The following is a 56,885-nucleotide window of genomic DNA, read 5'->3' on the forward strand; positions in this document are numbered from 1 at the left end:
ATCCCAGCTTTCGTCGATGCCGTTGGGAATCCCGCTCAGTTGGCCGCGCATGGCCTTGCTCTGCAGGAAGCCTTCCAGACCACAGCCGAAGTCAGGGGTGGTGATTTCCTCGGCGTAGGTCGCGCTGACGGTGGTGATGTGGCTGGCGTAGGCCATGCCCGCCTTGATGAACGACAGGCGCCCGTAGAACTCCATGCCATCCGGGCCCAGCGCCTCATCCGGGATGCCCAGTTCACGACTCGACGCCGTGCTGACAAAGCCTTGATAAGCCAAGTTGTGGATCGTGAAGATGCTGGGCGTGCTCTGGCCGCGCCATTTCATGTACGCAGGGGCCAGGCCAGCAGGCCAGTCATGGGCGTGGACCAGCTCGGGGCACCATTGGGTTTTCACGGCGCCGGCGGCGAAGTCCGCCGCTGCCAGGCCCAGACGGGCAAAGCGAATGTGGTTATCGGACCAGTCTCGACCCTGGTTGTCGCCATAGGGGGTGCCTTCGCGCTCGTAGAGCTCCGGGCAGATCAGCACATAAATGACCAAGCCGTCTTTCATGTCCATCCGGCCGATTTTGCAGGGAGGCAGGGCGGCGTGGCCGTTCAACTGGCTAATAATGTGAATCGGGTTTCCGCTATTGATGACCTGTGGATAGCCGGGAATCAGCACGCGTACATCGTGAAGGTGGCGCATGGCGCGCGGCAGTGCAGCAGACACATCACCCAGGCCGCCGGTTTTCACCAGATCGGCCATTTCCGAGGTGACGAAAAGGATTTTTTTCCGATTCGCCATCGACATGCCTGGTTGGACAGGGGGCAGTTGCAGCAAAGGTACGCTCGTCGTTGCGAAGACCGGCAGATGGGTCAGCTCGCTGGCCGGCTGATTAAAACTCTCTCCCTTCTGGGTTTTGACAGCGGCACTAATCATCGTTTTCTCCCATTCGATACGCAGTGTTGGTACAGCACTTGGTTCTACTTGGCCATGTCCTATGGCCAGACACACAAGACCTACGCAAAATCGATACCCATTTACCGACTGCATAGAAAGGACAAGGGTGAAAGCGGCCTCTGCCTAGGCTTTAGCCCTTAGCATAGGCGCTCTAATCACATGACCCAGGGCCGTTGTAGAAGTTTCGACTTTTTTTGTTGGAAAGGTCTGGCACGCGGCATGGCGCCCAAATGTAGTCAGCGTGGATTCCCACTACAGAATTTTGCCAGCCGCTTGCTGGGCCTCTCTTCCCGCTATAAAGGCACAAATCCCGAGGTCCATGCCGTTGGTCGGATTGTTCGACAATTGGCCGCCGTGCCTTATTCCTGTGCCCCGCGCGCGCTGTTTCCGGGCACGGGGCAAGCGTATGCCTGGGCGCGCCTTTTCTCGGTGCAGCGTGAACCGATCCGCTTACTCGTACAGAAAATTCCTACTTTCGTATCGGGATCTTTTAGTGCGTGCCACGGTAGAATCCGGCGCACGCGGCACGAGGCGTTTCAAGTCTCGCTGCCTGATAACCCCCGAGGTGTAGAGGAAGTCAATGCAAGCCCCTGAGGTGCTGGTCCTGCAGGCCAGCTATAGCAACCCGGTTCACGCACAAGCCATCGGCTTTCTGCTCAATCAATACGCTGAAGACGCCATGGGCGGTGGCGAATCACTGTCGATGGACACCCGTGAGCAACTGGCGTTCGAATTGGCCAAGCGCCCCCACGCGTTCAGCGTGCTGGCCTTCATCGCTGGCGAGCCGGTGGGGTTGGTCAATTGTTTCGAAGGTTTCTCGACCTTCGCCTGTCGACCGCTGGTCAACGTTCACGACGTGGTGGTCGTGGGTTCGGCAAGGGGGCAGGGCATCAGTCAGAAGATGCTCGCCAAGGTGGAAGAAATCGCCCGTCAGCGCGGTTGCTGCAAAATCACCCTGGAAGTCCTGGAGGGTAATCAGGTCGCCCAAGGGGCTTACCGCAAGATGGGCTATGCCGATTATCAGCTCGACCCTCGAATGGGGCGCGCGCTGTTCTGGCAAAAAGCTCTGTAATCATGGTGGTGGCCGTGCGGCTCGCCGGGTTGCGCCTGCTTGGGGCGCTCCTGGCGACGCGCAGCCTGGCAGACGGAACGGCGAAGGCTGTTGCGGGAGCAACACCGTTCAAAACATTTGTAACAGTTCTATCCTGTAAGGCGATTCTGTGGGCGATGTAGGATCGCCTCCCGTATTGAATTCAGGAACCTCATGTCCCCTTCACTGGAACCCCCCAGTTGTTTTCCCCTTGGCGCATCGAGCGGTCATGCCGTTCACCCACAGTCTGACGCAGCCCCGCGCTTTCTTGCATTGACCTCCAACCTCGGCCCGCATCGGCGCGCGCCGGGCTTCGCTGTGCCTGTCTTCCCGCTTTTGAAAAGGAACCATTGACCCATGGAATGGCTTGCGGATCCTACGGCATGGCTTGGCCTGCTGACCTTGATCGTGCTGGAACTCGTGCTGGGCATCGACAACCTGGTGTTCATCGCCATCCTCGCCGACAAGCTGCCCCCTGAGCAGCGTGACCGGGCTCGCGTCCTGGGCTTGTCGCTGGCATTGATCATGCGCCTCGGCCTGCTGGCCAGTATTTCGTGGATGGTGACCCTGACCGAACCCTTGTTCGAGGTCTTTGGAAAGGCGTTCTCCGGCCGCGACCTGATCATGCTGTTTGGCGGTATCTTTTTGCTGTTCAAGGCCACCATGGAACTGCATGAGCGCCTCGAAGGCCATGTGGCGCAGCGCACTGGCGGCACCACGTATGCGTTGTTCTGGCCAATCGTGGCGCAGATCGTGGTGCTCGACGCCGTGTTCTCGCTGGATGCGGTCATCACGGCGGTGGGCATGGTCGATGAGCTGTCGGTGATGATGATCGCCGTGGTGTTCTCGATCGCCATCATGATCATCGCCAGCAAACCCCTGACCTCGTTCGTCAATGCCCACCCCACCGTGATCATGCTGTGTCTGGGTTTCTTGATGATGATCGGGTTCAGCCTCACTGCCGACGGCCTTGGGTTCCACATTCCGAAGGGTTATCTGTACGCGGCGATCGGATTCTCGATCCTGATCGAGCTGTTCAACCAGATTGCCCGATCGCGGCGCAAGCGTAGCCTGAAAGGGCACCTGCCACGCCGTGAGCGCATGGCTCACGCCGTGCTGCGACTGCTGGGTGGGCGCAAACCCGGTGTCGAGGAAGTGGGCGAAGACATCGTCGACATGCTCGACGGCGACAGCGAAGAGCCCGTGTTCGAGCGTCGCGAGCGCGTGATGATCAGTGGCGTGTTGCAACTTGCACAGCGCCCCATCCGCACGGTAATGACTGCGCGCAATGACGTCGACATGATCGATCTCGCAGATGATGCGGCCCATGTCCGCCAACAGTTGATGGCGTCTTCCTACTCGCGGTTGCCCCTGATTCGCAACGGTCGGGTAGAGGAGCCATTGGGTTTCGTGCACAAGAAGGAGTTGCTCAACGCCATGTTGGCGGGCAACGAGCCTGATCTCGAGCGGCTCAAGCGCGATGCCGTGAACCTGCTCGACAGCTTTTCGATCCTCAATGCACTGGATCAGATGCGGGCCGAATCGACGCACATCGCCTTCGTGGTCAACGAGTTCGGCGACTTCGTCGGCATCCTGAGCATGACCGACATCCTTGAATCCATTGCCGGAGAATTGCCCGACGCCAGCGAGGCCGAGGCGCCTGACATGGTCGAAGAGGGTGACGGCATGCTGGTCAATGCCGCCATCAATCTGAATCATCTGCGTGAGCGTCTGGGTTTCAAGACGCCCGCCACGGATGAATACCAGACCCTGGCAGGGTTGATCATGAGTGCGCTGGATCGCTTGCCGGTCGTGGGTGACCAAGTGCGATGTGACGGATGGGACCTGAGGGTCGTTCAGGTGCAGGAACGACGGGTCACCCGGGTGTTGTTGCGCAAGGCGTGATCCCGGCGCCATCGCTGGGAAGCCGCGGCCTCGGGCCTGAAGCGACCAGGTGTCGCGAGGTGTTCAGCGCGGCGGGGCGGGCAGCGGTGGCCGAGCCTCGCCACCTTTACGCTGCCTGCGCCGCCTCAACCGCTGCCGTCGCCAACGCGAGCGGCAGCGTGAGGGGGGCGCTTACTTGGCGGCGACTTCCGGCACCGCACTTTGCTGCTTTTCCTCTTTTTCGATCGCGGCGAAATCGCTCAGGCCCTTTTGCGCATACGGGTCGCCAATCAGACGCGGACGAGCTTTGAAATCCAGGCTGACCAAGCTCTTGCTGGTGTCCAGTTCGTCGAAACTCAGCCCGGCCAGTTGTGCCCAGGTGTGGATGAGGTTGGAACTGGTGTAAGGGCGGTTGTGAATGCTGTCGAAGCTCCAGTCATGGGTTTCGCGCCATTTCGGCGAGGCATAGGCGATGAAGGGCACGGTATACATCGGCAGCGTCGGCTTGGCTTCATTGCGGCCCAGGGTGTTGCGACCCGGTGAGTCGTAGACATCTTCGCCGTGGTCCGACAGGTACAACAGGAAGCCGTTCGGATCAGCCTTGCTGTAGGTCTTGATCAGGCTCGACACCACGAAGTCGTTGTAGAGGACGGCGTTGTCGTAGCTGTTGTACAACTCCAACTTGCTGTCGTCGATGGCCGCTGGTACCCCATCGCGGCCTGTGAATTTCTCGTACTCCTGCGGATACCGATACTGGTAGCTCATGTGGGTGCCCAGCAGATGCACCACAATGAGTTTGCGAGGCGCCGCATCCGTCAGGGCTTTGGCGAAAGGTTCCAGAACGTCGCCGTCATACTGGCGCGCATTCTGATTGCGGTTATTGTTCAAGTACACCTGCTCGTCGGCCTGTTCGGAGAAGGTCGTGAGCATCGTATTGCGCTTCGTCATGGTCTGCTGGTTGGTGATCCAGAAGGTCTTGTAACCCGCTTGTTTCATGACGCTGACGAGGGAGGGTGTCTTGAGGTAAAGGTCTGGATGCTCTTCGTCGGCGAAGGTGAGGACTTGCTGCAGCGCTTCGATCGTGTAGGGGCGCGGCGTGATGACATTGTTGAACACCTGCAACTCGTCCTTCATCGCATCCAGATTGGGCGTGGTCTGCCGCGGATAGCCATACAGGTGCATCCGTCCGCGGTTGGTGGATTCACCGATCACCAGCACCAGCGTGGTGGGCAGGCCCGCTTGCTGATCCTTGAGGTTTTTCAACGGGGCGATGTTGCTGCTGGTGGTCAGCATGTCCTGCATGCTGTCCAACTGCTGGGTGTAGCGGTGATAGGCAACCAGCATCTGCCACGGCACTGCGGGCTCGATGCGCGATTCGAACGCTTCGAGCCCGGCTTCGGTGGTGTCGAAACGGGCCAACTGCTTGGCCAGCGGGTAGCCGACGATCGCGACCAACAAGGCAGTAGCGGCCACCAGTGCACGACCGCGCGGCATGTACACGGGGCGCAGGCGGGTCCAGAGAAAAATGGCGAAGGCGGTATGGGCGATGAAAGCCAGCACGATCCACCAAGCGAAGTACTGAGTCATGTACTCGCCGGCTTCCGAAATGTTCGACTCGAACATGATGAAGATGACGCTCTGCGAGAACTCCTGCTGGTAGATGAAGAAGTAACCCAGACTGGCCATCGAACAGGCCCACAGCACCACGCCGATGATCGCGGCCAGAAGGCGAGTCTTGTTGGGGAATAGCAGCATCGGTGCCAGCCAGATGCCGCTCATTACGAACGCCTGACGGAACCCGGCGAAGCCTGTGATTCCGGTCAACTGGATCAACAGTTGGGTGATGCCGGAAAAATACCAAAAGAAGACGAACAGCCAGATCAGGCCTGCCCAATCGAAGCCCTTCGGACTCGTGTTGCCCCGTTTCGTTGTTGCCATCAAGCGCTCCCGCTATAAATCTTCGAGCGGCGCGCGTGCCGCTACGTGGGTCATGAGAGCGCGAACCGCGGTATGCAGGCCCGCAAGCGCTCTACAAAGGGGCGCGAGTATGGTTGGCATGACGTGAAAAAAACGTGAGGGCGGCGTGAGCGATGCGTTGGGGTGCTCAAGCACGGGATTTTGCAAGGTGGCGGAACGTTACAGAGTGTGTCGAGTCCGACTATAGGCCGGGTGTCGGGCTGTCGCAGGACGGGGTGTCGTAGGGAGAGGGGGGAGATCGAAAGGCAAGCCAGGAAGACTTGCCTTGGATGGCAGACGGCGGGGGATCAGGCCTGGAGCGCGGTGCTCTGGCTGGACAACTGAGCGTGTTGCAGCATCAGGGTCAGGTGAGCGACTTTCTTTTGCAATTGATCGCGCTGCTCTTTGAGTTCGCGCAGCTCATCACGACGGATGGTGACATACAGGGTTTGTGGAGCGGTTGCCGGTAGTACTGTGCCCATTGCTTCACCTCGCAAACGGCGGGATTCAACTTCATTAGGTTCAAGCAATGACAACCTCGCTACCCGACTTGCCTATGCTTCCTACCTATGTCGGCGCGGATTCTGATTTCTTTTGACGCAAAAGGGAACTTTTTTATTTTGAATTGTCGCTAAGGTGCGCGCCTGGCGACGAACGGCGATTTAGAGCCGCCCAGCGCACCAAAATGAAACTATTTTCACCGGGAAACCTTCATCCGCCTCCCCGGACTAACCCAATAAGCGGCACTGGGCTATAGAATGAGGCACCCTGTTTTCGATTTTAGGAGCACCTCTACATGCAACTCGGGATTGTTGGACTTGGCCGCATGGGCGGCAACATCGCACGTCGTCTGATGCTCGACGGCCACACCACGGTGGTCTACGACCGCGATGAGCAGTCTCGTGCCGTGCTCGCCAACGAAGGTTCGACGCCTGCCGATGATTTGAAGTCACTGGTGGCCGCCCTGGAAAAACCGCGCGCCGTCTGGGTCATGCTGCCCGCTGGAGCTCCTACCGAAGACACCATCAACCAACTGGCCACCCTGTTGGAGCCGGATGATGTGATCATCGACGGCGGCAACACCTATTACAAAGACGATATCCGTCGCTCGGTCGAGCTCAAGGCCAGGCAGTTGCACTACGTCGATGTCGGCACCTCTGGCGGCGTCTGGGGCCTGGAGCGCGGTTACTGCATGATGATCGGTGGGGAAACCGAAGTCGTCGATCGTCTCGATCCCCTGTTCAAAACCCTGGCGCCCGGCATGGGCAGCATTCCGCGCACGCGGGATCGCGCCAAGGATGCCGACCCTCGCGCTGAGCAGGGCTACATCCATGCGGGCCCGCCGGGCGCTGGTCACTTCGTCAAGATGATCCATAACGGCATCGAGTACGGCATGATGCAGGCGTTCGCCGAGGGCTTCGACATCCTCAAGACCAAGAACGCCGACAGCTTGCCAGCCGATCAACGCTTCGACTTGAACCTGGGCGACATCGCCGAAGTCTGGCGTCGTGGCAGTGTGGTCTCTTCCTGGCTGCTGGACCTGACCGCCGACGCCCTGGCAACCGATCCGCAACTCGACGCATATTCCGGTTCGGTCGCCGATAGCGGCGAAGGGCGCTGGACCATCGAAGCGGCCATTGAGCAGGCCGTGCCGGTGCCTGTGTTGTCCAGTTCCCTGTTCGCACGTTTCCGCTCGCGTCAGCAGAGCACCTATGGCGACAAGATGCTCTCGGCCATGCGTTTCGGTTTCGGTGGTCACAAAGAACCTAAATAAATAAGGAAGCCTCCCCCATGGGTTTATCCCGCAGCAAGCAGAATGCCCCGGTCGCGCCCGCGACCACGCTGTTCCTGTTCGGCGCCCACGGTGACCTGGTCAAACGGTTGTTGATGCCTGCCCTCTACAACCTGTTTCGTGACGGGCTGGTGGGGGAGGACCTGCACATCGTCGGCGTTGACCACAACACGGTCAGCGACAGCGAGTTTGCGCAGAAACTCGAGGATTTCATTCGCAAGGAGGCGGCCAACAAGGTCGCCCAAGGCGGGGAAGACCCTCTTGACCCTGAGCTGTGGGGCAACCTGGCCGAACGGATTACCTACATCACCGGTGATTTTCTCGACGATGCGACCTACTCGGCCATCGACGACAGGATCAAGCGCACCGGAACGCGCAACGCCGTTTTCTACCTGGCGACTGCGCCGCGCTTCTTCAGTGAGGTGGTCCAGCGGTTGGGCTCGTCAGGCCTCATGGCGGAGAACGAAGAGCAGTTTCGCCGGGTGGTGATCGAAAAGCCGTTCGGTCACGACCTGCCCAGCGCCGTGGCGCTCAACGCCTGCTTGCTCAAAGTCATGAGCGAGAAACAGATTTATCGGATCGACCACTATCTGGGCAAGGAAACGGTCCAGAACATTCTGGTCAGCCGTTTCTCTAACGGGTTGTTCGAGTCGTTCTGGAACAATCACTACATCGACCACGTCCAGATCACCGCCGCAGAGACCGTCGGTGTGGAAACCCGCGGCAGTTTTTACGAAACCACCGGCGCCCTGCGGGATATGGTGCCCAACCACCTGTTCCAATTGCTGGCGATGGTGGCGATGGAACCGCCGGCTGCATTCGGTGCCGACGCGGTGCGGGGCGAGAAGGCCAAGGTCATCGGCGCCATTCGGCCGTGGTCGGAAATGGAAGCGCTGGCCAATTCGGTGCGCGGGCAATACACCGACAGTACGCTCAACGGCACCCGTGTTTCCGGCTACCGCGAAGAGGACCGGGTGGCCGCGGACAGCACCACGGAAACCTACGTCGCGCTCAAGGTGATGGTCGATAACTGGCGCTGGATGGGGGTGCCGTTCTACCTGCGCACCGGCAAGCGCATGAGCGTGCGCGACACCGAGATCGCCATCTGCTTCAAGCCTGCGCCCTACGCGCAATTCCGCGGCACCGATGTCGACCGTGTCGCGCCCAACTTCCTGAAAATCCAGATCCAGCCCGACGAAGGCATGTGGTTCGACCTGCAAGCGAAAAAGCCGGGGCCGACCCTCGATATGCAAACCATCGAGCTGGGCTTTGCCTACAAGGACTTCTTCGAAATGCAGCCGTCGACTGGGTACGAAACCTTGATCTACGACTGCCTGACCGGGGATCAGACCCTGTTCCAGCGCGCCGATAACATCGAAAACGGCTGGCGGGCCGTGCAACCGTTCATCGATGCCTGGTCCAAGGACCCCCATGTGGAGTTCTACAAGGCTGGAGAGGACGGGCCGGCGGCTGCTGACGAACTGCTCGAACGCGACGGTTTCCACTGGCAACGTCTCGGATGAGGGAAACCATGCATTCGCCTATCCGTTTCATGCTGTCGGACATCGACGGCACGCTGTTGCGACCGGATCACAGCCTCAGCCAAGCCAACATCGACGCGGTGCGCAAGCTGCGGGATGCCGGAATTCGTTTCACGGTGGCCAGCAGCCGCCCGCCAAGGGCCATGCGCCGGCAGATCGAGGCGCTGGGCATCGACCTGCCGACGGTGAGTTTCAATGGCGCCAACATCGTCAACCCCGACGGCAGCCTGCTCAAGGCTCACCGTATCGACCCCGTTGCGGCGCGCACGAGTCTGGACCTGTTCGCCGACCAACCGGTGTCGGTCTGGGTGTTCGCCGATGACCAGTGGCTGCTGCTCGACCCGCTCGGAGATTACGTCGAGCATGAGCGCACTACGCTAGGCTACGACTTTGTTCAAGTGCAGCATTTCGATGAGTACATCGATCGGATCGACAAGATCGTGGCCGCCAGCAAGGACTTCGAACTGCTCAAGCGGCTTGAAGCCCAGCTCAACCCGTTGATTGCGGACACTGCCCTGGCTGCACGTTCGCAGGCGTATTACCTTGACGTTACCGCCCTGGAGGCCAACAAAGGCGCCGCGTTGGCTACGCTGGCCGACGCGCTGGGCATCCCGCTCGCACAGGCCGCTGCCATCGGCGACGCCGGTAATGATGTGGCGATGTTTGCGCGCGCCGGGTTGGCGATCGCGATGGGGCAGGCGGAAACAGGCGTCAAATCTCACGCTCATCACGTGACGGGCAGCAATCTGGAAGACGGGCTGGCCATGGCCATCGAGCGTTACGTACTGCCGCATTGATTCCAGACACCCGAGGGGGCGGTGCCCATGGCTGTATTGATCGAAGACTACGCGCTGCTCGGCAATTGCCACACGGCAGCGTTGGTGGCCCGTGACGGGTCACTGGACTGGTTGTGCTTCCCGAGGTTCGACGCCCCTGCCTGCTTTGCTGCCTTGCTGGGCGACAGCGACAACGGCCGCTGGAAAATTGCCCCCACGGACGGTCAGTGCCAGACCCGGCGCCACTACCGCGACGGCACGCTCGTGCTCGAAACCTTGTTCACCGCCGACACCGGACGCGCCATGCTGGTGGACTTCATGCCTATGGGGCAGGAAAACAGCGTGGTGCGAATCGTCGTCGGGCTGGAAGGGCGCATGGACTTTTCCATGGACCTGGCGATCCGGTTCGACTATGGCAGTACGGTACCGTGGGTTGAAAAGCGAGAGCCTCATACCATGACCGCGGTCGCCGGACCGGACATGCTGGTGCTGCGAACGCCGTCGGAACTGCACCCCATGGACCATCACACTGAAAGCCTGTTTACCGTGGAGGCCGGACAGCGATTGAGTTTCGCCCTGAGCTGGCAGCCGTCCCACGAGCCGGTGCGCGACGGGTTCGAAGTCGAGCAGGCACTGCAGCAGACCGTCGCCTACTGGCGTGAGTTTTCGGACCGTTGTCCGGAGGTCGGGCCATGGACCGATCAGGTCAAGCGCTCGTTGATCACCCTCAAGGCCATGACCTATGCCCCCACCGGTGGCATCGTGGCGGCGGTCACCACCTCGCTGCCCGAGCAATTGGGCGGCGAGCGCAACTGGGACTACCGCTTCTGCTGGCTGCGTGATGCAACGATGACGCTGCTGGCGTTCATGAACCTGGGCTACTACGAGGAAGCTTCCGCATGGCGTAACTGGCTGTTGCGTTCGGTCGCCGGGAATCCCGACCAGGTGCAGATCATGTACGGCTTGGGTGGCGAGCGGCGCCTGCCGGAGTATCAACTGCCGTGGCTCAGCGGGTATGAGCAGTCCCGTCCGGTGAGGGTCGGCAACGCAGCAGCGACGCAGACGCAACTGGATGTGTACGGGGAGGTGGCCGACGCCATGACCCAGGCGTTGAAAAGCGGTCTCCCGCGCTTGCCCCGCAGCACGGAAATCCAGAAAGTCATCATGCCGTTTCTGGAGCAGGTCTGGCACCTGCCGGATGCCGGCATCTGGGAGATCCGCTCCGAGCCTCGGCACTTTACCCATTCGAAAGTCATGGCGTGGGTGTCGTTCGACCGTAATGCGGGGGTGCTGTCGCAGAGTGACAGCCCGGACGACCGCGAGCGGGGGCGGCACTACCGACGGATTGCCGACGAGATTCATGCCGACGTCTGCGCCCATGGCTACGACCCGGAATTGGCCAGCTTCGTACAAACCTACGGCGGCAAGGAATTGGACGCCAGCCTGCTACAGATCGCCCTGACCGGGTTCCTGCCCATCGATGACCCGCGTGTGACGGGCACCGTCGCGCAAATCGAAAACACTCTGATGCAGGACGGATTGTTGTTGCGGTACGACGGCGAACGCAGTGTCGATGGGGTGTCCGGCAGCGAAGGCACCTTTCTGGTGTGCTCATTCTGGCTGGCCGACGTGTATGTCTTGCAGGGGCGTGAGCAGGAGGCCAGTGACCTTTTCGATCGGTTGTGTGGCTTGTGCAATGACGTGGGCCTGCTCGCTGAGCAGTACGATCCTCGCGCTGGGCGCATGCTAGGTAACTTCCCCCAGGCGTTCAGTCACATCGGCATCATCAACACGGCGTTGAATCTTCACCGCGTGGTGTGCCCGGTCAAAACCCGCGCCGCGCAGCAGGCTGAGGTCTGATGCGTTGCCTCGCGCTCATTCCGCCTTGCGGAACGTGAAGTTGATCCGCTGCTCGCCCAATTGTGGATGATCGGCCTGTTTGATCGGCATGACCCCGTGATAGCGCAGCCTGTCTTCGCCGCCCCAGACCACCACATCACCATGGAACAGCGGCACGCGTTGTGTGGCGTCGCCGCGCGCGTGGCCGCCAAAGAGGAACATCGCTGGAATGCCGAGGGACACTGAGACCACCGGCCAACCCAGATCGAGCTCATCCTTGTCCTGATGCAGCGCCAGTTTCGCACCGGGAATGTAGCGGTTGATCAGGCAGGCGTCCGGAACGAAGTCCGCAAACCCTGCGCAGTCCGCAGCCCTTTGCGCCAGCTCCAGAAACACGGCCGGCATTTCAGGCCAGGGCTTGCCGGTTTGTGGGTCGATGGACGCGTATCGGTATCCGTTTCGGTCGGTGGTCCAGCCCACATCGCCGCAGCTGCTCAGCGCAACCGACATGGTGTAGCCGCCGGGCGTGGTCATGTGCCGGAAGGGCGCGCGAACCAAAACCCCCTCCAGCGCGGGCAGCAAGCGGTCGAGCAGCGGCAAGGCAAACCCGCGCAGCACGACGGAGCAGGGGCCGATCCGCTCGGTCGTCGGTGGCTGCGGCGCAGCGTCGGCGAATAGATCGAGCGTGGTGGGCGTGGTGCCTTTACGCTGCATCATCGGATACCGTCCGGATCAGAGTGCTTTGCTGACTTTCACGTCGCTGATCACGTCATCGCTCGCGCTGTGCATCTTCTGGAGGGCGGCGAGTGCTTCTTCAGCAGAAGGAGATTGCAACAGCGCGAACTCGAAGCGACGTTCGCCATTGAGCTTATAGCTGATGGCGTATTTGACGACCGGGGCCGTTGGGTTCATGAAGATTTCCTTAAAGACGATCCGGACCGAAGAGAAACGACGAAACTTTCACGCTCGGCCCGATTGAATGGGTCAACTCAGCCGGGAAGAGGAGCGGCGGACGATTTTGATCGAATGGGTGAAGGTCGTCTTGCGCCCCCCATGGCTGTCCATCTTGCGGCCGGCGGTGTCGATGGTGATGTTCCAGAAGCCGGAGCTGGGCACGGTGATCTTCGCCGGAAACCGGTCGAACGCGCCGCCGTGGTAGGTGTGACGGCCGCCATTTTTGAAACTGCGGAAATTCGCGTCGCTCATGAGGCGGATGTTGCAGAGCTGGGAGCACTCGATGACCACCATGTCATCTTCGTTAAGGTGCTCGCGCTGGTGTACGAACTTCATGGGTGTCTCCGGAAAACAGGCAGGCTTTGAAGCCCGCAACGATACCACGACGCGCTTGGGCATTGACGGCCAGCAGGCTTTTATCGCAGCGAACATGCCGAAAAATGCGTAAGGGCGGGGATTTAATCCGGTCCTCGCCTGTCGTAGCAGCTTTACTGGAGGGATTGTATGAAACTGGCTGTTGTTGTTCTGGCCTTGGCGATGACCGGTTGCGCCAGCGTGGCGGACATCGAGCATACGCCGGCGACCATGAGCGTCATGTCGGGCAAGAGCCCGCAAGCCTATGCCGAATGCTTTGTCGCGAAAATTGCCGAGAGCCGCAAACCGCCGCAGATCGAGCCGCACCGCGAAGGTCTGCGGGTCATCGTGCCGCAGAAATTTTCCAGCGGAACCCCCACCGCCATCGTCGACATCGAGAAGCGCTCAGGCGGCAGCTCGATCAAGCTGTTCGAAAGTGGCGGCAACAACCCCCTGCGTCCCAAGGACATTCAGCATGCGGTGACCGCGTGCATTTCGGGTGATTGATTCAGCGTCTCTATTTGCAGACCACCAGCACATTTCGGGTTTTGTAGTTGCCCACGTCCACGCCCAGGGTCTTGTCGGTTTCCTGGGGCTGCGGTGTGCCGTTGGTGCTGACGATGTTGTAGCCGGTGCCCGCGCAGGATGCGTCGGCTTTCTCATAGCAGGCGGCCCATGACATCGCTTCGCCGGAGCAGTCGATGCTGAGCGCCTGTTGGCCGTTTTTCAGGTAGGTGTTTTGTGCGGTCGCGCACCCGGCCAGGCCCAGTACTGCGATGACGGACAGGATCTTGATCATTTTTCGAAGGCTTCGCGATGAGGGCGGGGTTGATAATCAGCACTTCTCAGACTGAGCGGTGGTGCCATCGTTCCGGCATCACGGAAACATTTTTCTCCTAACAGCGCAGAACCCGGCTGCGGCGTAGCGCCGCCCGGCCGGGCGATGGATCAGGATTTGCGGTCGCTGCGCGGGCGAGGCGCCGCCGTATCCTCGAACACGGCCGCGACTTCGCGGGCCATGGCTTCGCTGGGCAGTGGGCCGGCCACTGCTTCCCCATCATGACCAACGAGCCACCATTGGCCGTCCTGCAGTTTCTGGATCTGGTATCCGTTTACGACGTTGCTTTGCGACATTGATCTGCCTCGATGAGTGACTCAGGTCGACATGATACGGTGCGAGCGTATTAATTTCCTGCGTGGCGCCGTAAACGCGGCTAGGCTTGCCTAAGTATCGCCGAAGCAGTCCGGGGCCAGGATGGCCTCGGCCGGCGAAGCTTCCGAGGCCTGGTCAAACCTTGCAGTCCATCCTTCGCACGTCGTCCCCCGGTGGTGCGCAAGGTTCGGTGATCGCAATATCGGAAATCGTGCGGAACTATCTGCGGAACTCTTCCTCTACCCACTCACCGAACGGCCAGTGGCGGGGGCATTGTAAGGTGATCGCCTCCTGATTAGACTGCGCCGCAACACCCCAAGCGCCATCAAGGACTTATATGATCAAGAAATGCTTGTTCCCTGCAGCCGGTTACGGCACTCGCTTCTTGCCAGCGACCAAAGCCATGCCCAAAGAGATGCTGGCAGTTGTCAACAAGCCGTTGATCCAGTACGGCGTGGAAGAAGCGCTGTCTGCGGGGCTGAATGAAATTTCCATCGTGACCGGTCGCGGCAAGCGTGCGCTGGAAGACCACTTCGACATCAGCTACGAGCTGGAACATCAGATCAAAGGCACCGACAAGGAAAAATACCTGGTCGGCATCCGTAGGCTGATCGACGAATGCACCTTCGCCTACACCCGTCAGACCGAGATGAAGGGCTTGGGTCACGCGATTCTGAGCGGTCGCCCGCTGATCGGTGATGAGCCGTTCGCCGTCGTACTGGCGGATGACCTGTGTGTGAACCTGGAGGGCGATGGCGTACTGGCCCAGATGGTCGAACTGTACAAGAAGTACAAATGCTCGATCGTCGCGATCCAGGAAGTTGATCCGCAGGAAACCAACAAGTACGGCGTCATCGCCGGCGAAGAGATCAAACCTGGCCTGGTGCGTGTGTCGCACATGGTCGAAAAACCCAAGCCGGAAGATGCGCCGTCCAACCTGGCGATCATCGGCCGCTACATCCTGACGCCGGACATCTTCAAATTGATCGAAGAGACCGAGCCGGGCAAGGGCGGTGAAATTCAGATCACCGACGCCTTGATGAAACAGGCTGCCAAAGGCGACGTGCTGGCCTACAAGTTCAAAGGCCAGCGTTTCGACTGCGGTAGTGCGGAAGGCTATATCGAAGCGTCCAACTTCTGCTTCGAACACTTCTACAAGACGGGCAAGTCGACCCAGTGATACCACTGTGCCGATCCTGAATCGGTCATCTGTATCGCAGCACAAGGCCACCTCCGGGTGGCTTTGTCGTTTCTGGGCGCCAGCCCTTGCCCGTTGCGCTGAAGCGGTTATGCTAGCCCTCCTGCCTAGGAGATAGACATGAGCTACGACTACGACCTTTTCGTCATTGGCGCCGGATCCGGTGGTGTTCGCGCCGCTCGATTTTCAGCGGGCTTCGGTGCTCGGGTGGCGGTTGCCGAAAGCCGTTACCTGGGAGGCACCTGTGTCAACGTTGGCTGTGTACCGAAAAAGTTGCTGGTCTACGGCGCACACTTTTCCGAGGATTTCGAAACCGCGCGGGCCTTCGGCTGGACGGTGGGCGAAACCGAATTCGACTGGGCACGCCTGATCGCCAACAAGAATCAGGAAATCAGCCGTTTGAACGGCATCTACCGCAAGCTGTTGAACGACAGTGGCGTGACCCTCATGGAAGGTCATGCGAAGCTGCGCGGGCCCCATGAAGTGGAAATCAACGGTCAGGTCTGTACCGCCGAGCACATCATGATCGCCACCGGTGGCTGGCCTCAGGTTCCCGATATTCCGGGCCGTGAGCACGCCATCACCTCCAACGAAGCCTTTTTCCTAAAAACGCTGCCCCAGCGGATCGTAGTGGTCGGGGGCGGCTACATCGCCGTTGAGTTCGCTTCGATCTTCAATGGCATAGGCAGTGACGTCACCTTGATGTACCGGGGCGAGCTTTTCCTGCGTGGGTTCGACGGCGGTGTGCGCGAGCACCTGCGCGACGAGTTGACCAAGCACGGCCTGAACCTGCGGTTCAATGCACAAATCGAGCGGATCGAAAAGCGAACGGATGGCACCCTGGACCTGACCCTGAACGACGGCACCACGGTCAACACCGATTGTGTGTTCTATGCGACCGGACGCAGGCCGATGCTCGATAACCTGGGCATGGAAACGGTCAATGTCGAACTCGACGACAAGGGGTTCATCAAGGTCGACGGCAATTACCAGACCAGCGAACCTTCGATCATCGCCATCGGCGATGTCACTGGGCGCGTGCAGTTGACACCGGTGGCACTGGCAGAAGGCATGGCCGTGGCGCGTCGACTGTTCAAACCGGAGCAGTACCGGCCAGTGGATTACAACCATATTCCAACCGCCGTGTTCAGTATGCCGAACATCGGTACGGTGGGCCTGACCGAGGAAGAGGCAAAGCGGGGCGGTTATGAACTGCAGATCTTCGAGAGCCGTTTCCGGCCCATGAAGCTGACGTTGACCGACAACCCGGAGCGTATCCTGATGAAGTTGGTCGTGGACGCGAAAACCGATCGTGTCCTAGGCTGCCACATGGTGGGACCGGATGCGGGCGAAATCATCCAGAGCATGGCCATCGCCATCAAGGCGGGCGCTACCAAGCGGGTATTCGACGATACGATCGGCGTTCACCCGACCGCCGCGGAAGAGTTCGTCACGATGCGCACCGTCACGCGCTGATCGCCAATACCGGCGCCACGGAAGGCGTCGGCCTGCAATCGTTTAGGGAAGGACCCTTTTTTGACCAGCAAGAGCTTTCCGGCAGCCATGCCTCTCGACCCCATTGCCCCTGATGGCCGTCCCGACGACGCTCAGGCCGCTCAACACAGCGAGCCCCACCACGAAAGTGAGCGGCAGTTCCGGACACTGGCCGATAACATGAGCCAACTGGCCTGGATTGCCGATCCGGCGGGCCAGATTCACTGGTACAACGCCCGGTGGTACAGCTACACCGGTACGTCGATGGAGGCCATGCTGGCGCTGGGTTGGCGTTCATTGCACCACCCGGATCATCTGGAACGGGTCAATGCCCGAATGCAACATTGCTTCGCGACCGGGTCGATCTGGGAGGACACCTTCCCGTTGAGGGGGCAGGACGGCCTCTATCGCTGGTTCCTGTCCCGGGCGCTGCCCATTCGCGACGCTCAAGGCAGTATCACCTATTGGATTGGCACCAATACGGACATCACAGCCCAGGTCAAGGCTGAAGATGCCTTGCGCGAGCTCAATGAAAGTCTGGAGCGCCGGGTGGCCGAGAGGACCCGCGAGCTGGCCGAGATCAATGAGCGCCTGCAGATCGAAATCAGCGAGCGCGCCCAGGCCGAGGAGGTGCTGCGGCATGCCCAGAAGATGGACGCCATCGGTCAATTGACCGGCGGGATCGCCCATGACTTCAACAACATGCTGACCGGCGTGCTTGGGGCGCTGGATTTGATTCAACGCCGCGTCGCCGCCGGGCGGGTGTCGGAAATCGATCGCTACATCGACGCCGCCATGAGTTCGGCGAACCGCGCGGCCTCATTGACGCATCGCCTGCTGGCCTTCGCTCGACGTCAGTCGCTCAACCCCCAGCCGGTCGATGTCAACCGGATGGTCGCGTCCATGGATGAGCTGGTGCGCCGGACCATCGGCGAAAACATCGAGCTGGAAGTCGACCTGAACCCGGCCTTGCGCTTGACCAGCACAGACGAGCACCAACTGGAAAACGCGTTGCTCAACCTGGTGATCAACGCGCGGGACGCGATGCCCGATGGCGGTCGTCTGCTGATCCAGACCGAAGGGGTGCACATCGCAATGCTGCACGACGCGCTGGTGCCCGGGGATTACGTCAGGCTCAGCGTGCAGGACACGGGCTGCGGGATGTCCAGCGAAGTGATTGCCCGCGCATTCGACCCGTTTTTCACCACCAAGCCGATTGGACAAGGCACTGGGCTGGGGCTTTCGATGGTCTATGGCTTCATCAACCAGACCGGCGGCCAGGTGCAGATCGACAGTGAAGAAGGGCGGGGCACGCGCATCGACTTGTATCTGCCTTGCTATCTGGAGCCTGTGGACCGACCGACACCGTCCGGTGTCGAATCCTTGCCGCCGCGGGCCAGCCAGGGGGAGCGGGTACTGGTGATCGAAGACGAGCCGGAAGTGCGCATGCTCGTGGTCGATGTTCTGCGTGAATTGGGCTATTCGGTGGAGGTGGCCTCGAATGGCGTGGCGGCGTTGCCGGTCCTGCGCGGCCCCGACCGCATCGACCTGTTGGTGACCGATGTCGGGTTGCCGGGGTTGAACGGTCGCCAGGTGGCGGAAATCGCGCGGCAGCAGCGGCCGGGGCTGCCTGTGCTGTTCATGACGGGGTACGCGCGCAATGCCGAAGTGCGCGGCGATCTTCTGGAGCGCGGCATGGAGATGATGATCAAGCCCTTCAATATCGACGACCTCGCTCAGCGGGTGCGCAGGTTGATCGAGCTGGCGTCCGATCAGCCCTGATCGGGCTCGGAAGCGGCATGCCCCGCCCGGGCGTTTTCGAGCGCGACTTCGGTCTTGATCAGAATCAGTTCCAACACGCGATTCTGCTGGTCGCGCTCGGTCAGTTGCGCTTTAAGCCTGTCGTTTTCCTGCCGGGCATTGCTCAGCCGCTCTTCCAGCAAGGCGCATTGGGTGTGGGCCTGGAGATGCTGTGCTTTGAGGGCTATGACCTGCTGCTCCTTGTCTTGTATCCGTGACGTGGTGTCCAGCGCGGCCTGGGTCAGGCGTGCATTCTCTTTCTGCTCTTTTTGCAGGGCCTGTTGAGTGCTCAGCAGCGTGGCTGTCTGAGTGCCGAGCTTGGTGGTCTGCGCGGCATGACGGTCGATCAGGTCAGCCAGTTGACGTTGTACGGCGTGGAGCGCGTCCTGCGTCTCTTTTTTCTCGGCATCGAGTCTGGCCTTGGCCGCATCGATATGCTCCTGCGCTTGCCCGCGTAGCCGATCGGAAAGGCGCGATACCAACGCGGTGAGTTCGTCGTCGATCGAGGGGGACGTGCGTGTTCCGCTGGTCGCGTCGAGTTCGCGCATCAGCCGATGAATCGTGCTTTTCGATCCTGTATTACCGAGTGCTATTCGTACCGCGTCGATACTGGGGTTTTCCCCCTTGGCGATGAGAGCCGAGCGTGCATCGCGCACTGCTTCGAGGGTTATACCGCTACGGGCCATAGAAATACCTGCTGCAGGATACTGATTACGTAACCCGTGTTACGTACTGTTCGGGGCGGGCAGTGTGAAGCATATCTCTGCGCCTGTCTGCTGCCAGTGGTAGCGATCGATTGCTTGAACTGAGCGTGAGGAAGTCGGTAGGCTGAGTCGCTGCGCTCACCGATGTGAGCGGATGGAGACTGACGTTCGCCTGTTCGTCACAGAACGCTTCTATATAAGTGTTCTTTTATAGCGAAAACCAATCGTTGGCATCAGGTTTGCCAATGAGACCTGACACCTGATTGTGAGTAAGCTCCTCCCCATCGAATTCAAACCCGTTTCATTTCCAACCCTAAGGAGATCCACCCGATGCCTATCATTAACAGCCAAGTCAAACCGTTCAAAGCGACCGCTTTCAAAAACGGTTCGTTCGTTGAAGTTTCGGATGCTGACCTCAAAGGCAAATGGTCTGTGGTGTTCTTCTACCCAGCCGACTTCACCTTCGTCTGCCCAACCGAGCTGGAAGACCTGGCTGACAACTACGACGCTTTCCAGAAATTGGGCGTTGAAATCTACTCCGTATCGACTGACACCCACTTTGCTCACGCTGCCTGGCACAACACCTCGCCAGCCATCGGCAAGATCCAGTACACCATGATCGGCGACCCAACCCTGACCATCTCCCGCAACTTCGACGTGCTGATCGAAGAAGCCGGTCTGGCGGATCGCGGCACCTTCGTGATCAACCCAGAAGGTCAGATCAAAATCGTCGAACTGAACGACGGCGGTGTTGGCCGTGACGCCTCTGAGCTGCTGCGCAAAATCAAAGCCGCTCAATACGTCGCTGCTCACCCGGGCGAAGTCTGCCCAGCCAAGTGGAAAGAAGGCGAAGCTACCCTGGCTCCGTCCCTGGACCTGGTCGGCAAGATCTAAGTCCTCATGACAGGACCGGGGGCGTTGAGCCCATAGGCAAGTCAACCGCATCGCCCCCAAAAAACGCCCGGGCGGTCATCGCCTGGGCGTTTTTTTTTAAGACACTGCATCTCCAGAATCCGCAAGAAAGGAAGCCGAATCATGTTGGACGCCAATCTTAAAGCTCAGTTGAAATCGTACCTGGAGCGAATCACTCGCCCAATCGAGATCGTCGCGTCCCTTGATGACGGCGCGAAATCCCAGGAAATGCTGTCGTTGCTCAACGACATCGTCAGCAGCTCCAACCAGATCACCCTGAATACCAACGGCACCGACTCGCGCACGCCGTCCTTCGCCCTGAACAGCCCGGGCCAGGACATCAAGCTGCGTTTTGCCGGCCTGCCCATGGGGCATGAATTCACATCGCTGGTGCTGGCGCTGCTGCAAGTCGGCGGCTACCCGTCCAAAGCCAGCGAAGAAACCATCGAGCAGGCGCGTTCGCTGACCGGTGCGTTCAAGTTCGAGACTTATTTCTCGCTGACCTGTCAGAACTGCCCGGACGTGGTCCAGGCGCTGAACCTGCTGGCCGTGCTCAATCCGAACGTCGAACACGTGGCCATCGAAGGTAGCCTGTTCCAGCAGGAAGTCACCGACCGCCAGATCATGTCGGTGCCCAGCATCTACCTCAACGGTGAGCTGTTCGGTCAAGGTCGTATGGGCCTGGAAGAAATCCTGGCGAAAATCGACACCAGCGCCGGGGACCGTCAGGCCGAGAAACTGAACGCCAAAGACGCCTTCGACGTTCTGGTGGTCGGCGGTGGCCCGGCCGGCGCGGCGGCGGCGATTTATGCTGCACGCAAAGGCATCCGTACCGCTGTCGCGGCCGAGCGCTTCGGCGGTCAGGTTCTGGACACCATGGCGATCGAGAACTTCATCTCCGTGCAGCATACGGAAGGGCCGAAACTCGCGGTGGCCCTTGAGGAGCACGTCAAAGAGTACGAGGTTGACATCATCAACCTGCAACGCGGCGATCAGTTGATCCCTGGCGAGAACGGCGCGCTGCATCAGGTGAAATTCGCCAGCGGCGGGGTGCTGAAGGGCAAGACCGTCATTCTGGCGACTGGCGCCCGCTGGCGCGAAATGAACGTGCCGGGCGAGCAGCAGTATCGCAATAAAGGCGTGGCGTATTGCCCGCACTGCGACGGTCCGCTGTTCAAGGGCAAGCGTGTGGCCGTGATCGGCGGCGGTAACTCGGGCGTCGAGGCTGCCATCGACTTGGCGGGGATCGTGTCCCACGTCACGCTGCTGGAATTCGACAGTTCGCTGCGCGCCGATGCCGTGCTGCAGCGCAAGCTGCACAGCCTGCCGAACGTGACGGTGCTGACCAGCGCCCTGACCACCGAAGTCACCGGCGACGGTCAGAAGGTCAATGGCCTGCGCTACAAGAACCGCGTCACAGGCGAGGAGATCACGGTCGAGCTGGAAGGCATCTTCGTGCAGATCGGCCTGTTGCCGAATACAGAATGGCTCAAAGGCACCATCGAGCTGTCGCCACGGGGTGAAATTGTGGTCGACAACCGCGGTGAGACCTCGATCCCGGGTGTCTTCGCTGCCGGTGACGTGACGACCGTGCCGTACAAGCAGATCGTGATCGCGGTAGGCGAGGGCGCCAAGGCTTCCCTCAGTGCCTTCGATCACCTGATCCGCACCAGCGCGCCGGCGTGATAGCCGTCGCGACAGCGTTAAAAAAACCTCATGAGTGATCATGAGGTTTTTTTTTACCCGCTGCCGCCCTGTAAGGAGCGCGCTTGCCCGCGACAGCAGTGTGTCAGCCACCTCGTTGTCGCAGTGACAACGTAGTCGCGGGCAAGCGCGCTCCTACAAGAGCTCCTTAATCAGCGACCGGCGTTGGCTGGATGATTTCGACCCAATAGCCATCCGGATCCTTGATGAAGGCCAGGCTTTTCATCCGGCCATCGGTCAGGCGCTTTTGGAAATCCACGCCTAATGCCTCAAAGCGTGCGCAGGCAGCGTGAACGTCCGGCACAGAAACGCAGATGTGGCCGAAACCGCGCGGGTCGGTGTTGCCGTTGTGATAGCTGAAGGCCGGATCCTTTTCGGTGCCGTGGTTATGGGTCAGTTCAAGAATGCCGGGAATGCCCTTCATCCAGACGGTGCGAGCGGCAGCGTCTTCTGGAATCTGCGCCTTGTCGACCAGCGCCAGGAAGTACAGGCTGAATTCCGCTTCAGGAAAGTCACGCTTTTCGACCAGGCTGAAGCCCAGTACGCGCGTGTAGAAATCCAGCGATGCAGTGATGTCTTTGACACGCAGCATGGTGTGGTTGAACACGAATTGTGCGGTGGCCGCGTCTGGCTGGGCCGTGACGCCGGGGAAGGTATTCAGTTCGTGCAGACTCATGGTCACTCCGAAGGGGGCAGTAAATGTTGCACAATGATACGGGACACAGCGCCAGAGCCAAACCCGAAAGTGCGGCGCCATTGCCGCAGCCCTTGTGACGGCGGGCGCGGTGGCTCACACTTTCCGTCACTCAGGTTCGGTCATCGGTCAGGTGTTCAGGTTGCGCATTTACCTTTCTGTGGGTTTCTTTTTATCACTGGCGCTTGGCAGCGCCTGGGCGGCCGATACGCTCATCATCTGGCCGAGTGACTGGGAGGTCGAAGCACTGCCTCAGACGGATGCCGCTGTGCAGATGCGTCAGAGGGCGGTCAAGCATGATGCCAACGGCGATCCGGCGATGGTCGTGGAGCTGACACAGACCCGTCTGCAGCCAGGTCATGAGGTCAATGTTCAGGGGGTGCTCCTGGAGATGCGCAAGGCTGTACAGGTCAATTTCGTCCACGGTGGGTTCCAGAGCGTCTGTACGCAGATGAAGACCAGCACATTGGGCGAGGTCCCGGCCGCAGAGACGACGTGCACCATTACCCAGAACGGCGTCCATGTCATGACTCAGACCCTGGTCGCGGCGGCCAGCAAAGCGCTGGCGTGGTCGTTGTCGTATGCCGGTTCAAAGGAAGGTTATGCGGCGAACCGAGATGAGGTGATGCGTATTCGGGACAGCCTGCGCTTGGATGTGTCCCCTTGACGCCGAATTTCAGGCAAGAAGAAGCCCGCCGAAGCGGGCATGGGGTGCTCTTCCATTAGCAGTCTTCATCCTGTAGAAACGCGTGTGAAAAAAACGTGAAGGTGGATTCCCTTCGGTCGGCAATGTACGGGCGGGGAGCGCTGGAAATCTTTGCTTCATGTGCCTGAGCATGGCTTCAAAGGCCTCGTGTGTATCGTCCAGATTAATAATCACCTGACGATTATTGCATTGTGCAGATATCGAGAGGGATGATGGCGTGAGTGGCAGTCGGCAAATTGACCCGGTGAAGACGATATTCATTCACGACGGACCGCAACGTTCATTACCGGGAGGGCGGGATAAACCAAACGCTAATGATCATTCTTCACTCAGTTATTGCGCTAATAAAAAAGCCCCGAAGTCCGGGGCTGTTTTATAACGCATTGACAGGAAGCGATCAGCCGCGCAACCAGGAGTCGACAGCTTCGACGCCGTATTGCTCTTTCCAGGCTTTCAGACCGCGGTGATTGCCACCCTTGGTTTCGATCAGTTCGCCTGTGTGCGGGTTGTGATAAACCTTGACCACCCGGGCCCGACGACGCTTCGGACCGGCAGGGGCCGCGGCCAGCGCAGCTGAAGGATTCGGGTCAAGGATAGCGATGATGTCACGCAGGCTCTTGTCATAGGTGCTCATGAGCGCCTGAAGCTTCTGCTCGAATTCGATCTCCTTCTTCAGTCCGGCATCGTTCTTCAGGTTTTCCAGCTGAGCCAGCTGTTCCTGAAGGGCTTTTTCTGCGGCGCGAAACTCGGCAAGTCTGGACAAAAATAGTACTCCGGCGGTAATTGGCTGTTGTCAGCCCAACGCAAGCAACATAGACGTGATCGGGGAGCCGACGCAGGTCTTGTGCTCATTTAATGACTACCCGGCCTAGGCGTTGTCACCCGTGAAGAAACTAAGAGGGTGTTGTCAGCGGCTCATGGGTGGCGAGGTAGTTGTAAGTCGCTACGGGCAAATAATGCACGTTTTTTTCGAGTTGGAAAACAGGCGCAGCGCATTTGTTATATGAAACTTCTTCAACGCGATAATCCGATCGGAAAAATAAGTCGAGGCGGGACAGTAGGCGTGTAAGTAATTTCCTGAACTATGTCGTCAGGGGAAACTATCGCAATTCCCCGGCCGGTGACACGCGCAGTTTACAAGCCCTGTTGCAGCGCAGGATCGTCAGGATTCAACTGTTCGAGCTCGGCGAGCAGCACTTGGACTTTCTGCAGTTGCCCGGACTCTTTCCAATAACGAATCAGTAGAATTCGCGCACGGCGGTTGGCCGGCTGGCGCTGCAGAATGTCCTCAAGTTGTCGCTGCGCCGGTTCCAGTTGCTGCAGGTCGTGCAAGGCGACCGCCAGGTCGTAGCGATAGTCATTGTTCTCAGGTTCCAGCTCCACGGCCTTGGCCAGGGCCAGCAGTGCGTACTCATGCTGCTGGTGACGCAACAACCAGCGTCCAAGGGCGTGCTGCAGCAGGGAGGACTGAGGGTGCCGTTCCAGCCATTGCGCCAGTTGCTGGCGTGAGCGGTCGCTTTGCCCTTGCTGATCCAGCAACTCGATGAGCGCCAGTTCCGCCTGAACGTTGTCTGGCTCCAGTTTCAGTGCCAGGGCCAACGCGTCGAACGCCTTGGGCATGTCGCCCTGGTTGATGTACAGCCGGGCCAATTGTGTCTGGCTTTGACCACTGGGCGGTTGCGCGGCCAGGAAGTGCGCGTAGTCGGTGGCGGCGTCCTGCAACGTTCCGTAATACAAACCGACATCATCCGGGGTCAGACCCAGCAGCGCGCGAACGGCGCTGTAACGCACATTCGCGTCGGGGTCCTCGAGCAGTGGGCCGATCAATACGCTGCGCTGTGCCTCGGGGACCAGCGCCGCCACGGTGTCGATGGCTGCCTGTTGAACCAGCGGCACGGAACGCTTGAGGTCGCCGTCGAGAATCTTCAGCGCCTGAGTACTGGGGTAATTCACCAGCTCAGCCAGCAGGCCGGCGCGGCGTATGTCCGACAGGTCGGTGCGGCTCAACTGTTGGTAGAGCACTCGGGCGGCGCCGGGTTTGCCATCGTGCGCTTGTTCCAGCGCTTCGGCATAGCTGTGATTGACCACGGGCGGGGCCGGCGGCGCATGCCAATTGCGCACCAACAGCGCCAGCCCGATGACCATCACGGCCACCGTCGCGGCGATGCCGGCGATCCAGCGACGGCGTGCTTTGACTGCGGCAGGTGAGGGCGGAAGAGGCGCTTTTGGCATAAGGGTTTCCGTGGCGGCGAACAATCAGCTTCGGGGAGTCGATGGCGAGTGTCAAACGTCGGGGCAATAAAAAGCCTCGGACCTTGTGAGTCCGAGGCTCTGCGGGCTAACGGATCGCGTTCCCTGGCGTCAGGTGTCGGCGATCAGGCGTTGGGCTGCCAGCCACCGCCCAACGCTTTGTAGATCGCGACGATGCCGCGGTACAGCTCGATCTCGGCCAGGGCCTGGCTGTCCTCGGCGGCCAGACGCTCGCGCTCGGCATCCAGCAGCACCAGGAAGTCGGCCGTGCCTTCGCGGTACTGGATGTTGGCCAGATCCGCTGCCTTGCGGCTGGACTCGCTCTGACGTACCAGCGACACCAGGCGCTGCTGACGCTTGTCGTAGTCACTGAACGCGTTTTCGGTTTCTTCCAGGGCCAGCAAGACCTGCTGCTCGTAGTTGGCCAGTGCGCCTTCGGCATCCGCGTTGGCGCCACGAATGCGCGCTTTTACGCTGCCCAGGTCAAACGCCGCCCAGGTGATGCTCGGGCCCAGGCCCCAGGCTTGCGCGGCACTGGAGCCAATCTGCGAACCACGGCTGGCGGTGAAGCCAAGGAAGCCGCTGAGGCTCACCCGTGGGAACAGGTCGGCGGTCTGCACGCCGATGCGTGCGGTTTGCGCGGCCAACTGACGCTCCGCACTGCGCACGTCAGGGCGGTTTTCCAGGAGTTTCGTCGGATCCCCGATGGGCAGCGCCTTGGAGATCGCGGGCAGTTTTGCCGGGCTCAGGTCGATGGTCATGGCATCCGCACGCTCGCCCAGCAAGGTGGCGATACGGTTACGTTCGCGCGCCTGCTCGGCCTGCAGTTGAGGGATGGTCGCTTCCACGGCGGCCAGCCGTGCATCGGCACGTACCACGTCCAGCTCGTTGCCCACGCCTTCGTCGCGCAATTGAGCGGTGACGCCACGGGATTCCTGCTGGTTCTTCAGGTTGGCCCTGGCAATGTCCTCGCGCAATTGAGCGCCACGCAACTGGCCATAAGCGTCCACCAGTTCGGCGATCATGGTCACCTGCAATTGATAGAGGTTGGCTTCGGCCACCTGCTGATCGGCCTCACTGGCTTCCAGCTCGCGCTGGATACGGCCGAACAGGTCGATTTCCCAGGCCATGTCCAGGCCCAGGTCATAGCGCTCCTGGTTGATCCGGTGCTCGGTTTCTCCAGGGACCTGAGCTCGACCGACCTCGCTGCTGGCACGGCTGGTGACCACCGGCATGGCGTCGTTGCTGATGTCGTCGCGAATGGCACGAGCGGCCTTCAGGCGGGCGAACGCCACGCGCAGCTCTCGGTTGCCTTGCAGCGATTGGGCCACCAGTTTGTTCAGGGTCGGGTCTTCGAACTGCTGCCACCAGATGGTTTCGGTGCGGCCGCGGTCGTAGTTGCCCTGTGCGGCGGCCTGAATATTGGCCGCCGCGGTATCCGGCGTCTTGTAGTCGGGGCCGACGGCACATGCCGCCAGCGCCAGGACCAACAGGCTCGGCAGGAAGAGTTTTGCAGCCTTCATCAATGAGCCTCCGGAGCGATGTTTTGAACGCGTTGAGCCTTGGCTGCCTTACGCGCCTCTTTGCGTCCAACGTAGTTACGAATCAGCACATAGAACACAGGGGTCAACAGCAGACCGAAGAAGGTCACGCCAAGCATCCCGGAGAACACCGCCACGCCCATGGCATGACGCATCTCGGCACCTGCGCCGCTGGACAGCACCAGCGGGACGACGCCCATGATGAACGCGAAGGAGGTCATCAGGATCGGGCGCAGACGCAGGCGGCAGGCCTCAAGGACCGCCTCCAGCGGGGTCTTGCCTTTTTCCTGCTCGTCCTTGGCGAACTCGACGATGAGGATCGCGTTCTTGCACGCCAGGCCCACCAGTACGATCAGGCCGATCTGGGTGAAGATGTTGTTGTCGCTGCCGGCAATGATCACGCCGGCGATGGCGGACAGCAGGGTCATCGGCACGATCAGGATGACGGCCAGCGGCAGGCTCCAGCTTTCATACAGCGCCGCCAGCACCAGGAACGCCAGCAACACGCAGAGCGGGAAGACCAGCAGGGCGGTGTTGCCCGACAGGATCTGTTGGTAGGTCAGGTCGGTCCACTCGTAGGTCATGCCGTTGGGCAGCTCTTGCTTGAGCAGCTTGTTCATGGCCGCTTCCGCTTGGCCCGAGCTGTAGCCGGGCCCGGCGGCGCCGTTGATCTCGGCGGTGATGAAGCCGTTGTAGTGCATGACCCGGTCAGGCCCCGAACTGTTGGTGACCTTGAGCAGGGTCGCCAGCGGAATCATCTCCCCCAGGTTGTTGCGCACTTTCAGTTGGCCGATCTGCTCGGCGTCCTGACGGAACTGCTGCTCAGCCTGAACGTTGACCTGATAGGTCCGACCGAAACGGTTGAAGTCGTTGGCATACAGCGAACCGAGGTACACCTGCAGGGTGTCGAAAATGTCGCTGATGGCCACGCCGTGGGTCTTCGCCTTTTCCCGGTCGATCGCGGCATCGACTTGGGGCACGTTCACGGTGTAACTGGTGAACAGCGCTGCCAGCTCCGGCACGCTGCGGCTCTTGGCGATGACGTTCATCGTCTCTTTATAGAGCTCGTCATAGCCCAGGTTGCCGCGGTCTTCAATCTGCAGGCGGAAACCGCCGATCGTGCCCAAGCCCTGTACCGGCGGCGGTGGGAAGATCGCCATGTAGGCTTCCTGAATCGCGGCGTACTTGCCGTTCAGCGCCCCGGCGATGGCTCCGGCGGATTCATCGGCGGCTGTGCGTTCGTCGAACGGCTTGAGGGTCACGAACACGATGCCGGAGTTGGGACTGTTGGTGAAGCCGTTGATCGACAGACCCGGGAAGGCGACCGCGCTTTCCACGCCCGGTTGCTTGAGGGCGATGTCCGACATGCGCTTGATCACGTCTTCGGTGCGATCCAGGCTCGCGGCATCCGGCAGTTGCGCAAAGGCGACCAGGTACTGCTTGTCCTGCTGCGGCACGAAACCGGTCGGTGTGGTCGAGAAGCCCAGCCAGGTCATCACGATCAGGCCCGCATAAACCAGCAGCGCGACACCGCTGACACGAATCACGCGGCCCACGGCACCCACATAGCGGTTACTGGCTTTCACGAACACGCGGTTGAACGGACCGAACAGCCAACCGCCCAGCAGCTTGTCGAGGAAGCGCGAGAAGCCGTCCTTCGGTTCGTCGTGGCCCTTGAGCAACACGGCCGCCAATGCCGGGGAAAGGGTCAGCGAGTTGAAGGCCGAGATCACCGTCGAGATGGCGATGGTCAACGCGAACTGCTTGTAGAACTGCCCTGTGAGACCGGAGATGAACGCCGCCGGTACGAACACCGCACACAGCACCAGGGCCGTCGCGATGATGGGGCCGGTCACTTCGCGCATGGCGATCTGTGTGGCTTCCATCGGCTTATGGCCGAGTTCGATATTCCGCTCGACGTTCTCCACCACGACGATGGCGTCGTCCACGACGATACCGATGGCCAGTACCAGACCGAACAACGACAGCGCGTTGAGCGAGAAACCGAACAGGTGCATGACCGCGAAGGTACCGATCAGCGACACCGGCACAGCAGCCAGCGGAATGATCGAGGCGCGCCAGGTCTGCAGGAACAGGATCACCACCAGGACTACCAGGATCAGCGCTTCGAACAGCGTGTGCACCACCGCTTCGATCGAGCCGCGCACGAAGATGGTCGGGTCATAGACGATGCTGTAGTCCATGCCTTCGGGGAAGCTCTTCTTGAGCAGCTCCATCTCCTCGCGCACTTCGTTGGAAATGTCGATGGCGTTGGAGCCCGGGCGTTGAAAGATCGGAATGGCTACCGCCGGCTGATTGTTCAGCAGCGAACGCAGCGCGTATTGGCTGGAGCCCAGCTCGACACGGGCAATGTCTTTGACGCGGGTGATTTCGCCGTTTTCGCCTGAGCGAACGATGATGTTTTCGAACTCTTCTTCAGTGACCAGGCGGCCCTGGGTGTTGATCGACATCTGGAAGCTGGTGGCGCTCGGCGAGGGCGGTGCGCCCAGTTGACCGGCAGCGACCTGGCGGTTCTGCTCGCGAATGGCGTTGACCACGTCGGTGGCGGTGATGTTGCGCGATGCGGTCTTGTTCGGGTCCAGCCAGATACGCAGCGAGTAGTCACCCATACCGAACAATTGCACGTCACCCACACCGTTCAGACGGGCCAGCTCATCCTTGATGTTGAGCACGGCGTAGTTGGAGAGGTAGAGCATGTCGTAACGCTGGTCGGGTGAGGTCAGGTGGACCACCATGGTCAGGTCGGGCGAGGCCTTGTCCACGGTAATACCGATGCGCGTCACCTCTTCAGGCAGCTTCGGTTCGGTTCGCGTGACACGGTTCTGCACCTGGACCTGCGCGGTATCCAGATTGGTGCCCAGCGCAAAGGTGATGGTCAGGGTCAGTTTGCCATCGGCGGTGGCTTGCGAGGACATGTAGAGCATGTTCTCGACGCCGGTGATGGCCTGCTCCAGCGGAGCGGCAACGGTTTCGCCGATGACCTTGGGGTTTGCGCCGGGGAAGTTGGCGCGCACGACCACGGTCGGCGGCACGACTTCCGGGTATTCGCTGATCGGTAGCTGGAACAGCGAGATGGCGCCGCCGATCAGGATCAGCAGTGAAAGCACCGCTGCGAAGATCGGTCGCGTGATGAAGAATTTGGAAAAATTCATGAAGTAAGTCCCTTAACCGCGTGACGCAGCAGCGGCAACCTTGGCGTCCAGTTTCTTCTGGGCCTGAGGCTGGTTGCTGGCTTCGAGTGCTTGGCGTTGTTGCTGCAGGGCCGCGAGGGTCTCGGGGCTGGCCATTGGCGTGTCTTGCGGATCGATCGGCGAGCCGGGGCGAACGCGTTGCAAGCCGCTGACGATGATGCGGTCGTCTTTGGCGAGGCCGCTGCGTACGATGCGCAAGCCTTCGAGTTTCGGCCCCAGCTCAACATTGCGGTACGTCGCCTTGTTGTCCTTGTCCACCACCAACACGAACTTCTTGCCCAGGTCGGTGCCGACCGCTTCGTCCTTGATCAGGGTGGCGTTGTAGGTGCCACTGCCCACCAGTTTCAAGCGAGCATAGAGGCCGGGGGTGTATTCGCCCTTGCTGTTGTCGAACACGGCGCGACCACGGATGGTACCGGTGCGCGGGTTGACCTGGTTATCGACGAAGTTCATCTGACCCAGGTGCGGGTTTTCGACTTCATTGGACAGGCCCATGTACACCGGCGTGGTTGCGCTGCGTTTGCCGTCGCGGGCCAATTGGTTGTACTTCAGGAACACGCGCTCGTCTGCGTCGAAGTAGGCGTAGACCTTATCGGTGGAGACCAGGCTGGTGAGGATCGACTGGTCGGCGGTGACGATGTTGCCTGCGGTGATTTCCGCGCGGCTGACGCGGCCCGTGATCGGCGCGGTCACGCGGGTGAAGCTCAGGTTCAGTCGGGCCAGGTCCAGTTGTGCCTGAATGGCGGCGACCGCGGCTTTGGATTCCTGGGCGGTGGTGGTCCGCGAGTCAGCCAGTTCGGCGGAGATCGCGTTGTTGGTGCGCAGACGCTCGCCACGTTGCGCTTCGTTGTTGCTGCGCACCGACGCTGCCTTGGCCTGTTGCAGCTGCGCCTCGAGGCGGTGGACTTCCGCTTCGAACGGGCGAGGGTCGATCTGGAACAGCAGGTCGCCTTTCTTCACCAGTTCACCGTCGGTGAACGCCACCGAGTCGATCTGGCCGGAGACGCGCGGACGAACCTGCACGGTTTCCGGGGCTTCCAGCCGGGCCGTGACCTCGTCCCATTCGTTGACAGGCTGCTCAAGCACCTTGGCCACATTGACCTTGGCCGCCGCCGGAGCCTGGGCTGCCGTTTCAGGGCCTTTGCCGCAAGCACTGAGCACCACCAGCGCCAACGCGGCAAGGGGGTAGCGCAGAGGAGTAAGTGACTGAACCATGGGAAAATCCGCCGATGTTATTGAGATTGGCGGATTCTGTTCCCGGGGGTTCTATTGCACGAATCGAATACGGCGAAGGTAAATATCAGTGTGAATGATATGTCCGACCTCGAAGGCTCTGGGACGCGGCTTTCAGCGGGCCAAGGGGAATTTTCTCCCACCGATCCGCGAATCCCCTCACCAAACGTCATACCCATGACGGGTTTTTGCTGTATTTGACGGATCAGTGAGCCGATGGCGAAGGGGGAGCGAACACCAGGCCCGAGGCCTTCAGCAGCGCCTGAGTATAGGGATGTCGTGGCCCGGCGAACACCTCCCGGGACGGCCCTTGCTCGACCACTTTGCCGTCCTTGATCACGATCAACTGATGGGCGAGCGCATGCACCACCGCCAAGTCGTGACTGATGAACAGGTACGTCAGGCCGTGCCGGACTTGCAAGTCGCGCAACAGCGCGATGATCTGCTTTTGTACGGTGCGGTCCAGCGCCGAGGTGGGTTCGTCCAGCAGGATCAGGTCAGGTTCCAGCACCAAGGCGCGGGCGATCGATATCCGTTGGCGCTGACCGCCGGAGAACTCATGGGGGTAGCGGTGGCGGGTCTCCGGGTCGAGCCCCACTTCCCGCAGCACGCGGATCACTGTCTGCTCGCGTTCGAGAGGCGTGCCCACGTCGTGGGTCAACAGGCCTTCGGCGATGATTTGCTGCACTGTCATGCGCGGGCTCAGGCTGCCGAACGGGTCTTGAAACACCACCTGCATCCGCTTGCGCAGCGGGCGCATCAGGTGCTGGCTGTGCAGGCTCAGTTCCTTGTTGGCGAAACGGATGCTGCCCTCGGAATCGATCAGGCGCAGGATCGCCTGGCCCAGCGTCGACTTGCCCGAGCCGGACTCGCCCACGATTCCCAGTGTCGTGCCCTTGAGTAGATCGAAACTCACGCCGTCCACGGCCTTGATGTAATGGCGTTCGCGGCTGAACACCGATTTCGGCAGGGCGAACCACACCTTCAGCGCGTCGACGGAGAGCAGCGTGTGCGGGTGCTCGCTGGCCACCGGTTCACCGTCGGGCTCGGCATCGATCAGCAATCGGCTGTAAGGGTGCTGCGGTTGGCTGAACAGGGTCTGGCAGTCGGCCTGCTCGACGATTTCCCCGCTACGCATGACGCACACGCGCTGGGCGATGCGACGCACCAGGTTGAGGTCATGGCTGATCAACAGCAACGACATGCCCAACCGCACCTGAAGGGACTTGAGCAGCTCGAGGATCTTTACCTGCACAGTGACGTCCAGCGCGGTGGTGGGTTCGTCAGCGATCAGCAGATCCGGCTCGTTGGCCAGCGCCATGGCGATCATCACCCGCTGGCGCTGGCCGCCGGACAATTGGTGCGGGTAGGCCTTGAGCCGCTTGAGCGGCTGCTGAATCCCCACCAGCTCGAGCAGTTCCAGGGTCCGTTCATGGGCGGCCTTGCCTTTGAGGCCCTTGTGCATGGCGAGGATTTCGCCGATCTGTTTGGCCACCGTGTGCAGCGGATTGAGCGAGGACATGGGTTCCTGGAAGATCATTGCAATACGGTTGCCGCGCAGTGCGCGCAATTGCCCGTCGGTGGCGTGCAGCAGGTCGACACCGTTGTAACGAATGTGGCCTTGGGTGCTGACTGTCTTTGCCGGCAGCAAGCGCAGGATCGAATGTGCCGTCACGGATTTACCAGAGCCGGATTCACCCACCAACGCCAGGCACTCGCCGCGCCGGATGCTCAGGTCGATGCCGTGCACCACTTCAACGCCGTTGAAGGCGACCCGCAGCTGGCGGATGTCGATCAGGGTTTCAGACTGTTGTTCGTCCATCGCATCGGACCTCAGGTTCGCGGATCAAAGGCGTCACGGCAGGCTTCGCCGATGAACACCAGCAAGGTCAGGATCAGTGCCAGCGCGCAGAAGGCGGTCAGCCCCAGCCAAGGCGCCTGCAGATTACGTTTGGCTTGACCGATCAATTCGCCGAGCGACGCGCTGCCTGCGGGCATGCCGAAGCCGAGAAAATCCAGTGCGGTCAGCGTGGCAATCGCGCCTGTCACGATGAATGGCAGGTAGGTCAGGGTGCTGGTCATCGCGTTGGGCAGAATGTGCCGCAGCATCAGCGCGCTGTCGGTCAGGCCCAGCGCCCGCGCGGCTTTGACGTATTCCAGGTTGCGCCCTCGCAGGAACTCGGCACGCACCACATCCACCAGCGCCAGCCAGGAAAACAAGGCCATGATGCCGAGCAGCCAACCGAAATTCGGCTCCACGAACCCTGACAGGATGATCAACAAGTACAGCACCGGCAGACCGGACCAGATCTCCTGCAGACGCTGGCCGATCAAGTCCGCCAGCCCTCCGTAGTAGCCCTGCACAGCGCCGGCCAGTACGCCGATCACCGTGCTGATCAAGGTCAACGCCAGTGCGAACAGGATGGACACTCGCGTGCCGAACAGCACCCGGGCCATCACGTCCCGGGCCTGATCGTCGGTGCCCAGCCAGTTGCATGCGCTGGGGGGGCTGGGGGAGGGTTGCCTGAGGTCGTAGTTGACCGTGTCATCACTGAACGGAATCGGCGCGAACAGCATCCAGCCGCCTTTGTCGGCGATCAGTTTGCGCACGTAGTCACTGCTGTAGTCCGGCTCGAACGGCAGTTCGCCACCGAAATCGGTTTCCAGGTACTGATGCAGCGTCGGGTAATAGAGGTTGCCCTGGTAGCTGACGATCAGCGGGCGGTCATTGGCAATCAGTTCGCCGCACAGGCAGACCGCCAGCAGTGCCGCGAAAATCCACAACGACCACCAGCCCCGCCGGTTGGCCTTGAACAGGGCCATGCGTCGTTTGCTTTGCGGTGAAAACTCGAACATCAGGCGTTCCTCGCGGAGAAGTCGATGCGCGGGTCGACCAGCGTGTAGCACAGGTCGCCCACCAGCTTGATCAACAGGCCAAACAGGGTGAACAGAAACAGCGTGCCGAAGACCACCGGGTAGTCCCGTGACACGGCGGCCTCGTAGCTCATGCGGCCGATGCCGTCGAGCCCGAAGATGGTTTCGATCAGCAGAGAGCCGGCGAAAAACACCTCGATCAGCGCCTGGGGGATGCCCGCCACGACCAGCAACATCGCATTGCGAAACACGTGACCGTAAAGCACCCGGCGTTCACTCAGGCCCTTGGCGCGAGCGGTGACCACGTATTGGCGGCTGATTTCGTTGAGAAAGCTGTTCTTGGTCAGCAGGGTCAGGGTCGCGAACCCGCCGATGACCAGCGCGCTGACGGGCAGCACCAGATGCCACAGGTAATCCCGTACCTGGCCCATCATCGACAGGCGGTCGAAGTCGTCGGAAAACAGCCCCTGCGCCGGGAACCAGCTCCAGTAACTGCCACCGGCGAACAGCACGATCAGCACGATGGCGAAGAGGAACGCAGGCACCGCGTAGCCAATGATGATCAGGCTGCTGCTCCAGACGTCGAACCGGCTGCCGTGGTGCACCGCCTTCTGAATGCCCAACGGAATCGAGACGAGGTAGGTGATCAGCGTGGCCCACAGGCCCAGGGACAGGGTCACGGGCAGTTTCTGCGCAATCAGGCCAGTGACGGTGGTGCCCCGGAAAAAGCTGTCGCCGAAGTCCAGTCGAGCGTAGTGCGTGAGCATCAGCCATAAGCGCTCATGCAGCGGCTTGTCGAAGCCATACTGATGCTTGATGGCTTCCACCAAAGCCGGATCCAGCCCTTGGGCGCTGCGGCTGACATTGCCGGTGGCGGCAATCTCGCCTGCACCGCCGCCCACGCCCCCGGCCGCGCCGAGACCTTGTACCCGTGCGATGGCCTGTTCGACCGGGCCGCCCGGCGCCGCCTGCACGATCAGAAAATTGACCACCAGAATGCACAACAGGGTGGGGAGGATCAGCGCCAGGCGCCGCATCGCGTAGGCCAGCATCTCAGTGCGCTCCCGACGTGGACGGCGTCGCCACCTGCGCAGCGCGCGGCCCCTGGACCGGCGCGCTGGTCTGCGGTGCCGTGCGCTCGGCCATCTGCTGATCGGTCAGCGGTACGGGGCTGACCTGCCACCAGGTGTCCAGCCCCACGTCGTAGGTCGGGGCGACTTTCGGTTGCCCAAAACGATTGGCGTACACCACCGGGATGCCGCGCGAATAGTAATTCGGAATCATGTAGTAGCCCCAGAGCAGCACGCGGTCCAGTGCCCGCGCGTAATGGATCATGTCGTTGCGGCTATTGGCGGCCACCAGCCCATCGATCAGGGCGTCCACGGCCGGGTTGCGCAGCACCATCGCGTTGGAGCTGCCCACCTGCCTGGCGCTCTGCGAGCCGAACAGGTTGTACAGCTCACGTCCGGGCGAGAGGATCGGATTGCCGGTGTTGGGGAGGGTGACCACGATCATGTCGTAATCGCGAGCGTTGAGCCGGTTCATGTACTGCGCCGAATCGACTCGGCGAAAGTTCAGCGTGATGCCGATCTGCGCCAGCACTCGCTTGTAAGGCAGGACCAATCGGTCGAAACCGCCTTGGCCGTCGAGAAAGGTGAACGTCAGCGGTTGCCCGGCCGCATTGACCAATCGGTTGTTCTTGGGCAGCCATCCGGCCTGCGCCAGCAGCTTCAGCGCCTTGAGCTGTTTGTCGCGAATGTAGCCGCTGCCGTCGGTCTTCGGCGCGTGCCAGACCTGAGTGAAGACTTCGTCCGGAATCTGCCCGCGCAGGGGTTCGAGAATTTTCAATTCCTGCGGGTCCGGCAATTCGGTGGCCGCCAGTTCGCTTTTGGGAAAATAGCTTTCTTCGCGCACATAGAAGTTGCGCATGATCTGGCCGTTGATCCATTCGAAATCCCACAGCATCGCCAGGGCTTCGCGCACCCGGCGATCCTGAAACATCGGCCTGTCGAGGTTGAACACGAAGCCCTGCCCGGCGACCGGGCGCGACTGCGCCAGGATGGTCTTTTGCAAGCGCCCATCCTGCAGCGTCGGGGCAGAATAGCCGACGACGTAGCCCGCAGAGGAATACTCGCGGTTGAAGTCGAAACTGCCGGCCTGTACCAGTTGCCGGGCGACGTCGATGTCCCCATAGAAATTCACGGTCAGGGTGTCGAAGTTGTACAGCCCACGGCTGACGGGCAGGTCCTTCGCCCACCAGTCGTTCACCCGCTGGAAGCTCACGCTGCGTCCTGCATCCACCCGCGAGACTCGATAGGGCCCGCTGCCCAAGGGTGGTTCGAACCCGCCGCCCTTGGTGAAGTCCCGGGTTTTCCACCAGTGCTCGGGCAGTACCCGCATGCTCGCCAGGTCCAGCGCGAGGGTGCGGTTGAGGTTGTTCTTGAAGTCGAACCGCACCTGGTCGGGCGCCTCGATCACCACGTCCTTGACGTCGGCGTACAGGGGGCGGTAGCTGAAGCTGCCCTGGGTCATCAGAGTCTGGTAAGTGAACCGCACGTCCTCGGCCGTGATGGGCGTACCGTCATCGAAGCGCGCCTTGGGGTTGAGGTAGAACCGGACCCAGAGGTTGTTCGGATCGCGCTCCAGTTTTTCGGCGACCAGCCCATAGACGGTGTACGGCTCGTCCAGCGAGCGGTAAGCCAGCGGCGAATACACCCAACTGTCGATCTGGCTGACGGAAATGCCTTGATCGACGTAGGGCGAGAGGTAGTTGAACTGACCGATTTCCTCGGCCGAGCGGCTCAGTGACCCGCCTTTGGGTGCATAGGGGTCGACGTAGTCGAAATGGTTGAAATCCGCCGGGTATTTCGGCGCTTCGCCGTACACGGTCAAGGCATGGGACGGGGTGGCGATGGCCAGCGGCACGTCACACAGGAAGGAAGCGAAAAACGCGACGGTGTACAGCAACGCGATGCCGCAAAGCAGGCGTCGCGATGAAAGAGGAGGGACGCACATGGTTGAACAGTCCTTGGTGTACGGGAACCTGAGCCTGAGAAAAAATCCCCCGGCCGGGGAAGGTGGATGAGACCTGTGGGCCGGGGGCGCGATTTCGCAGAACTGCCCCTCACGCGCGGGAGCGACGCGCGTCAGGGCAGGGCTCAGAAGTGGTACGTGGCGCGGGCGAACAAGGTGCGTCCCAGTGGGTCGGCGTAGCGCGGGTCATAGCCGGACTGGAAGTTGTAGGCCTGGTTACTGAACGGTGGATCGCGATCGAACAGGTTTCTCACCCCAGCGTCGATATCCAGCACTTTCTCGAAGGTGTGGCCTACCGAGAGGTCCCAGACCGAATACGACGGGACACGGTCGTTGGCGGACCGGTCATAGTCGTTGTAGCCCGTGGTGAAACGGTTGGTCAGCGAGGCGCGGCTGTCGCCCAGGTTCCAGGTGCCGATCAGGACGTGTTTCCAGCGCGCGATTACCCCATCACCCTGAAAGTCGCCCACCTTGTCGGTGTAGGGGCCGTCGATGATGTTCTGGAAGTCATAGCGATCGACGTAAGTGCCGGTCAGGCCGAGACCGAATTGCCCGTAAGGGGTGTTCGGGAAGCGGTAGTCCAGTGTCACGTCCACACCGTTGGTCTTGACGATGCCCAGGTTGGCGTTGCCGGTGACGATATTGGCGATCGAACCGTCGGCATTGCGGATGATGCGGTCGCCGTACAGATCGGCCTGATCGAACACCGTGGATTCCGGGAACGACTGGATCTGGTTGGAAATGTGGATCCACCAGAAATCCAGCCCCATGGACAGGCTGTTGGTCGGTTGATAAACAAAGCCCAAGGTCACGTTGCGGGCTTTTTCCGGCGACAGGTTCTGGTTGCCGCCACTCAAATTGAGGAACTGCTGATTACAGTCGCGACCGGCTTGGCCGCCGGGCTGCACGGTGCCCCCAGCGCACAGCACCGGATCGTCGTAGTAACCCTGGCTGTAACTCAGGCTTTGCGGGGCATACAGTTCATACAACGACGGTGCACGAAAACCTTCGCTGTACGCGCCGCGCATCACCAGCTCCTTGAATGGCTGGAAGCGGAACGAGTATTTGGGGTTGGTAGTGCTGCCGAAGTCGCTGTATTTGTCGTGGCGGACGGCGGCGCTCAGCTCGAGGCTGTCGAGCACTGGGACGTTGAGTTCGGCGTACTCGGCCTTGACACTGCGATCCCCCGACACACTGCCTGCCGAGTCGACGCCCAGGCTGCTGATGTCATCGACGAATGCCTCGTAATCCTGATGCAATTTTTCCTTGCGGTATTCGCCGCCCAGCGCCAGACCGGCCTGACCTGCGCCGAACCAGTCACCGATTTCTCGGCTGACCTTGCCGTCGAAGCCATAGACGCGGCCCACCGCGCTGGAGTACTGGCCGTGGTAGGTGTTGTCATTGATGAACTGCTGCCCCGCGGCCGATTGTGGTCCGAACGGGTTCAGCAGGCCGCTGGCCAGGCCTGACCTGAGGGCGGAGTCGCTGACGTAGCCGGAGGTCACCGAAGACAAGACCTTGTTCTGGTTGTAGGAAGCACCGAGGTTGTAGTCCCAACCGCCGACGTTGCCGTCGAAGGTCAGCAGCAAGCGCTGGCTGGTGTTCTGGTCTTTGTTGCCCCGCGGCCCGGCCGCCGTTTCACGCCAGGCCGTGTCCACCGGCTGGGTCGGGTCCAGAGCGAAGTTGGTCGGGCCGGGGGTGATGCCGTTGCCGGGGTAGTAGGGCGAGGACGGATCGACGCTCAGGCCGGTCAATGGGGCCGGGCCAATGTTGGTGGCGTTGTTGTTGCGCGCCCAGAAGTACTCCAGGCTGACGTTGTGATCCTCGGCCAGTTTGCCGGTGGCGCGACCGAAGAACGACGTCTTCTCGGTTTCCGGGATCAGGTCGATGTATTCGCGGGTGCTGAATCGGCAGATACCGTCAACGCCCACCAGGCTGGGGCCTGCGCAGTTCGGGCCCAGGGGATTGGCCGAGTTGCCGTTCTGGTAGTAGTTGCCGGGGAAGGCGGTGCCGGAGGTCTGGTTGAGGCCACGGCCGGGCACGTAATCCTTGGCAAAGGAGCGATCGTTGGCGTCCAGGTTCTGCTGTTTGCTGTAATTGAACACGCCCATCACGTTGAAGCGGTCTTCGTCCAGGTCACCGAAACCCCAACTGGCGCTGGTGTCTTTGCTGGCACCGCCACCGCTGGCGGTCGGGGTGTCGCCGCCCAGGCTGAGGGTGCCGTCGGTGAGGGACTTCTTGGTGATGAAGTTGATCACGCCGCCGATCGCATCGGTACCGTAAAGGGCTGAGGCGCCGTCGCGCAGCACTTCCACACGGTCGATCGCGGCGAACGGAATCATGTTCAAGTCAATGGCGCTGCCATTGGGCGTGCCGACCCCGGACAGGGCGTTGTTGGCCAGCCGGCGCCCGTTGAGCAGTACGAGGGTTTTGTTGGCGCCGATGCCGCGCATGTCCGCATAGGACGCGCCGCCGGTCGAAGCCCCCACCGAGCCCGAGCTGTTGTACAGCGACTGGCTGCCGGTGATGCGTGAGACCAACTGCTCAGTGGTGGTCACGCCCTGTTTTTTCAGTTCATCGGCCCGCAGAATCGTGACCGGCACGGCCGTCTCGGCATCCGCACGGCGTATCGCAGAACCCGTCACCTCTACACGTTTCAACTGTGTCGTGGCCGGGACGGCGGCAGCCGCGGCCGGAACCGCCGCTTCGCTGGCGGGCGCGGCTTCGACGCTGCTCTCTGTGCTCTCGGCGGCGTACGCCGGACTGATGCCCACCGCCAAGGCACAGATGAGTGCTCGAGGCTGGCGCCGCACGGCCAAAACCAAAGGCTTGAGGGTAAAACCGGGAAAACTCATCAGCATGGTAATTTCCGACTTATTCCAGTTGTGATTGAAATGGCCTTGTGAGCCCTCGTTGCTCCGACGCGGTCGTGGCGGTCGGGAATTCCTTTTTTCAAGCAAGCCGCTCCCCTCCGTGGCATCGCCACGGACGGCCATTACATTGGGAGTAGGGTGAGCAGGGCGCGTCAGATGCGGCCCCGCTTGTCTATGGGTGCGTCATTTGGAAGTCATCACGGAAATCTTCGTGATCCCCGAGCGCTCGATCGACGCCATGGCTTTCGCCACCTGGCCATAGTTGACGCTGCTGTCTGCCTGCAACTGCACGCGGACGTCCGGGTCCTTGGCCTTGACGTCCTTGAGGCTGACTTCCAGAGATTCCGGTGCGATCTCGGATTTGGCGAGGTAGAACTTGCCGTCCTGATCGACACTGACCACCACCGGGTCTTTCTTTTCGGCAGGGGCCACGGCGTCGGTTTTCGGCAGGTTGACCTTGATGGCATTGGTCATCAGCGGGGCGGTGACGATGAACACCACCAGCAGCACCAGCATCACGTCCACCAGCGGAGTGACGTTCATTTCGCTGAGCACTTCATCGCTGTCTTGGGTGGAGAACGACATCAGCTCGCCTCCCGAACGGCTTGGCCGTTCTTCTGCGCGATGGGCTGGCGGTTGACGGCAAAGGCGCTGCGCTGAGCCAGGGCATCGAAGTCGTGGGCGAAGTCATCCATGTCGGCGACGGCAGCCTTGAGGCGACGCAGGAAGAAGTTGTAGATCAGCACCGCCGGTACTGCCGCCGCGATGCCCACCGCAGTGGCGATCAGCGCATGGCCGATGGGGCCGGCCACCGTTTCCAGACTGGCCGAGCCGCTGGCACCGATGCTTTGCAGCGCTTCCATGATGCCCCACACGGTGCCGAACAGGCCGATGAACGGCGCGGTGCTGCCGATACTGGCGAGGATGGCCTGGCCCGCTTCCAGGGCACGGCGTTCCTTCTGGATCTGTTGGCGCAGATTGCGCTCCAGGCGGTCGGCGCGGTTGATGGTATGGGCCAGTTGCTGGGTGGTGCGCGGGTTGTCTTCCACCGACATGGCCTCGAACCCACTGTTGGCAATACGTGCCAGGGAGCCCGGGTATTGGCTGGCATGTTCGGCGGCGGTCATCAGGTCAGGCGCTGTCCAGAAGACTTTGCTGAACTGCCGGTTCTGGGTTTTCTGCCGCATGTACTGCGCGGATTTGATCAGCAACATGGCCCAGCTCAGGACGCTGAACAGCACAAGGGCCCACAGCACGCCGGGGACGATCATGGAAGAAAGCGATTCGTTCATGGTTGCACCTTACCCACTCTATAAAGGTTGTCTGTTGGTTCGCCGGGTCATTCCGGCAACTTGAAATCGATGGTCTGGGTCGCGTAGCCCTCGATGGGCGTATCGCCACGCTTGGCCGGGATGAATTTCCAGTTGCGCACCGCTTCCACGGCAGCATCGTCGAGCACCTGCTTGCCACTGGATTTGGTCACTTCCACCGACCCGGCTCGGCCGTTCGGCAGCACCTTGATGCGCAGGATGACCCGGCCTTCCATGCCTTTGCGCAACGCCGCCCCCGGGTATTCCGGCGGAGGGTTGCCCAGGCTTGCCAGCCCGGAGATCGCCGCCGACTCCTTCACCGGCGCAGGAGGTGCCGCGGGCGCTGCTGGCGCAGGTGTCGGTGCCGGCGTCGGTGGCGCTGGCGTGCTAGGCGCTGGGGGTGTGGGCGGCGCGGGCGGCGTCGGTTTTTTCACCGGTTCCGGCTTCTTGACCGGTTTGGGCTTCTCCACCTTGGGCTTTTCCACTGGCTTGGGCGGGGGCTTGACGGCGTCAGGGTCCTCCACGGGTTGCTCAGGTTCCGGTGGCGGTGGCGGAGGAGGGGGCGGTGGTGGCGGTGGCGGTTCTGGAGGCGGCGGTTCCGGCGTAGGGGGTGTGGGGCTGCTCAGCTCAACCGTCATTTCCGGTACGCGTGGCGCAACTTCCGGCACGTCGGCTTTTGCTGTTTGCAAATACCACCAGACGGCCCCGTGAATAAGCACCGACGCCGCAACCAATAGCAGAACGTACGGTGCATTCAAACCTCCGGGTCGCGAAGTGTTTTCCTTGAAAGGAATACTCGGCCAGCCATCAGAAAGTTCATGCGGTGGCGGCTCGGGTAAAGCTTTCATTTTTACCGCGTCGTTCATTAAAGCTCCCTCGGGTTAAAGAAGGGCAATACGGGCTCGTTCAAACATGTGGCAATGTTCGAATGCGTGACGCCTGCGCAGAGAGAAGGCGAATAGACGTCAATAGCGGGCGACTCACTGCCAGCTAAAGGTCAACAATCTGTACCGATGAAGTGCTCAAGAAGATGGCATGGCAATGTCCTGATTCTTGTTCTGTACGTTGAGGTGAATAGGGGGCCGACGGCCTTTACATCACTAATTTAGCAACCGGTATGCCAGCCGAGACCCTCTGGGGCGGGCTTTTCAGAGCTGGCAGCCTCGATGTCGCATTCCTGTAAGTTTTTAGCGATCCCATGATTCATTGGTTGTTTTCTTGCCGTTAGCGATCTGTTTTTTTTGAAAAATCGGGGGCGAGCGAGTCCGACGAACTGCGCGGTGTGTCTTCGCGAAAGTTCGGCTTCAAGCGATGTTTATAACTGCACCAAACCTGTTAGTTGGGTGTCAGCTTGGTGCGTGAGGTATTAACGATGCATGCGGTTGGGCTCCTTTATTAAATGACTAATGGGTCACACGTTGTGAGAAGGGACAGTTTTCAGGGCGAGCGAGAGCGTCCATCCGATCTTGATGGCTATTTAATATTTGGTTGCCGCTGAATGTAAGAAAATGTCCCGAATTTATAAAAGTCTGTTATCGCCTTATTGTCAGGGTCGAGAAGCACTTAAATAAAAAGAAGGTCGTCACAACAAAATAAATCACCCAGCGAATACCCACCTGTCTCAGACACCGTAGGTCTGCTCAGGTGGGTCAAACCAGGCCGCTAGTGGGGAGTGGCAAAGCTGGCGCAGTGCGGTGGAGCGAGGCGTGGCGCACCCGGTTCAGGGTTCATGCCCAAGGGGGAGGCAGGCGCGAGGTCTAGCGGATGGAGCGAATGGGGGAAGTGACGGACTGGCACGGGATCGAATTCCTTATCGAGCGGACGCGAGACTTTTGGTAGGCGTCCTGCACTGTTATTGGACAGGGTGATGTCCTTTACATGCACCGTGGTGCGTATAGCGCACCGGTGGGCAGCGTATACCCACGACGAGTAGCCTGTTTGGGCCGGTTCTCGTGGTACGGGCGTTCCACTTGAAAGAAATGTGCCAAAAAGCCGCCTTTTTGTAACATTTCTTCGCCGACGGCCCTTTGACGCGAGCGGGCTCGCCTTGTCGACGCAGAAAAGGGACGGGCCTTCTAGGAAGCCCGTCCAATGGCGGGATACCGGGGCCGCTGCGTCAACCCTCGCTCAGCCGCTGCCCCAGCGCCGGGAGCAGCGCCTCACAGGGGTCAGCCACTTTGAGTTGCAGCAGGTCATCCGCCCGGGTCTTGCCCAGGTTGATGGCAAGCAGGGGCTTGCCCTGCTCGGCGATGGCTCGGCACAGACGAAACGCTGAATAAGCCATCAATGAAGACCCGACCACCAGCAGGCCGTCCGCAGCTTCGATGCGCGCCACGGCACGGGCGGCCGTCGGCGGGGCGACGTTCTCGCCGAAAAACACCACGTCGGGTTTCATCCGGTCACCGCCGCAGTGAGGGCAGTGCGGGACCTGAAAGCGCTCCTCGAACGCGGCATCCAGCAGCGTATCGCCGTCGGGGGCCTGTACGGCGTCCACCTCTGCCAGATAAGGGTTCTGTTCCATGAGCGTGAGTTGGACCCGGTCGCGTTCGGTGCGCTGGCGGCAGTCCAGGCACAGCACCCAATGGAGGCTGCCGTGCAGTTCGATGACATCCTCGCTGCCCGCCTGATCGTGCAGGGTGTCCACGTTCTGAGTGATGACCCCGCTGATCAAGCCCTGCCGCTCCAACCTCGCCAGGGCCGCGTGGGCGGCGTTGGGTCGGGCGGCCCGTACCCTTGGCCATCCCAGCATGGCCCGCGCCCAATAGCGGCGGCGCGCCTCGGGCGCGTTGAGAAATTCCTGAAACATCATCGGTTGCCGCCCACGCCGTACCCCTTCGCTGTCGCGATAGTCGGGAATACCGGACGACGTGCTGATGCCTGCACCGGTCAATACCGCGAAAGAGCGGCCGGTCATCCAGTGCAAGAGGGATTCGACGCTGGTCGGAACGGGCGAGTCAAGCATGGGCAGGTCCTCGTGAATACGGCAAGTGGGCTGATACTAAACGAGGAGGGGGAGGTTGTGCGGCGGGCTGACACTGGGTCGGTATCGAGGCAGTCCCGTGCAGGGGTGAGCCGTATCGCGAAGGCGGTCAGCCAACCGCTCCCGCGTTCTCCGACGCACCGCCGTGCACAAGACTTCACGACTGCTGCGCAATCCGCGTGGACCACACAGCGGTCACAGCCTTCTCTTCGGCTAACTCAACAGCTCGGCAAACGCCTTGTCCGCTTCCAGCACCGCAGGCAGGGCGGCGAACAGGGCTTGCAGGTCAACGCCCTCGAACAGCGGGCCGTCGACCGCCTGGCGCGCCTCGGGCGTGGCGCCGCCGTGGTCTTCCAGCGCGTCGGCGACGAGAATGGCCTGCGCCACGATGCGTGCCTGGGTCGAGTCACCCGGTGCCTGCATGGGACGGGCCTGATACGCGATGGCGTGCTGGATCACGGGTGGCAGCTGCCAGCGCCTTGCCAATTCCGCGCCCACTTCCGGGTAGCCGAAGCCCAGTTGCAGGGTCTCCAGCGCCGCACGGCTGGTGGTGCCGGTCTTGCTGACTTGGTTGATACGCTCGGCCACGTGCGGTGCACCGGTCTGGATCAGCAATTCCCCGATGTCATGCATCACGCCGCAGGTGAAGGCGATTTCGGCATCGGCCTTGGATTGCTTGGCCAGCAGGCGGGCGATTCCCGCCACCTGAAAGCTCCTCAGCCAGAACCCCTTGAGGTCGAAACTGGCACTGGCCTTGAACGCGCCGGTCACGGCTGACGCCAGCACCAAGGTGCGCAGGGTGTTGAAGCCCAGCCGCATCGCTGCGTCCTCGATGCTCGAAGACTCCCGCGCCCCTCGGAAGCGCGCCGAGTTCGCCAGGCGCAGGATCTTGGCCGCAATGACAGGATCTTTCTCGATGTTGCGTGCAACGCTTTCCAGATTCGACGACGGATTGTCGAATTGTTGAATCAGGTCCTGAGCCACTTTAGGAATGCTCGGAAGACTGCCCAAATCCGCAAACAACTGCTCGATACCCATGGCCTGGCTCCTGTTTCGTCTGACTTACAACACCATAGGCAAGATTCCCGAAACTGCACGGCCTTCGTTGTGATTTTGATACGGTCGGCACAGACCGCTCGGAGCGGCTTGGGTGACCCCTTGGAATCAAGGGGTGCGCGGATCGAAAAGGCCGGATACACGCTTGGGCAATGTCGAAGCGGTTTCAGTCATAAGTCATCCTTGATCGTCAATGTGATAAGAGTCATGGGTCGAATTTCTTCAAATAGCCATCCACCAACTCGATCAGCCGTTCGCGACCGAAGCTGGCGCAGTGGCCACCATGCACCACCCGCACCGGCAGCTCGCGCAGCCGGTGCATGGTGCGGATGTAGGCTTCGATGGACGAATGCGCGAGATTGTCCAGCAACTCGCCGTCGTAGATGGCGTCGCCGGAAAACAGCGTCTGGGTCTTGGCTTCCCATAAGCCAATGCTGCCGGGGGAGTGGCCCGGCAGGTGCAGCACCTCGAAATGCCGGTTGCCGAGGTCAATGACATCCCCCTCGTCCAGAGTACGGGTCACGTGGGCGGCCTGGATTTTCCAATGGTCAAGATCGTAGTCGGGCGAGGGCAGGGCCGTGATGATCGGCCCCAGCTTGTGGCCGCCCAGGGTGGCGAGGCTGAAGTCATGGGGATCGAAACCAGGTTCGACGAGCGTGAAATGGCCGTCCGAGGTGCGCAGTGCGTCGGCTTCGGCGCGGTGCACCAGGCATTCGTCGAATTCATGATGGCAGCCTACGTGATCCAGGTGCACATGGCTGGCCACGGCACTGATGCGATGGCCGAAGAGGTGCCTGGCCGCTTCGCGCAGGCTGCAGATCCCCATGCCGGTGTCGACCACCACGTCCTGATCCCGCCCGCGAATGTGCCAGATGTTGCAGCGCAACCACGGCGTGACGTGAGGCTCGGTGATCAGTGTGATGGCGTCATCGATGGTACTGAATGCGTACCACTGGTCTGCGACTTTCTTGAGCATTGTCGACGCCTCGCTCGGCGGGCCAGAAGGGAAGGCTGCCAGACTCGCAGGTTGTCGGCGCTTTTTGAAGAGGCGGGCGGGCCGCTCTTTTTCGTGTCTTGCGTGCTCGGGGCAGTTTGTCGAGCAAAAAATCAGTAATATGGCGCAACATCGGTGAAGGTCATACCTGCGCCGTGCCTTCACGACCATATTGATGAAACGCCAGCCCCGGCACGACGGGCGCGCTGGCCAGGAAATAGAGGGTGTCATGGGTAACGAGAGCATTAATTGGGACAAGCTGGGTTTCGACTACATCAAGACCGACAAGCGCTACCTGGCTCACTGGCGCGATGGTGAGTGGGACAAGGGCATCCTGACCGAAGACAACGTGCTGCACATCAGCGAGGGCTCGACCGCGCTGCACTACGGCCAGCAATGCTTCGAAGGCCTGAAGGCCTACCGCGCCAAAGATGGCTCGATCAACCTGTTTCGCCCTGACCAGAACGCCGCGCGGATGCAGCGCAGTTGCTCGCGTCTGCTGATGCCCCATGTGCCGACCGAGCAGTTCATCGAGGCCTGCAAGGACGTCGTGCGTGCCAATGAGCGTTTCATCCCGCCCTACGGTACCGGGGGCGCGCTCTACCTGAGGCCGTTCGTGATCGGCGTCGGCGACAACATCGGCGTGCGCGCCGCGCCGGAATTCATCTTTTCGGTGTTCTGCATCCCGGTCGGCCCGTATTTCAAGGGCGGCATGAAGCCCCACAACTTCGTAATCTCCAGCTACGACCGCGCAGCCCCTCAGGGTACCGGCGCGGCGAAGGTGGGCGGCAACTACGCGGCGAGCATGATGCCTGGCAGCGAAGCCAAGAAACACGGCTTCGCCGACGCCATTTACCTGGACCCGTTGACCCACTCGAAAATCGAGGAAGTCGGCTCGGCGAACTTCTTCGGCATCACCCATGACGATCAATTCATCACGCCGCGTTCGCCTTCGGTACTGCCGGGCATCACCCGCCTGTCGCTGATCGAACTGGCTGAAAGTCGTCTGGGCCTGAAAGTCGTCGAGGGCGAAGTGTTCATCGACAAGCTGGACCAGTTCAAGGAAGCGGGCGCTTGCGGAACCGCCGCGGTGATCACCCCGATCGGTGGCATCAGCTACAAGGACACGCTGCACGTCTTCCACAGCGAAACGGAAGTGGGGCCGGTCACCCAGCGCCTGTACCAGGAACTGACGGGCATTCAGTTCGGCGATATCGAAGGCCCGGCAGGCTGGGTCGTCAAAGTCTGAGGCGGACGCCAGACGCCGCTTCATCCAAAACCACCGCCCGCAGGCGGTGGTTTCATTTCAGGGGTTCAACGAATGCCCCACCGTCGGTCCAACGACCATTTTCCCCCGCCCTTGGCGATGATGAGCAACAACAGACCTGCCCACGTCAGGTGCGTCGCCCAGGCATCGGGGTAGACGAACACCTCGATGACCAGGGTCATGCCCAGCAGCGCGAACGCGGATAGGCGTGAGAACAACCCCAGAATCAACAGCGTGGGGAACAGGTGTTCGGCATAGGCCGCCAAATGTGCAGCCACCTCGGGCGGAATCAACGGCAACTTGTACTCGGTGCGAAACAGCTCATAGGTGCTGTCGGTCAGGGTGAGGAACCCTTCGACCTTGGTTCTGCCCGACATCAGAAACACGCCGGCGATGCCGAGCCGTGCAAGCAGCGAGAGCAGGTTGTCGTCGATCAGGCGGTACAGGGTGTCGGTGAACCGGTGCCAGTTCCCCGAACGCGATGGCGTTGGATGTTCAGTGCGCAGCGTGTCCATGAGCAGCTCCATGAGCGGGGTGAAGAACGGCCTCGGCAAAGACGTCCGCGCGGGCGAGTTGCGTCAGCAGGTCGAGTACGTCCAATGAAGGTTGAATGTCACTGCCGCATCGAGCGGCATGGGCGAGCGATTGGCCCGCCGCGCAGGCGTCCAGGAAGGCACAGCCGCCCGCGTCCAGCGGGTGCCACCCGACGACTCCGGCGCTGCGCACCAGCAGCGCGCCTTCGCCCTGCCAGGGCAACGACTGCGGCATGGCCGACCCCTCGCGATTGAGGCGCCAGATGCTGAACACCGGTTGGTCGGCATACCAGCCCCAGCGTGCGGCGACGCGGGGCTTGAGGTGCAGGTCTGCCAATCGGTCGGGGGGCAGGCGGGCAATGCGTTCGAGGTCCAGGCCAGGTTCATCGACGGCTGTGTGGCATTGGGTCCACAGCCAGTCCAGCCGCGCGACATTGCCCAGATACGGCAGGGCCCGAGCGTGTTCGAAGCGGTCCAGAAAATCGGCAAAGCCTTCGCCATGAAAAATCAGCCGCGCGTCACGGGGTGGGCTCTGCTGCGCGTACAGCGTCGCGGCAGCGACCATCCACTCGCGGCCCACCAGCCGCTCGACGGTGGGGAAATTGGCAAGCAACGCGTCGACGGCACCTTTGATCACGGTGTTGCGATACACCGTGAAACCGGGTTGCCGCGTCAGGTCGGACATGCCCGTCGCCTCGGGCCGGTACAACGCCTCGACGAACAGGTCCTGAAAGTCGCGCAAGCTCATGACAGCACCTCCAGCAGTGCTTGGGCCCGGTCTCGTTCCTTGAGCAGCTCGGCGAACGGTGGGATCCGGTCGTCTCGCTCGATCAGCGTCGGCCGTGGCCCGATCCGCTGGATCAGGTGCTCGTAAAGCGACCAGACCGCTTCGGCGACCGGCGCGTCGTGGGAGTCGATCAGCAGGTTTGCGCCTCCCGGGTCCAGGCTGTGCCCGGCCAGGTGAATCTCCATGATCGCGGTGTCGGGAAAGGCCTCCAGGTAGGCAGCGGCGTCGTAACCCATGTTGTGGGCACTGAGGAACACGTTGTTGATGTCCAGCAACACGCCACAGCCGGTGCGTTGGCATAGCGCGCTGAGAAACTCGACCTCACCGAAGGTGTGGCCCTCCAGAGCGAGGTAGTGGCTGGGATTTTCGATCGCGATGCGTCGGCCCAGGCTGTCCTGCGTGCGTTGAATGTTGTCGGCGATACGCTGCAGCGCTTCCTCGGTGCGTGGAAACGGCAGCAGATCGGGGTGGTATCGACCTCGCCAGGCGGACCAGGCGAGGTGCTCGGAAACAAGGACCGGTTTGACCCGGTCGATAAGCGCCTTCAGCCGTTTAAGGTGCTCGGCGTCAGGCGCGGTATCCGCCGCCAGCGAGAGTGACACACCGTGCAGTGACAGCGGGTGACGTTCGCCAATCAGCTCCAGCCACGCCAGGCGAGGGCCGCCGTCGATCATGTAGTTTTCCGGATGGACCTCGAACCACAGGCCCCGCGCATTGCAGTCATGAGCCTGCTGGTAATGATCGGCCTTCAGACCCAGGCCGGCACCCGGTGAGAGAGAGGTGTGCATGATCGACGTCAGCCCTTCGATGGTGTGTGAATCGGCGCTTGTGCAGTACCGGTTACATCGGGGTCAGCGAGCCCATGCCATGGGGCGTCTTGATCGAGGTGCAGGTACCCGCCGGCACGTTTTTCCAGGCATTGGTCTGGTAGTCGGTTTTCGAGGTGCCCGCGCAGGTGGTACCGGCTCCGGCCTTGCAATCGTTCTTGCCGGCCATGGCCACGCCGTAGCATTTTTCCATGGCCGGTGCCGAGCCGCTTTCGGCCGCGTTCACGCCGGTTGCGATGGAGGCGAAAGCCAGAGCGACGGCAGCGAGTTTGAGGTTGTTCATGGTGGATCTCCCAATGCTTGAGTGAGGATGAATGCGTCACGAGCGCTGATGCACATCGTGCGACAAGTCCGAACGTGAGTTCGACGCAGACCTTGGCGCGAGCTTGATTCGGCGCCCTGATGTTGCTGCGTGAGCCCACTGGCTTGTGCCCCTGCACGACAATTTGACGAGGCCGTGCATCGGTTGCGAAGGGGAGTTCGCTCAAGGGCGTCGTTCGGTTACATCCGCCTGCACATTTTTTTATTCTGTCGGACGGTCAGGCCTGAACGCCGTATTCCTTCAACAGCATTTCCATCCAGTCCATGAACACCCGGCAGCGCTGGGGGACATGACGCCGGTGGGCGTACAGCAATGAAACCGGCATTGGCGCGGGTCGGAAATCGGTCAGGATTTCCACCAGTTCGCCTCGCTGCAACTGATACGCATGGGAGAGCTGCGGCACCTGAACGATGCCCAGCCCGCCGAGGCAGGCCGCTTCGTAGGCTTCGATGTAGTTGACTGTCACGCTGCAGGGCATGGTGACGAAATGGTCCTTGCCGTCGCGGTGGTATTCGAACTGCGCGGTGCTAGCCCCGAAGGCCGACACGTAGTTGATGAGGCGATGCTGTTGCAGTTCCTCCAGGGTGTGAGGCACGCCAAAGCGCTGGGCGTAGCTGGCGCTTACGCAGTTGATGATGCGAAATTGCCCGATATTGCGCGCCACCAGTGAGGTGTCGGGCAGTTCCCCGACCCGAACGACGCAATCGAAGCCTTCGCGCACCAGATCGACACGCCGATCCGTGCTGCTGATTTCCACCTCGATCAAGGGGTGCCGGTCGAGGAATTCACTCAGCCGAGGCATGACCAGTCGCCGAGCGACCGCCGTCGGCATGTCCACTCGCAAACGGCCAGTGAGGGCAGCGCTGTCCTGGCGAAACAGGCTTTCCAGCTCATCCATCTGCGCCAGCAGATCCTTGCTGCGTTCGTACAGCGCTTGCCCGTCCGGGGTGGTTTGGACCTTGCGCGTGGTGCGCAGCAGCAATCGGGTGCCCAGCAGTTGTTCCAGCGCGCGGACCTGCTCTGACACGCTGGAGCGCGGCAGCCCAAGCGCATCGCTGGCCAGGGTGAAACTGGAGAGTTCGGCGACCCGCACGAAGGTTTTCAGTAGATCGAGTTTGTTCATGCAACGCCTCGATTGTTCGTTGATTCCGATCAGTGCTGTCGGATCAGACCCGTTTATTCAGTCCCGATCCGAACAATACAGTGGGCATCACTGACTGCAAACACTCCATCGAGGTGAACCATGAGCAACAAGATCGCAATCATCACCGGCGCCAGTCGCGGCTTGGGCAAGAGCACTGCGCTGCACCTGGCCCGCCAAGGCGTCCACATCATCGGCACCTATCACAGCCGCGAAGACGAGGCGCTCCAGGTTGCTGCACAAGTCGAGGCGCTGGGCGTCAAGGCGAAGATGCTGCAGCTCGATGTCGGCGACAGCAGCCGTTTCGACGCCTTCGCAAGCCAGGTCGCTGACGCGCTGGGCGCGTATTTCAATGCCGAGCGCTTCGATTTTCTGGTGAACAATGCGGGCATTGGCCTCTACGCCAGTTGTGCGGAGACCACTGAGGCGCAATTCGATCAACTGATGAAGGTGCACTTCAAAGGCCCGTTCTTCCTGACCCAGAAACTGCTGCCGCTGATCGCGGACGGCGGACGGATCGTTAACCTGTCGTCAGGGCTGGCGCGCTTTTCGCCGGTGGGCTACGCCGCCTATGCGTCGATGAAAGGCGCCATCGAGGTCTGGACCCGCTACCTGGCGCAAGAGCTGGGCCCCCGCGGTATCACGGTCAACAGCTTGGCGCCCGGCGCGATCGAGACCGATTTCGGCGGCGGCACGGTGCGTGACAATGCGGACGTCAACGCCTGGGTGGCGGCGAACACGGCCATGGGGCGTGCCGGGCTGCCGGATGACATCGGTGCGGCCATCTCGATGTTGCTGGGCGAGGGCGGCCGCTGGATCACGGCACAACGCATCGAAGCGTCGGGCGGTATGTACGTCTGAGGCGCCGGGTTGCGCCCGCCGTGATCCGGTTCATCCGCTGATGTAATAGATGCACAGCGACAGGGTGACCAGCGACCCCAGGGTAGACACCAGTATCGTGCTGGACACAACCGAAGCTTCGCGCTTGTAGTACTCGGCCAGCATGAACGGGCCGGTGCCCGTGGGCAGGGCGCTGAGCAGCAGGGCGCTGTTGGCCCAAAGCGGCGGCAGGTGGAAGACCTTGAACGCCAGGAACCACGTCAACAGCGGATGAACGATCAGCTTGAGCAGCACCAGCAGGCTCGTGCCGTGGCGCGGGCCTTGCTGTTCGTGCGCCAGGAACAATCCGAGGGACACCAGCGCGCAAGGCGTCGTTGCCGCGCCCAGCAGGCCGAGAAAGGTGTTCAGCGCGCCGGGCAGCGGGACCCCGGTCCACGCCCAGCAGGCGCCCAGGATCGGCGACACCACCAGGGGGTTTTTCGCCAGCGCGGCCAGCACCTTGAGCACGATACGGTGAACACGGGCCTCGCTCTGCAACCCGATCTCGACGCAGATCAGCGCGCAGCCGAACAACACGCACACCACGATCAAGGAGGCGATGAGCGCCGGCTCGAGACCGTTCTGACCGAGCACCATCACACAGAGCGGAATGCCGATGTACCCCGTGTTGGCGTAGGAAGCACTCAAGGCATCGAGGCTGGCGTCGGCAAAATGCCCGGCTTTCTTGCGTCTGATCAAAAGGGCGATGACGAACAGCATCATGGTCGACAGGCTGAACACTGCAACGAACCCAGGGTGCCAGATCTGCTCCCACGTGGCCGTCGCTGTCGCGGTGAACAGCAGCGCCGGCAAGCATAACCACACCACCATGCGGTTGATCTCTGAAGCGGCGGTGGGGCCGAGACGACCCGTGCGACGGCACAGGTAACCGACCAGGATCAGGGCGAAGATGGGCAACAGCACGTTCAAAACGGAAGACATCGAATCTCGGCTCGGGCGTTTTCGAGAGAGCCTGTGTGAAGCGGTTCCCAGGCCGACTTCAAAAGGCGCGCGTAGATGCAGGCGGCCAAGAGTAAAGTCGGAAATCGTCAGCGTCCAACCCTTTCCAGCCCGCGATACGCGAGCGCAATGGCAAGCCGGAGGGTTGGATGCATGATGTGCCGAGGGTCTGACGCCCTCGGCGTGTGCCGCAGTCCGGATCTCAGTGCTGCAACGCTTCGGCTACGCTCGCGGACAGGGGCGTGGTGGCTCGGCCGATCAGCCTGCTCAGCTGCCGTCCCTCATCGAACAAGGCGCCCTGCGCGGTTGCCGTATCGGAGTTGGCGAGCAACTGTGCGAAAGCCTCGGGCAAGCCAGCATTGAGCAGTGCCGCTTTGTACTCCGCTTCGGGCAGGTCGGTATAAACCACCGGTTTGCCCGCCTGGCGCGCCACTTCAGCGGCGAACTCGCGCAGGGTAAAGGCCGTGTCGCCGGCCAGTTCGTAGGTCTTGCCCGCTTGGGGTTCGCTCGCTGTCAGCACCGCCACCGCTGCGGCGGCGTAGTCGGCTCGCGCCGCCGAGCTGATACGACCTTCACCGGCGCTGCCCAAGTGCACACCATGGGCGAGATCTCCCGGAATGCGCATCGTGTAGTTCTCGTGATACCAGCCGTTGCGCAGCACCACGGTCGGCACGCCGGACTCGGCCAGGGCAATTTCCGTCTCATGGTGTTCGGCGGCAAGGGCCAGCGGCGAAGTATCGGCCCGTAGCACGCTGGTGTAGGCCAACAGCTTCACGTCGGCGCGTTTGGCGGCTTCGATGACGGCCTTGTGTTGCGCGAGGCGCTGGCCGACTTCACTGGATGAAATCAGCAGCACTTTTTCGGCGCCGACGAAGGCGCTGTCCAGCGTGTCTGGCTGGTTGTAGTCGGCCTTGCGCACCTCGATGCCCAGCGCGGCGAGGTCGGTGGCCTTTTCAGGGCTGCGCACCGCCGCGACGATGTGCGAGGCGGCCACTTTTTTCAGCAGCTGTTGGATAACCAGACGGCCCAGTTGGCCGGACGCACCGGTAATAACGATCATGGGGATTTCCTTTCATCAGTGAGGAGGTGAATCCAGCATAAATCGCATGCTAACCTTTAGTAAGTACGTACAAAAAGGTAAGTGCAATGAATGATATTGCCAGTGTGTCGTCCGAGAGCCGTTCGCTGCTTGAGCGCATTCGAGTCGGTGAAGTGTTGGCGCGGGACTGCCCGTCGAGGGAGATCCTCAATCATGTCTGCAGCCGCTGGGGCGTGCTGGTGCTGGTGGTCTTGCTGGATGGCATGCACCGCTTCAGCGAACTGCGGCGCAAGATCGGCGGGGTCAGCGAGAAAATGCTGTCCCAGACGTTGCAGAGCCTGGAGCAAGATGGGTTCATTGACCGAAGAGCTTTACCGGTGGTCCCGCCCCACGTCGAATACACCCTCACACCCATGGGCCGGGAAGTGGCGCTGCGGATCGATGGCCTGACCACATGGATCGAGCAGAACCTGCCGCGCATCCTGGCCGCCCGCGAAAACCGCACGGCCGATACCCTGTCGGATTCGTAAGCAGGGGCTGAGCAGGGGGCCGGTTCGAGTTTGGATGGGGCTGCCTCTGCTCGGGCCTCGCTTCCGTCACGCGGTCAGCGAGCGGCCGTCAAAAAAGATTCATCTGCACATCGTTGATGCGGCGACCTGCCACACGCGTCCGTTTCTCCCTCGACTTGTCTAGCCCACGGGCCCGCTAGGCCGCCGTGCACTGCGCAAAGGTCGGCCCGAGTCCTTTCCCGCCTTGCGTCAAACGGTCAAGGAACTGTTATCGGGTGGTCACCCACGGTTCATGGAACTGCCACACATCGGCTCTAAGGTCAGTCGCATCCAACGCCGCTCAGGACGGGCCGCGCGGATCTGAAGTTCAGCCCTGGCCGCGCGCCAGCCCCTGACACGAGACTGACGAGAGACCCTCCATGAACGCTGCTATCCACGTCGACCGCTTGAACAAGACATTCGCTCGCAAGACCGCTCTGGTTGACCTTGCGTTGTCTATACAACCCGGGGAAATGGTGGCACTGATCGGTGCTTCCGGGTCGGGAAAATCCACGCTGTTGCGCCACCTGGCAGGGTTGGCCTGCTGTGATCGCAGCCACGGCGGGACCGTTCGGGTGCTGGGGCGTGAAGTCCAGTCTGCCGGGCGGTTGAACGGCAAGGTCCGGCGGCTGCGCGCCGACATCGGCTATATCTTCCAGCAGTTCAATCTGGTCAACCGGCTCAGCGTGCTGGACAACGTACTGCTCGGTTGCCTGGGCCGCATGCCGCGCTGGCGTGGCAGCCTGGCGCTGTTCAACGCCGAGGAGAAGGCGCGGGCCATGGCCAACTTGCAACGGGTCGGGCTGGTGGATCTTGCCGGTCAGCGAGCGTCCACCTTGTCTGGCGGCCAGCAACAGCGGGTGGCGATTGCCCGGGCGTTGACCCAGCAAGCGGACGTGATACTGGCGGACGAGCCCATTGCTTCGCTGGACCCCGAGTCCGCACGCAAGGTCATGGACATTCTGGCCGATATCAATCGCCGCGATGGCAAGACCGTGGTCGTGACCCTGCATCAAGTGGACTACGCCGTGCGCTATTGCCCTCGCGCCGTCGCCCTCAAGGGCGGCCGGATTCATTTCGACGGCCAGGGCGCCGACCTGAGCGCCGCATTCCTCAACGACCTTTATGGCGCCGATGCCGATGCCAGCCTGATGTTCGCCGATCAGGCCCGACACCCGGTGCCTGCGTCCCGGCTGATGCTGGCGCAGGCGTGACCCAACCCACCTTCAAGCTTGAACTCTCACCCACGTTTCAGGAGCTTTCCATGTTGAACCGTATCGGTCACGTGTTCGCCTCTGTCGCTGTCGCTGCGGCCTGTCTGACAGGCACCGCGCATGCCGACGAGACCACGCTCAATTTCGGCATCATGTCCACCGAATCCTCGCAGAACCTGAAAAGCGTCTGGCAGCCGTTTCTCGACGACATGTCGAGAAAAACCGGCCTGACCGTCAACGCCACCTTCGCCTCCGATTACGCCGGCCTGATCCAGGGCATGCGCTTCAACAAAGTGGATGTGGCCTGGCTCGGCAACAAGGCGGCCATGGAAGCAGTGGACCGTTCCGGCGGCGAAATCTTTGCGCAGACCGCTGCTGCTAATGGAGCGCCGGGTTACTGGAGCCTGATCATCGCGCGCAAGGACAGCCCCATCAATTCCATCGACGATATGTTCAAGCACGCCAAGGAACTGACCTTTGGCAACGGTGACCCGAACTCCACCTCCGGTTACCTGGTCCCGGGGT

At 61.2% G+C, this 56,885-nt stretch carries 51 protein-coding genes (2 of these 51 cut by a window edge); 18 read left to right on the forward strand and 33 right to left on the reverse strand.

Translation table 11 applies throughout. The features are described from left to right. Nucleotides 1–915 carry the 5' portion of a glycogen synthase GlgA gene (gene glgA / locus N5D61_RS00800; protein WP_279890142.1) on the reverse strand. 672 nt of this gene lie to the left of the window's left edge, so only the first 915 of its 1,587 coding nucleotides appear in the window; it begins with the start codon at nucleotides 913–915; its stop codon lies off the left edge, out of view. Nucleotides 916–1,516: 601 nt separating this feature from the next. Here glgA and N5D61_RS00805 point away from each other — a divergent pair. Then, on the forward strand, nucleotides 1,517–2,008 hold the full coding sequence (locus tag N5D61_RS00805; protein WP_108238116.1) for a GNAT family N-acetyltransferase: 492 nt from the start codon (nucleotides 1,517–1,519) through the stop codon (nucleotides 2,006–2,008). Nucleotides 2,009–2,383: 375 nt separating this feature from the next. Continuing rightward, complete coding sequence (locus N5D61_RS00810; protein ID WP_279890143.1) at nucleotides 2,384–3,931, forward strand: TerC family protein; 1,548 nt, start codon at nucleotides 2,384–2,386, stop codon at nucleotides 3,929–3,931. 171 nt (nucleotides 3,932–4,102) lie between these two features. Here the strand turns inward: N5D61_RS00810 and N5D61_RS00815 are convergent, their stop codons facing one another. Continuing rightward, nucleotides 4,103–5,848: a phosphoethanolamine transferase CptA gene (locus N5D61_RS00815; protein WP_279890145.1), complete on the reverse strand. Its 1,746-nt coding sequence runs from the start codon at nucleotides 5,846–5,848 to the stop codon at nucleotides 4,103–4,105. Between the two features lie 326 nt (nucleotides 5,849–6,174). Continuing rightward, entirely contained in the window at nucleotides 6,175–6,348 is a 174-nt protein-coding gene (locus tag N5D61_RS00820) for a DUF6026 family protein (RefSeq protein WP_108238119.1), read from the reverse strand. Nucleotides 6,349–6,662: 314 nt separating this feature from the next. Here N5D61_RS00820 and gnd point away from each other — a divergent pair, with 314 nt between their 5' ends. From gnd to N5D61_RS00840, 4 genes are read left to right on the forward strand one after another with little or no spacing between them, the layout of a single operon-like run. Further along, a complete protein-coding gene (gnd, locus tag N5D61_RS00825) occupies nucleotides 6,663–7,640 on the forward strand; it encodes a phosphogluconate dehydrogenase (NAD(+)-dependent, decarboxylating) (RefSeq protein ID WP_108238120.1) in 978 nt (325 codons plus the stop codon). Between the two features lie 17 nt (nucleotides 7,641–7,657). After that, nucleotides 7,658–9,181, forward strand: coding sequence for a glucose-6-phosphate dehydrogenase (gene zwf, locus N5D61_RS00830; RefSeq protein WP_279890147.1), 1,524 nt, complete (start codon nucleotides 7,658–7,660; stop codon nucleotides 9,179–9,181). 8 nt (nucleotides 9,182–9,189) lie between these two features. Further along, nucleotides 9,190–9,996, forward strand: coding sequence for an HAD family hydrolase (locus N5D61_RS00835; protein ID WP_279890148.1), 807 nt, complete (start codon nucleotides 9,190–9,192; stop codon nucleotides 9,994–9,996). A 27-nt stretch (nucleotides 9,997–10,023) separates the two neighbouring features. Next, a complete protein-coding gene (locus tag N5D61_RS00840; protein WP_279890150.1) occupies nucleotides 10,024–11,835 on the forward strand; it encodes a glycoside hydrolase family 15 protein in 1,812 nt (603 codons plus the stop codon). 15 nt (nucleotides 11,836–11,850) lie between these two features. On the opposite strand, the gene alkB is transcribed toward N5D61_RS00840, so the two are convergent. The 3 genes from alkB to N5D61_RS00855 all read right to left on the reverse strand — a co-directional run bounded on the left by alkB (nucleotide 11,851) and on the right by N5D61_RS00855 (nucleotide 13,104). Beyond that, entirely contained in the window at nucleotides 11,851–12,528 is a 678-nt protein-coding gene (alkB, locus tag N5D61_RS00845; RefSeq protein WP_279890521.1) for a DNA oxidative demethylase AlkB, read from the reverse strand. 18 nt (nucleotides 12,529–12,546) lie between these two features. After that, nucleotides 12,547–12,726 carry a hypothetical protein gene (locus N5D61_RS00850; protein WP_108238124.1) on the reverse strand — a complete coding sequence of 60 codons (180 nt, stop codon included), beginning with the start codon at nucleotides 12,724–12,726 and terminating at the stop codon, nucleotides 12,547–12,549. A gap of 72 nt (nucleotides 12,727–12,798) precedes the next feature. Continuing rightward, the gene (locus tag N5D61_RS00855; RefSeq protein ID WP_108238125.1) at nucleotides 12,799–13,104 is read right to left on the reverse strand and encodes a DUF1883 domain-containing protein; all 306 of its coding nucleotides are present in this window, start codon (nucleotides 13,102–13,104) and stop codon (nucleotides 12,799–12,801) included. Nucleotides 13,105–13,272: 168 nt separating this feature from the next. Here N5D61_RS00855 and N5D61_RS00860 point away from each other — a divergent pair, with 168 nt between their 5' ends. Further along, entirely contained in the window at nucleotides 13,273–13,629 is a 357-nt protein-coding gene (locus N5D61_RS00860) for a hypothetical protein (RefSeq protein WP_108238126.1), read from the forward strand. Between the two features lie 10 nt (nucleotides 13,630–13,639). Here the strand turns inward: N5D61_RS00860 and N5D61_RS00865 are convergent, their stop codons facing one another. After that, complete coding sequence (locus tag N5D61_RS00865) at nucleotides 13,640–13,921, reverse strand: hypothetical protein (RefSeq protein ID WP_279890151.1); 282 nt, start codon at nucleotides 13,919–13,921, stop codon at nucleotides 13,640–13,642. Nucleotides 13,922–14,070: 149 nt separating this feature from the next. After that, on the reverse strand, nucleotides 14,071–14,256 hold the full coding sequence (locus N5D61_RS00870; protein WP_108238128.1) for a hypothetical protein: 186 nt from the start codon (nucleotides 14,254–14,256) through the stop codon (nucleotides 14,071–14,073). A 356-nt stretch (nucleotides 14,257–14,612) separates the two neighbouring features. Between N5D61_RS00870 and galU the strand changes: the two genes are divergently transcribed. From galU to N5D61_RS00885, 3 genes are all read left to right on the forward strand, one after another. Further along, nucleotides 14,613–15,455: a UTP--glucose-1-phosphate uridylyltransferase GalU gene (gene galU / locus N5D61_RS00875; protein ID WP_108238129.1), complete on the forward strand. Its 843-nt coding sequence runs from the start codon at nucleotides 14,613–14,615 to the stop codon at nucleotides 15,453–15,455. Between the two features lie 138 nt (nucleotides 15,456–15,593). Further along, a complete protein-coding gene (gene gorA / locus N5D61_RS00880; RefSeq protein ID WP_279890152.1) occupies nucleotides 15,594–16,949 on the forward strand; it encodes a glutathione-disulfide reductase in 1,356 nt (451 codons plus the stop codon). Between the two features lie 60 nt (nucleotides 16,950–17,009). Next, complete coding sequence (locus tag N5D61_RS00885) at nucleotides 17,010–18,749, forward strand: PAS domain-containing hybrid sensor histidine kinase/response regulator (RefSeq protein ID WP_279890154.1); 1,740 nt, start codon at nucleotides 17,010–17,012, stop codon at nucleotides 18,747–18,749. On the opposite strand, the gene N5D61_RS00890 is transcribed toward N5D61_RS00885, so the two are convergent. Beyond that, entirely contained in the window at nucleotides 18,740–19,453 is a 714-nt protein-coding gene (locus tag N5D61_RS00890) for a DNA-binding protein (protein WP_279890155.1), read from the reverse strand. The two genes, N5D61_RS00885 and N5D61_RS00890, sit on opposite strands and share 10 nt — an antisense overlap. A 348-nt stretch (nucleotides 19,454–19,801) precedes the next feature. On the opposite strand from N5D61_RS00890, the gene ahpC reads away from it, so the two are divergent. Both ahpC and ahpF read left to right on the forward strand, forming a co-directional pair. Next, nucleotides 19,802–20,365, forward strand: coding sequence for an alkyl hydroperoxide reductase subunit C (ahpC, locus tag N5D61_RS00895; protein WP_108238132.1), 564 nt, complete (start codon nucleotides 19,802–19,804; stop codon nucleotides 20,363–20,365). A gap of 141 nt (nucleotides 20,366–20,506) precedes the next feature. After that, nucleotides 20,507–22,069, forward strand: a complete 1,563-nt coding sequence (ahpF, locus tag N5D61_RS00900; protein ID WP_279890156.1) for an alkyl hydroperoxide reductase subunit F — start codon at nucleotides 20,507–20,509, stop codon at nucleotides 22,067–22,069. 166 nt (nucleotides 22,070–22,235) lie between these two features. Here the strand turns inward: ahpF and gloA are convergent, their stop codons facing one another. Beyond that, entirely contained in the window at nucleotides 22,236–22,763 is a 528-nt protein-coding gene (gene gloA, locus N5D61_RS00905) for a lactoylglutathione lyase (RefSeq protein ID WP_108238134.1), read from the reverse strand. Nucleotides 22,764–22,923: 160 nt separating this feature from the next. On the opposite strand from gloA, the gene N5D61_RS00910 reads away from it, so the two are divergent. After that, nucleotides 22,924–23,448, forward strand: coding sequence for a DUF4946 domain-containing protein (locus tag N5D61_RS00910; RefSeq protein ID WP_279890522.1), 525 nt, complete (start codon nucleotides 22,924–22,926; stop codon nucleotides 23,446–23,448). A gap of 436 nt (nucleotides 23,449–23,884) precedes the next feature. Here N5D61_RS00910 and N5D61_RS00915 read toward each other — a convergent pair whose 3' ends face one another. The 16 genes from N5D61_RS00915 to N5D61_RS00990 all read right to left on the reverse strand — a co-directional run bounded on the left by N5D61_RS00915 (nucleotide 23,885) and on the right by N5D61_RS00990 (nucleotide 46,825). Continuing rightward, nucleotides 23,885–24,250, reverse strand: coding sequence for a histone-like nucleoid-structuring protein, MvaT/MvaU family (locus N5D61_RS00915; RefSeq protein ID WP_108238136.1), 366 nt, complete (start codon nucleotides 24,248–24,250; stop codon nucleotides 23,885–23,887). Between the two features lie 371 nt (nucleotides 24,251–24,621). Then, nucleotides 24,622–25,719, reverse strand: a complete 1,098-nt coding sequence (locus N5D61_RS00920) for a tetratricopeptide repeat protein (RefSeq protein WP_279890157.1) — start codon at nucleotides 25,717–25,719, stop codon at nucleotides 24,622–24,624. 143 nt (nucleotides 25,720–25,862) lie between these two features. Then, nucleotides 25,863–27,260: a TolC family protein gene (locus tag N5D61_RS00925; protein ID WP_279890161.1), complete on the reverse strand. Its 1,398-nt coding sequence runs from the start codon at nucleotides 27,258–27,260 to the stop codon at nucleotides 25,863–25,865. Then, a complete protein-coding gene (locus N5D61_RS00930; RefSeq protein WP_108238139.1) occupies nucleotides 27,260–30,451 on the reverse strand; it encodes an efflux RND transporter permease subunit in 3,192 nt (1,063 codons plus the stop codon). The genes N5D61_RS00925 and N5D61_RS00930 overlap by 1 nt, the downstream gene beginning before the upstream one ends. Nucleotides 30,452–30,463: 12 nt before the next feature. Further along, the gene (gene mexE, locus N5D61_RS00935) at nucleotides 30,464–31,705 is read right to left on the reverse strand and encodes a multidrug efflux RND transporter periplasmic adaptor subunit MexE (RefSeq protein WP_108238140.1); all 1,242 of its coding nucleotides are present in this window, start codon (nucleotides 31,703–31,705) and stop codon (nucleotides 30,464–30,466) included. 223 nt (nucleotides 31,706–31,928) lie between these two features. Further along, nucleotides 31,929–33,545: an ABC transporter ATP-binding protein gene (locus tag N5D61_RS00940; protein ID WP_108238141.1), complete on the reverse strand. Its 1,617-nt coding sequence runs from the start codon at nucleotides 33,543–33,545 to the stop codon at nucleotides 31,929–31,931. An 11-nt stretch (nucleotides 33,546–33,556) separates the two neighbouring features. Then, nucleotides 33,557–34,579, reverse strand: coding sequence for an ABC transporter permease (locus N5D61_RS00945; RefSeq protein ID WP_279890162.1), 1,023 nt, complete (start codon nucleotides 34,577–34,579; stop codon nucleotides 33,557–33,559). After that, on the reverse strand, nucleotides 34,579–35,649 hold the full coding sequence (yejB, locus tag N5D61_RS00950) for a microcin C ABC transporter permease YejB (protein WP_279890164.1): 1,071 nt from the start codon (nucleotides 35,647–35,649) through the stop codon (nucleotides 34,579–34,581). The genes N5D61_RS00945 and yejB overlap by 1 nt, the downstream gene beginning before the upstream one ends. A 1-nt stretch (nucleotide 35,650) precedes the next feature. Further along, the gene (locus tag N5D61_RS00955) at nucleotides 35,651–37,612 is read right to left on the reverse strand and encodes an extracellular solute-binding protein (protein ID WP_279890166.1); all 1,962 of its coding nucleotides are present in this window, start codon (nucleotides 37,610–37,612) and stop codon (nucleotides 35,651–35,653) included. A gap of 143 nt (nucleotides 37,613–37,755) precedes the next feature. Then, nucleotides 37,756–40,491: a TonB-dependent receptor gene (locus tag N5D61_RS00960; protein WP_279890168.1), complete on the reverse strand. Its 2,736-nt coding sequence runs from the start codon at nucleotides 40,489–40,491 to the stop codon at nucleotides 37,756–37,758. A 195-nt stretch (nucleotides 40,492–40,686) separates the two neighbouring features. Continuing rightward, nucleotides 40,687–41,088 carry a biopolymer transporter ExbD gene (locus N5D61_RS00965; protein WP_279890170.1) on the reverse strand — a complete coding sequence of 134 codons (402 nt, stop codon included), beginning with the start codon at nucleotides 41,086–41,088 and terminating at the stop codon, nucleotides 40,687–40,689. Continuing rightward, nucleotides 41,088–41,795 carry a MotA/TolQ/ExbB proton channel family protein gene (locus N5D61_RS00970; RefSeq protein ID WP_108238146.1) on the reverse strand — a complete coding sequence of 236 codons (708 nt, stop codon included), beginning with the start codon at nucleotides 41,793–41,795 and terminating at the stop codon, nucleotides 41,088–41,090. The genes N5D61_RS00965 and N5D61_RS00970 overlap by 1 nt, the downstream gene beginning before the upstream one ends. Before the next feature lie 47 nt (nucleotides 41,796–41,842). After that, nucleotides 41,843–42,679 carry an energy transducer TonB gene (locus N5D61_RS00975; RefSeq protein ID WP_279890171.1) on the reverse strand — a complete coding sequence of 279 codons (837 nt, stop codon included), beginning with the start codon at nucleotides 42,677–42,679 and terminating at the stop codon, nucleotides 41,843–41,845. A 1,250-nt stretch (nucleotides 42,680–43,929) separates the two neighbouring features. Beyond that, complete coding sequence (locus tag N5D61_RS00980; RefSeq protein WP_279890172.1) at nucleotides 43,930–44,775, reverse strand: NAD-dependent protein deacetylase; 846 nt, start codon at nucleotides 44,773–44,775, stop codon at nucleotides 43,930–43,932. Between the two features lie 231 nt (nucleotides 44,776–45,006). Next, the gene (locus N5D61_RS00985) at nucleotides 45,007–45,831 is read right to left on the reverse strand and encodes an HDOD domain-containing protein (protein WP_108239754.1); all 825 of its coding nucleotides are present in this window, start codon (nucleotides 45,829–45,831) and stop codon (nucleotides 45,007–45,009) included. A 223-nt stretch (nucleotides 45,832–46,054) separates the two neighbouring features. Further along, on the reverse strand, nucleotides 46,055–46,825 hold the full coding sequence (locus N5D61_RS00990; RefSeq protein ID WP_279890173.1) for an MBL fold metallo-hydrolase: 771 nt from the start codon (nucleotides 46,823–46,825) through the stop codon (nucleotides 46,055–46,057). A 247-nt stretch (nucleotides 46,826–47,072) separates the two neighbouring features. Here N5D61_RS00990 and N5D61_RS00995 point away from each other — a divergent pair, with 247 nt between their 5' ends. Then, nucleotides 47,073–48,092, forward strand: coding sequence for a branched-chain amino acid aminotransferase (locus N5D61_RS00995; RefSeq protein WP_279890523.1), 1,020 nt, complete (start codon nucleotides 47,073–47,075; stop codon nucleotides 48,090–48,092). Between the two features lie 65 nt (nucleotides 48,093–48,157). On the opposite strand, the gene N5D61_RS01000 is transcribed toward N5D61_RS00995, so the two are convergent. The 5 genes from N5D61_RS01000 to N5D61_RS01020 all read right to left on the reverse strand — a co-directional run bounded on the left by N5D61_RS01000 (nucleotide 48,158) and on the right by N5D61_RS01020 (nucleotide 51,702). Continuing rightward, entirely contained in the window at nucleotides 48,158–48,625 is a 468-nt protein-coding gene (locus N5D61_RS01000; protein WP_279890174.1) for a DoxX family protein, read from the reverse strand. After that, on the reverse strand, nucleotides 48,606–49,391 hold the full coding sequence (locus tag N5D61_RS01005; protein WP_279890175.1) for a DNA-binding domain-containing protein: 786 nt from the start codon (nucleotides 49,389–49,391) through the stop codon (nucleotides 48,606–48,608). Before N5D61_RS01005 ends, N5D61_RS01000 begins: the two co-directional genes overlap by 20 nt. Further along, nucleotides 49,388–50,218, reverse strand: a complete 831-nt coding sequence (locus tag N5D61_RS01010; RefSeq protein ID WP_279890176.1) for a DUF692 domain-containing protein — start codon at nucleotides 50,216–50,218, stop codon at nucleotides 49,388–49,390. Before N5D61_RS01010 ends, N5D61_RS01005 begins: the two co-directional genes overlap by 4 nt. A gap of 52 nt (nucleotides 50,219–50,270) precedes the next feature. Next, nucleotides 50,271–50,540 carry a DUF2282 domain-containing protein gene (locus N5D61_RS01015; RefSeq protein ID WP_108239760.1) on the reverse strand — a complete coding sequence of 90 codons (270 nt, stop codon included), beginning with the start codon at nucleotides 50,538–50,540 and terminating at the stop codon, nucleotides 50,271–50,273. Nucleotides 50,541–50,796: 256 nt separating this feature from the next. After that, nucleotides 50,797–51,702: a LysR family transcriptional regulator gene (locus N5D61_RS01020; RefSeq protein ID WP_279890177.1), complete on the reverse strand. Its 906-nt coding sequence runs from the start codon at nucleotides 51,700–51,702 to the stop codon at nucleotides 50,797–50,799. Nucleotides 51,703–51,822: 120 nt separating this feature from the next. Here N5D61_RS01020 and N5D61_RS01025 point away from each other — a divergent pair, with 120 nt between their 5' ends. After that, complete coding sequence (locus N5D61_RS01025; protein WP_279890178.1) at nucleotides 51,823–52,581, forward strand: SDR family oxidoreductase; 759 nt, start codon at nucleotides 51,823–51,825, stop codon at nucleotides 52,579–52,581. 30 nt (nucleotides 52,582–52,611) lie between these two features. Here N5D61_RS01025 and N5D61_RS01030 read toward each other — a convergent pair whose 3' ends face one another. Both N5D61_RS01030 and N5D61_RS01035 read right to left on the reverse strand, forming a co-directional pair. Further along, entirely contained in the window at nucleotides 52,612–53,541 is a 930-nt protein-coding gene (locus N5D61_RS01030) for an AEC family transporter (RefSeq protein ID WP_279890180.1), read from the reverse strand. Between the two features lie 220 nt (nucleotides 53,542–53,761). Continuing rightward, on the reverse strand, nucleotides 53,762–54,619 hold the full coding sequence (locus N5D61_RS01035) for an SDR family oxidoreductase (protein WP_279890182.1): 858 nt from the start codon (nucleotides 54,617–54,619) through the stop codon (nucleotides 53,762–53,764). Between the two features lie 86 nt (nucleotides 54,620–54,705). Here N5D61_RS01035 and N5D61_RS01040 point away from each other — a divergent pair, with 86 nt between their 5' ends. The 3 genes from N5D61_RS01040 to phnD form a co-directional block, all read left to right on the forward strand. Continuing rightward, nucleotides 54,706–55,128, forward strand: coding sequence for a helix-turn-helix domain-containing protein (locus N5D61_RS01040; protein WP_108239765.1), 423 nt, complete (start codon nucleotides 54,706–54,708; stop codon nucleotides 55,126–55,128). Nucleotides 55,129–55,526: 398 nt separating this feature from the next. Further along, complete coding sequence (gene phnC / locus N5D61_RS01045; protein WP_279890185.1) at nucleotides 55,527–56,360, forward strand: phosphonate ABC transporter ATP-binding protein; 834 nt, start codon at nucleotides 55,527–55,529, stop codon at nucleotides 56,358–56,360. Between the two features lie 50 nt (nucleotides 56,361–56,410). Further along, nucleotides 56,411–56,885, forward strand: partial view of a phosphonate ABC transporter substrate-binding protein gene (phnD, locus tag N5D61_RS01050; RefSeq protein WP_279890187.1) — the 5' end (the start) only. 530 nt of this gene lie beyond the right edge of the window; the window shows 475 of its 1,005 coding nt (coding positions 1–475); the start codon lies at nucleotides 56,411–56,413; its stop codon lies off the right edge, out of view.

Origin of the sequence: Pseudomonas sp. GD03842 (assembly GCF_029841165.1) — a bacterium.
GTDB lineage: Bacteria > Pseudomonadota > Gammaproteobacteria > Pseudomonadales > Pseudomonadaceae > Aquipseudomonas.

Bases quoted from the DNA above. Each gene is read 5' to 3' on its own strand.
- N5D61_RS00960 (WP_279890168.1), bottom strand. From the start codon at position 40,491: ATGCTGATGAGTTTTCCCGGTTTTACCCTCAAGCCTTTGGTTTTGGCC.
- galU (WP_108238129.1), top strand. From the start codon at position 14,613: ATGATCAAGAAATGCTTGTTCCCTGCAGCCGGTTACGGCACTCGCTTC.
- N5D61_RS00980 (WP_279890172.1), bottom strand. From the start codon at position 44,775: ATGCTTGACTCGCCCGTTCCGACCAGCGTCGAATCCCTCTTGCACTGG.
- N5D61_RS00805 (WP_108238116.1), top strand. From the start codon at position 1,517: ATGCAAGCCCCTGAGGTGCTGGTCCTGCAGGCCAGCTATAGCAACCCG.
- N5D61_RS00925 (WP_279890161.1), bottom strand. From the start codon at position 27,260: ATGAAGGCTGCAAAACTCTTCCTGCCGAGCCTGTTGGTCCTGGCGCTG.
- N5D61_RS00940 (WP_108238141.1), bottom strand. From the start codon at position 33,545: ATGGACGAACAACAGTCTGAAACCCTGATCGACATCCGCCAGCTGCGG.
- N5D61_RS00860 (WP_108238126.1), top strand. From the start codon at position 13,273: ATGAAACTGGCTGTTGTTGTTCTGGCCTTGGCGATGACCGGTTGCGCC.
- N5D61_RS00865 (WP_279890151.1), bottom strand. From the start codon at position 13,921: ATGATCAAGATCCTGTCCGTCATCGCAGTACTGGGCCTGGCCGGGTGC.
- N5D61_RS00855 (WP_108238125.1), bottom strand. From the start codon at position 13,104: ATGAAGTTCGTACACCAGCGCGAGCACCTTAACGAAGATGACATGGTG.
- alkB (WP_279890521.1), bottom strand. From the start codon at position 12,528: ATGCAGCGTAAAGGCACCACGCCCACCACGCTCGATCTATTCGCCGAC.
- gorA (WP_279890152.1), top strand. From the start codon at position 15,594: ATGAGCTACGACTACGACCTTTTCGTCATTGGCGCCGGATCCGGTGGT.
- N5D61_RS01025 (WP_279890178.1), top strand. From the start codon at position 51,823: ATGAGCAACAAGATCGCAATCATCACCGGCGCCAGTCGCGGCTTGGGC.
- N5D61_RS01020 (WP_279890177.1), bottom strand. From the start codon at position 51,702: ATGAACAAACTCGATCTACTGAAAACCTTCGTGCGGGTCGCCGAACTC.
- mexE (WP_108238140.1), bottom strand. From the start codon at position 31,705: ATGGTTCAGTCACTTACTCCTCTGCGCTACCCCCTTGCCGCGTTGGCG.
- N5D61_RS00850 (WP_108238124.1), bottom strand. From the start codon at position 12,726: ATGAACCCAACGGCCCCGGTCGTCAAATACGCCATCAGCTATAAGCTC.
- N5D61_RS00815 (WP_279890145.1), bottom strand. From the start codon at position 5,848: ATGGCAACAACGAAACGGGGCAACACGAGTCCGAAGGGCTTCGATTGG.
- N5D61_RS00820 (WP_108238119.1), bottom strand. From the start codon at position 6,348: ATGGGCACAGTACTACCGGCAACCGCTCCACAAACCCTGTATGTCACC.
- phnC (WP_279890185.1), top strand. From the start codon at position 55,527: ATGAACGCTGCTATCCACGTCGACCGCTTGAACAAGACATTCGCTCGC.
- N5D61_RS00930 (WP_108238139.1), bottom strand. From the start codon at position 30,451: ATGAATTTTTCCAAATTCTTCATCACGCGACCGATCTTCGCAGCGGTG.
- ahpC (WP_108238132.1), top strand. From the start codon at position 19,802: ATGCCTATCATTAACAGCCAAGTCAAACCGTTCAAAGCGACCGCTTTC.
- gloA (WP_108238134.1), bottom strand. From the start codon at position 22,763: ATGAGTCTGCACGAACTGAATACCTTCCCCGGCGTCACGGCCCAGCCA.
- N5D61_RS00975 (WP_279890171.1), bottom strand. From the start codon at position 42,679: ATGAACGACGCGGTAAAAATGAAAGCTTTACCCGAGCCGCCACCGCAT.
- N5D61_RS01030 (WP_279890180.1), bottom strand. From the start codon at position 53,541: ATGTCTTCCGTTTTGAACGTGCTGTTGCCCATCTTCGCCCTGATCCTG.
- N5D61_RS01005 (WP_279890175.1), bottom strand. From the start codon at position 49,391: ATGAGCTTGCGCGACTTTCAGGACCTGTTCGTCGAGGCGTTGTACCGG.
- N5D61_RS01010 (WP_279890176.1), bottom strand. From the start codon at position 50,218: ATGCACACCTCTCTCTCACCGGGTGCCGGCCTGGGTCTGAAGGCCGAT.
- yejB (WP_279890164.1), bottom strand. From the start codon at position 35,649: ATGCTGGCCTACGCGATGCGGCGCCTGGCGCTGATCCTCCCCACCCTG.
- N5D61_RS00840 (WP_279890150.1), top strand. From the start codon at position 10,024: ATGGCTGTATTGATCGAAGACTACGCGCTGCTCGGCAATTGCCACACG.
- N5D61_RS00990 (WP_279890173.1), bottom strand. From the start codon at position 46,825: ATGCTCAAGAAAGTCGCAGACCAGTGGTACGCATTCAGTACCATCGAT.
- gnd (WP_108238120.1), top strand. From the start codon at position 6,663: ATGCAACTCGGGATTGTTGGACTTGGCCGCATGGGCGGCAACATCGCA.
- N5D61_RS01000 (WP_279890174.1), bottom strand. From the start codon at position 48,625: ATGGACACGCTGCGCACTGAACATCCAACGCCATCGCGTTCGGGGAAC.
- N5D61_RS00890 (WP_279890155.1), bottom strand. From the start codon at position 19,453: ATGGCCCGTAGCGGTATAACCCTCGAAGCAGTGCGCGATGCACGCTCG.
- ahpF (WP_279890156.1), top strand. From the start codon at position 20,507: ATGTTGGACGCCAATCTTAAAGCTCAGTTGAAATCGTACCTGGAGCGA.
- N5D61_RS00970 (WP_108238146.1), bottom strand. From the start codon at position 41,795: ATGAACGAATCGCTTTCTTCCATGATCGTCCCCGGCGTGCTGTGGGCC.
- N5D61_RS00835 (WP_279890148.1), top strand. From the start codon at position 9,190: ATGCATTCGCCTATCCGTTTCATGCTGTCGGACATCGACGGCACGCTG.
- N5D61_RS00995 (WP_279890523.1), top strand. From the start codon at position 47,073: ATGGGTAACGAGAGCATTAATTGGGACAAGCTGGGTTTCGACTACATC.
- N5D61_RS00965 (WP_279890170.1), bottom strand. From the start codon at position 41,088: ATGTCGTTCTCCACCCAAGACAGCGATGAAGTGCTCAGCGAAATGAAC.
- N5D61_RS01040 (WP_108239765.1), top strand. From the start codon at position 54,706: ATGAATGATATTGCCAGTGTGTCGTCCGAGAGCCGTTCGCTGCTTGAG.
- N5D61_RS00985 (WP_108239754.1), bottom strand. From the start codon at position 45,831: ATGGGTATCGAGCAGTTGTTTGCGGATTTGGGCAGTCTTCCGAGCATT.
- N5D61_RS00955 (WP_279890166.1), bottom strand. From the start codon at position 37,612: ATGTGCGTCCCTCCTCTTTCATCGCGACGCCTGCTTTGCGGCATCGCG.
- zwf (WP_279890147.1), top strand. From the start codon at position 7,658: ATGGGTTTATCCCGCAGCAAGCAGAATGCCCCGGTCGCGCCCGCGACC.
- N5D61_RS01015 (WP_108239760.1), bottom strand. From the start codon at position 50,540: ATGAACAACCTCAAACTCGCTGCCGTCGCTCTGGCTTTCGCCTCCATC.
- N5D61_RS00945 (WP_279890162.1), bottom strand. From the start codon at position 34,579: ATGTTCGAGTTTTCACCGCAAAGCAAACGACGCATGGCCCTGTTCAAG.
- N5D61_RS00920 (WP_279890157.1), bottom strand. From the start codon at position 25,719: ATGCCAAAAGCGCCTCTTCCGCCCTCACCTGCCGCAGTCAAAGCACGC.
- N5D61_RS01035 (WP_279890182.1), bottom strand. From the start codon at position 54,619: ATGATCGTTATTACCGGTGCGTCCGGCCAACTGGGCCGTCTGGTTATC.
- N5D61_RS00810 (WP_279890143.1), top strand. From the start codon at position 2,384: ATGGAATGGCTTGCGGATCCTACGGCATGGCTTGGCCTGCTGACCTTG.
- N5D61_RS00870 (WP_108238128.1), bottom strand. From the start codon at position 14,256: ATGTCGCAAAGCAACGTCGTAAACGGATACCAGATCCAGAAACTGCAG.